The 57,671-nt window shown below is 68.4% G+C and carries 44 protein-coding genes and 1 riboswitch (1 of these 45 running past the window's edge); of the genes, 20 read left to right on the top strand and 24 right to left on the bottom strand.

All coding sequences use genetic code 11. The features are described from left to right. Positions 1 to 726, top strand: partial view of a gluconate:H+ symporter gene (locus VJT49_RS01735; protein WP_324162406.1) — the 3' portion only. 660 nt of this gene lie to the left of the window's left edge; 726 of the gene's 1,386 nt are visible here — the last part of the coding sequence; the start codon falls outside the window, past its left edge; its stop codon occupies positions 724 to 726. A 103-nt stretch (positions 727 to 829) separates the two neighbouring features. Then, on the top strand, positions 830 to 1,213 hold the full coding sequence (locus VJT49_RS01730) for a beta-propeller fold lactonase family protein (RefSeq protein ID WP_324162404.1): 384 nt from the start codon (positions 830 to 832) through the stop codon (positions 1,211 to 1,213). A gap of 7 nt (positions 1,214 to 1,220) precedes the next feature. Here VJT49_RS01730 and VJT49_RS01725 read toward each other — a convergent pair whose 3' ends face one another. The 3 genes from VJT49_RS01725 to VJT49_RS01715 form a co-directional block, all read right to left on the bottom strand. Next, the gene (locus VJT49_RS01725) at positions 1,221 to 1,679 is read right to left on the bottom strand and encodes a YbjQ family protein (RefSeq protein WP_324162402.1); all 459 of its coding nucleotides are present in this window, start codon (positions 1,677 to 1,679) and stop codon (positions 1,221 to 1,223) included. 144 nt (positions 1,680 to 1,823) lie between these two features. Further along, the gene (locus tag VJT49_RS01720) at positions 1,824 to 2,489 is read right to left on the bottom strand and encodes a response regulator (protein ID WP_324162400.1); all 666 of its coding nucleotides are present in this window, start codon (positions 2,487 to 2,489) and stop codon (positions 1,824 to 1,826) included. Next, positions 2,486 to 4,072, bottom strand: a complete 1,587-nt coding sequence (locus VJT49_RS01715; protein WP_324162398.1) for a sensor histidine kinase — start codon at positions 4,070 to 4,072, stop codon at positions 2,486 to 2,488. Before VJT49_RS01715 ends, VJT49_RS01720 begins: the two co-directional genes overlap by 4 nt. 157 nt (positions 4,073 to 4,229) lie before the next feature. Between VJT49_RS01715 and VJT49_RS01710 the strand changes: the two genes are divergently transcribed. Then, positions 4,230 to 5,591, top strand: a complete 1,362-nt coding sequence (locus VJT49_RS01710; RefSeq protein ID WP_324162396.1) for a cation:dicarboxylate symporter family transporter — start codon at positions 4,230 to 4,232, stop codon at positions 5,589 to 5,591. Positions 5,592 to 5,836: 245 nt separating this feature from the next. On the opposite strand, the gene VJT49_RS01705 is transcribed toward VJT49_RS01710, so the two are convergent. The 3 genes from VJT49_RS01705 to VJT49_RS01695 form a co-directional block, all read right to left on the bottom strand. Further along, positions 5,837 to 6,295 carry an SRPBCC family protein gene (locus tag VJT49_RS01705; RefSeq protein WP_324162394.1) on the bottom strand — a complete coding sequence of 153 codons (459 nt, stop codon included), beginning with the start codon at positions 6,293 to 6,295 and terminating at the stop codon, positions 5,837 to 5,839. Positions 6,296 to 6,329: 34 nt separating this feature from the next. Then, the gene (uvrA, locus tag VJT49_RS01700) at positions 6,330 to 9,185 is read right to left on the bottom strand and encodes an excinuclease ABC subunit UvrA (protein ID WP_324162392.1); all 2,856 of its coding nucleotides are present in this window, start codon (positions 9,183 to 9,185) and stop codon (positions 6,330 to 6,332) included. A 122-nt stretch (positions 9,186 to 9,307) separates the two neighbouring features. Then, positions 9,308 to 10,558, bottom strand: coding sequence for an acyltransferase (locus tag VJT49_RS01695; RefSeq protein ID WP_324162391.1), 1,251 nt, complete (start codon positions 10,556 to 10,558; stop codon positions 9,308 to 9,310). 110 nt (positions 10,559 to 10,668) lie between these two features. On the opposite strand from VJT49_RS01695, the gene VJT49_RS01690 reads away from it, so the two are divergent. Beyond that, positions 10,669 to 11,346, top strand: coding sequence for an MBL fold metallo-hydrolase (locus VJT49_RS01690; RefSeq protein ID WP_324162389.1), 678 nt, complete (start codon positions 10,669 to 10,671; stop codon positions 11,344 to 11,346). A 526-nt stretch (positions 11,347 to 11,872) separates the two neighbouring features. Here VJT49_RS01690 and VJT49_RS01685 read toward each other — a convergent pair. The 3 genes from VJT49_RS01685 to VJT49_RS01675 all read right to left on the bottom strand — a co-directional run bounded on the left by VJT49_RS01685 (position 11,873) and on the right by VJT49_RS01675 (position 17,276). Next, positions 11,873 to 12,928: an SWIM zinc finger family protein gene (locus VJT49_RS01685; protein ID WP_324162387.1), complete on the bottom strand. Its 1,056-nt coding sequence runs from the start codon at positions 12,926 to 12,928 to the stop codon at positions 11,873 to 11,875. Further along, on the bottom strand, positions 12,921 to 15,857 hold the full coding sequence (locus VJT49_RS01680; protein WP_324162386.1) for a DEAD/DEAH box helicase: 2,937 nt from the start codon (positions 15,855 to 15,857) through the stop codon (positions 12,921 to 12,923). The genes VJT49_RS01685 and VJT49_RS01680 overlap by 8 nt, the downstream gene beginning before the upstream one ends. Positions 15,858 to 16,904: 1,047 nt before the next feature. Further along, positions 16,905 to 17,276, bottom strand: coding sequence for a transposase (locus tag VJT49_RS01675; RefSeq protein WP_324162384.1), 372 nt, complete (start codon positions 17,274 to 17,276; stop codon positions 16,905 to 16,907). Between the two features lie 624 nt (positions 17,277 to 17,900). Here VJT49_RS01675 and VJT49_RS01670 point away from each other — a divergent pair. The 6 genes from VJT49_RS01670 (at position 17,901) to VJT49_RS01645 (ending at position 26,459) form a co-directional block, all read left to right on the top strand. Continuing rightward, positions 17,901 to 18,365 (top strand): hypothetical protein, encoded by a 465-nt coding sequence (locus VJT49_RS01670; RefSeq protein WP_324162382.1) that lies wholly within the window; start codon positions 17,901 to 17,903, stop codon positions 18,363 to 18,365. Positions 18,366 to 18,649: 284 nt separating this feature from the next. Continuing rightward, positions 18,650 to 20,554: a peroxidase family protein gene (locus tag VJT49_RS01665; protein WP_324162380.1), complete on the top strand. Its 1,905-nt coding sequence runs from the start codon at positions 18,650 to 18,652 to the stop codon at positions 20,552 to 20,554. Further along, complete coding sequence (locus tag VJT49_RS01660) at positions 20,512 to 21,900, top strand: FAD-binding oxidoreductase (RefSeq protein WP_324162378.1); 1,389 nt, start codon at positions 20,512 to 20,514, stop codon at positions 21,898 to 21,900. Before VJT49_RS01665 ends, VJT49_RS01660 begins: the two co-directional genes overlap by 43 nt. Positions 21,901 to 21,968: 68 nt before the next feature. Continuing rightward, positions 21,969 to 22,790 (top strand): alpha/beta hydrolase, encoded by an 822-nt coding sequence (locus VJT49_RS01655; protein WP_324162376.1) that lies wholly within the window; start codon positions 21,969 to 21,971, stop codon positions 22,788 to 22,790. A 105-nt stretch (positions 22,791 to 22,895) separates the two neighbouring features. Beyond that, on the top strand, positions 22,896 to 24,824 hold the full coding sequence (locus tag VJT49_RS01650; RefSeq protein ID WP_324162375.1) for a GMC family oxidoreductase: 1,929 nt from the start codon (positions 22,896 to 22,898) through the stop codon (positions 24,822 to 24,824). Positions 24,825 to 25,406: 582 nt separating this feature from the next. Then, entirely contained in the window at positions 25,407 to 26,459 is a 1,053-nt protein-coding gene (locus VJT49_RS01645) for a hypothetical protein (RefSeq protein ID WP_324162374.1), read from the top strand. Positions 26,460 to 26,967: 508 nt separating this feature from the next. Here VJT49_RS01645 and VJT49_RS01640 read toward each other — a convergent pair. Then, on the bottom strand, positions 26,968 to 27,453 hold the full coding sequence (locus tag VJT49_RS01640; protein WP_324162373.1) for an NUDIX hydrolase: 486 nt from the start codon (positions 27,451 to 27,453) through the stop codon (positions 26,968 to 26,970). 169 nt (positions 27,454 to 27,622) lie between these two features. Here VJT49_RS01640 and VJT49_RS01635 point away from each other — a divergent pair, with 169 nt between their 5' ends. Next, positions 27,623 to 27,967, top strand: a complete 345-nt coding sequence (locus tag VJT49_RS01635) for an MmcQ/YjbR family DNA-binding protein (protein ID WP_324162372.1) — start codon at positions 27,623 to 27,625, stop codon at positions 27,965 to 27,967. A 4-nt stretch (positions 27,968 to 27,971) separates the two neighbouring features. On the opposite strand, the gene metH is transcribed toward VJT49_RS01635, so the two are convergent. Both metH and VJT49_RS01625 read right to left on the bottom strand, forming a co-directional pair. After that, positions 27,972 to 31,598 carry a methionine synthase gene (metH, locus tag VJT49_RS01630; RefSeq protein ID WP_324162370.1) on the bottom strand — a complete coding sequence of 1,209 codons (3,627 nt, stop codon included), beginning with the start codon at positions 31,596 to 31,598 and terminating at the stop codon, positions 27,972 to 27,974. A gap of 14 nt (positions 31,599 to 31,612) precedes the next feature. Further along, positions 31,613 to 31,693, bottom strand: a riboswitch (S-adenosyl-L-homocysteine riboswitch). Between the two features lie 63 nt (positions 31,694 to 31,756). Beyond that, complete coding sequence (locus VJT49_RS01625) at positions 31,757 to 31,972, bottom strand: hypothetical protein (RefSeq protein WP_324162368.1); 216 nt, start codon at positions 31,970 to 31,972, stop codon at positions 31,757 to 31,759. 497 nt (positions 31,973 to 32,469) lie between these two features. Between VJT49_RS01625 and VJT49_RS01620 the strand changes: the two genes are divergently transcribed. Further along, positions 32,470 to 32,640, top strand: coding sequence for a hypothetical protein (locus VJT49_RS01620; protein WP_324162366.1), 171 nt, complete (start codon positions 32,470 to 32,472; stop codon positions 32,638 to 32,640). Between the two features lie 34 nt (positions 32,641 to 32,674). Here the strand turns inward: VJT49_RS01620 and VJT49_RS01615 are convergent, their stop codons facing one another. Next, positions 32,675 to 33,682: a DMT family transporter gene (locus tag VJT49_RS01615; protein WP_324162364.1), complete on the bottom strand. Its 1,008-nt coding sequence runs from the start codon at positions 33,680 to 33,682 to the stop codon at positions 32,675 to 32,677. 543 nt (positions 33,683 to 34,225) lie between these two features. On the opposite strand from VJT49_RS01615, the gene VJT49_RS01610 reads away from it, so the two are divergent. Both VJT49_RS01610 and rnhA read left to right on the top strand, forming a co-directional pair. Continuing rightward, complete coding sequence (locus tag VJT49_RS01610; RefSeq protein ID WP_324162422.1) at positions 34,226 to 34,651, top strand: VOC family protein; 426 nt, start codon at positions 34,226 to 34,228, stop codon at positions 34,649 to 34,651. A gap of 4 nt (positions 34,652 to 34,655) precedes the next feature. Beyond that, entirely contained in the window at positions 34,656 to 35,102 is a 447-nt protein-coding gene (rnhA, locus tag VJT49_RS01605; protein WP_324162420.1) for a ribonuclease HI, read from the top strand. 22 nt (positions 35,103 to 35,124) lie between these two features. Here rnhA and VJT49_RS01600 read toward each other — a convergent pair whose 3' ends face one another. Beyond that, positions 35,125 to 37,359 carry an FUSC family protein gene (locus tag VJT49_RS01600; RefSeq protein WP_324162362.1) on the bottom strand — a complete coding sequence of 745 codons (2,235 nt, stop codon included), beginning with the start codon at positions 37,357 to 37,359 and terminating at the stop codon, positions 35,125 to 35,127. A gap of 195 nt (positions 37,360 to 37,554) precedes the next feature. Here VJT49_RS01600 and VJT49_RS01595 point away from each other — a divergent pair, with 195 nt between their 5' ends. Then, complete coding sequence (locus tag VJT49_RS01595) at positions 37,555 to 39,765, top strand: terpene synthase family protein (RefSeq protein ID WP_324162360.1); 2,211 nt, start codon at positions 37,555 to 37,557, stop codon at positions 39,763 to 39,765. 2 nt (positions 39,766 to 39,767) lie between these two features. On the opposite strand, the gene VJT49_RS01590 is transcribed toward VJT49_RS01595, so the two are convergent. After that, positions 39,768 to 40,274, bottom strand: coding sequence for a mycothiol transferase (locus VJT49_RS01590; protein ID WP_324162358.1), 507 nt, complete (start codon positions 40,272 to 40,274; stop codon positions 39,768 to 39,770). A 10-nt stretch (positions 40,275 to 40,284) separates the two neighbouring features. Further along, the gene (locus VJT49_RS01585) at positions 40,285 to 41,061 is read right to left on the bottom strand and encodes an ABC transporter permease (protein ID WP_324162356.1); all 777 of its coding nucleotides are present in this window, start codon (positions 41,059 to 41,061) and stop codon (positions 40,285 to 40,287) included. Positions 41,062 to 41,108: 47 nt separating this feature from the next. On the opposite strand from VJT49_RS01585, the gene VJT49_RS01580 reads away from it, so the two are divergent. Then, a complete protein-coding gene (locus tag VJT49_RS01580) occupies positions 41,109 to 41,564 on the top strand; it encodes a GNAT family N-acetyltransferase (RefSeq protein WP_324162355.1) in 456 nt (151 codons plus the stop codon). Here VJT49_RS01580 and VJT49_RS01575 read toward each other — a convergent pair. The 3 genes from VJT49_RS01575 to VJT49_RS01565 form a co-directional block, all read right to left on the bottom strand. Next, positions 41,561 to 42,049: an MmpS family transport accessory protein gene (locus VJT49_RS01575; protein WP_324162353.1), complete on the bottom strand. Its 489-nt coding sequence runs from the start codon at positions 42,047 to 42,049 to the stop codon at positions 41,561 to 41,563. The two genes, VJT49_RS01580 and VJT49_RS01575, sit on opposite strands and share 4 nt — an antisense overlap. A 189-nt stretch (positions 42,050 to 42,238) precedes the next feature. After that, a complete protein-coding gene (locus VJT49_RS01570; RefSeq protein ID WP_324162351.1) occupies positions 42,239 to 43,870 on the bottom strand; it encodes an FGGY-family carbohydrate kinase in 1,632 nt (543 codons plus the stop codon). Beyond that, positions 43,851 to 45,266: an L-fucose/L-arabinose isomerase family protein gene (locus VJT49_RS01565; RefSeq protein ID WP_324162350.1), complete on the bottom strand. Its 1,416-nt coding sequence runs from the start codon at positions 45,264 to 45,266 to the stop codon at positions 43,851 to 43,853. Before VJT49_RS01565 ends, VJT49_RS01570 begins: the two co-directional genes overlap by 20 nt. Before the next feature lie 161 nt (positions 45,267 to 45,427). Here VJT49_RS01565 and VJT49_RS01560 point away from each other — a divergent pair, with 161 nt between their 5' ends. Next, complete coding sequence (locus VJT49_RS01560; RefSeq protein WP_324162349.1) at positions 45,428 to 46,426, top strand: LacI family DNA-binding transcriptional regulator; 999 nt, start codon at positions 45,428 to 45,430, stop codon at positions 46,424 to 46,426. On the opposite strand, the gene VJT49_RS01555 is transcribed toward VJT49_RS01560, so the two are convergent. Genes VJT49_RS01555 through VJT49_RS01545 form a run of 3 tightly spaced genes read right to left on the bottom strand, consistent with a single transcriptional unit; the run spans position 46,413 to position 50,004 of the window. Next, positions 46,413 to 47,420 (bottom strand): substrate-binding domain-containing protein, encoded by a 1,008-nt coding sequence (locus VJT49_RS01555; protein WP_324162348.1) that lies wholly within the window; start codon positions 47,418 to 47,420, stop codon positions 46,413 to 46,415. The two genes, VJT49_RS01560 and VJT49_RS01555, sit on opposite strands and share 14 nt — an antisense overlap. A 38-nt stretch (positions 47,421 to 47,458) precedes the next feature. Continuing rightward, positions 47,459 to 48,481 carry an ABC transporter permease gene (locus VJT49_RS01550; RefSeq protein WP_324162347.1) on the bottom strand — a complete coding sequence of 341 codons (1,023 nt, stop codon included), beginning with the start codon at positions 48,479 to 48,481 and terminating at the stop codon, positions 47,459 to 47,461. Further along, the gene (locus VJT49_RS01545; RefSeq protein WP_324162418.1) at positions 48,481 to 50,004 is read right to left on the bottom strand and encodes a sugar ABC transporter ATP-binding protein; all 1,524 of its coding nucleotides are present in this window, start codon (positions 50,002 to 50,004) and stop codon (positions 48,481 to 48,483) included. Before VJT49_RS01545 ends, VJT49_RS01550 begins: the two co-directional genes overlap by 1 nt. Before the next feature lie 139 nt (positions 50,005 to 50,143). Here VJT49_RS01545 and VJT49_RS01540 point away from each other — a divergent pair, with 139 nt between their 5' ends. Both VJT49_RS01540 and VJT49_RS01535 read left to right on the top strand, forming a co-directional pair. Beyond that, positions 50,144 to 50,728: a DNA-binding protein gene (locus VJT49_RS01540; protein WP_324162345.1), complete on the top strand. Its 585-nt coding sequence runs from the start codon at positions 50,144 to 50,146 to the stop codon at positions 50,726 to 50,728. 15 nt (positions 50,729 to 50,743) lie between these two features. Further along, positions 50,744 to 51,400, top strand: coding sequence for an RES family NAD+ phosphorylase (locus VJT49_RS01535; protein WP_324162343.1), 657 nt, complete (start codon positions 50,744 to 50,746; stop codon positions 51,398 to 51,400). Here VJT49_RS01535 and VJT49_RS01530 read toward each other — a convergent pair. After that, complete coding sequence (locus VJT49_RS01530) at positions 51,393 to 53,330, bottom strand: S9 family peptidase (RefSeq protein WP_324162341.1); 1,938 nt, start codon at positions 53,328 to 53,330, stop codon at positions 51,393 to 51,395. The genes VJT49_RS01535 and VJT49_RS01530 overlap by 8 nt on opposite strands. Before the next feature lie 42 nt (positions 53,331 to 53,372). Then, the gene (locus VJT49_RS01525) at positions 53,373 to 54,335 is read right to left on the bottom strand and encodes a TerC family protein (RefSeq protein ID WP_324162340.1); all 963 of its coding nucleotides are present in this window, start codon (positions 54,333 to 54,335) and stop codon (positions 53,373 to 53,375) included. Between the two features lie 521 nt (positions 54,336 to 54,856). Between VJT49_RS01525 and VJT49_RS01520 the strand changes: the two genes are divergently transcribed. Then, complete coding sequence (locus VJT49_RS01520; RefSeq protein ID WP_324162416.1) at positions 54,857 to 57,616, top strand: alpha/beta fold hydrolase; 2,760 nt, start codon at positions 54,857 to 54,859, stop codon at positions 57,614 to 57,616. The last annotated feature ends 55 nt before the right edge of the window (positions 57,617 to 57,671 follow it).

Genomic DNA, 57,671 nt, shown 5'->3' with positions numbered 1-57,671 from the left:
ATCCCCGTCCCGGAGGAAATGATCGTCGAGGACTCCGAAGAGGAAGAGGAGAACCCACCGTCGCTCGGCCTTGTGTCGGCGGTCATCGCCACTCCGCTCGTGCTGATCCTGGCCGGCACGTTCGGCAGCATCTGGCTGCCCCAGGACTCCGCGATCGCCGGGGTCGCGGCCTTCCTCGGCACGCCCGCGGTCGCGTTGACGATCACCGTGCTGCTGGCGTCCTGGCTGCTGGGCATCCGGCGGGGCATGACCGGCGCCCAGCTGGCCGAGCTGTCGGCCGCCTCGCTCCGCCCGGTGGCGATGCTGCTGCTGGTGGTGGGCGCGGGCGCGTTCTTCGGCGCGGTGCTTTCGGCCACCGGGATCGGCAAGGCGGTCGCGGGCTCACTGCACGATGCCGGGCTGCCGGTGATCTTCGCGGCCTACGTGATCAGCTGCGGGCTGCGGATCGCGCAGGGTTCGGCGACCGTCGCGATCGTGACCACCGGCGGGATCATCGCACCGACCATCGGCGATCTCCACTATTCGCAGGTTCAGCTGGCGCTGCTGGTGGTCGCCATCGCGGCCGGTTCGATCATCGCCTCGCACGTCAACGACGGCGGATTCTGGATCGTCTCACGGTATTTCGGTATTTCGGTCGCCGACACCCTGAAAACGTGGACCGTGCTGGAAACCCTGCTGTCGATTTCGGGTTTCGCCGTCGCCGCCGTGCTGATGGCCGTGATGTAGGCGAGGCCCAGATAAGGTCCAGACGTCCTGTGAAATTTTCGCCGGACGGTGCTTTACGCGACCAACGAGCGCACCAAAGGCACGGTGACCGAGCAGTGGATGCGTGGACCCCGGTGCGGACGCCGTGTACGTCCACCGCCTCCGCGACGGAAAGCTCGCGCGGCATCAGCGGCTCGTGCTGCCCGCCAAGTCCGGACCACGGGATCTGGCGTGCCATCCCCGGCGGTCGCCTGGCCTACCTGGTGTGCGAGTTGAACCCGGAGGTCGTGCCCGGCTGGGATCCCGCGCACTGACCCGGCTCGCCGGAAACGTTCCGGCCGGCGGGAGCTGGCCGCGGCATCTCGTCCTGGACGGGCAATGGATGTACGCGTCGAACCAGCGGTCGGGAACGGTGACCTGGCTCCCGGTCGGTCCGGTCACCGGATTGCCCGGCGCCGTCCAGGGATCGCTCACCGTCCCCGCCGTGGCGACGGTGCTGTTGGGCTAGCGGCGCCTCACTGCTGCTGCGAGTAGGCCTGTTGCTGGTACTGACCTTGGGGCTGCTGCTGGTACTGGGCGTGCGCGGCCTGCTGCTGCGCCGCCTGGTGCCCACCTTCGGCTCCCTCGGGCACGACGTAGACGGCGGTTCCGTAGGCGGCGATCTCGCTGGCGGTGTTCGCGATCTCGTTGCAGTCGAACCGAAGCGCGAGCACGGCGTTGGCCCCGTGACCCATCGCCTCCTGCGCCAGGCGGCCGAGCGCCTCGTACCGCGAGTCGGAGAGCAGCTTCGACAGCCCCTTCAGTTCACCGCCCGCCAGTGCCTTGAAACCGGCGCCCATGTTGGAGAACATGTTCCGGCTCCGCACAGTGAGTCCGAAGACCTCCCCGAACACCCTGACCACCTTGTAGCCCGGCAAATCGTTCATCGTGGACAGCAGGATCGGAAACTGCTGCGGCTGGTATGGCTGGCTCATGCCGCGGATCGTACAGTGCCTGTAATCGCACAGTGCCTGTAGTAGATATCAGGCCCGTAGATACCAATCCGGCCGACAGTGGCGCGGAGCCTGAAACGCGGCTCGGCCGCCGGTCCGGACTTTCGGTCTCGTTGGTGCGAGGAATCAGTTCACCGGGCGGTACCAGACCTCTGGCCTGCCCACTTGGCCGTACCGTGGCTCTCGTTTCGCCAGCCCGTTGTCGGCCAGATACTCCAGATAACGCCGGGCCGTCACCCGCGAGACACCCGTCGCGGACGCGGCCGCCCCCGCGGAAAGGCCGTTGTCCTCCGCGCGCAAAGCGGCGACGATCGCGTCGAGGGTCTGCCCGCTCATTCCCTTCGGAAGCGCTTGCTGCGCCGAAGGGCGCAGGGTGGCCAGCGCACGGTCGACATCGGTCTGGTCCGCCGCGTGCCCGGCACTGCGGCGAAATTCGGCATACCGTTCCAGCTTCTCGCGAAACGACGCGAAGGTGAACGGTTTCAGCAGGTACTGCACCACCCCGACGGACACGGCCGCCTTCACCACCGCGAGATCACGCGCGGAGGTCACCGCGATGACGTCGACCGTGCTGCCCGCCGCGCGCAACGCCCGGCACACCGCCAGCCCGTGCGTGTCCGGCAGGTAGAAGTCGAGCAGCACGAGGTCGACGGCTTCCCGCTCACAGAACCGCAACGCGTCGGCGCCCGAATGAACCACGCCGGCGACCTCGAAGCCGTTCACGCGCTTGACGTACTCACGGTGTGCCTCGGCGGCCACCAGGTCGTCCTCGACCACCAGCAGCCTGATCACCGCGGCGCCGCCGGGATCCGCACGGTGAACACCGCACCGCCGTCGTTGCGCAGGTCGATGCTGCCGTGGTACCGCCGGACCACCTGACCGACCAGCGCCAGGCCGAGCCCCCGCCCGGCCGGACAGTCGTGGGGTTTGGTGGACCAGCCGCGCTGAAACGCCTCGCTCCTGGCCGCGTCAGCCACTCCGGGGCCGGTGTCGGCGACCCGGATCAGCAGCTCGGCACCGTCCATTCTGGCCGTTACGGTCACCTTGGGCTTGGCCGTCTCCGTGCCTTCGATCGCCGCGTCGATCGCGTTGTCGACGAGGTTGCCGAGAACGGTGACCAGATCCCGCGATTCGATGTCCAGCTCGTCGAGCGCGGTGTCGTCGGTGAGCACCAGCTCCACCCCTCGTTCGCTGGCTTCGGCCGCTTTGCCGAGCAGAAGCGCGGCGAGCACCGGCTCGGACACCGCGCCGACGACCCGGTCGGTCAGCCGTTGCGCGATTTCCAGCTCGGCGGTGGCGAACTCGACCGCTTCGCGCTCGCGTCCCAGTTCCACCAGCGACACCACGGTGTGCAGCCGGTTCGCCGCTTCATGCGCCTGCGAGCGCAGCGACTCGGCGAGCCCGCGGGTGGTGTTCAGCTCCCCCGTCAGCTGCTGCAGATCCGTGTGGTCGCGAAGGGTGATCACGGTGCCCGGCGACCGCTCGTCGGAGTGCACCGGGGCGGTACTCACCACGAGCACCCGGGTGTCGGTCACATGGATCTCGTCGGTACGCGGGAACTGCGCGGAGAAGGCGTCCGCGAGTGAGGCGGGCAGGCCGAGTTCGGCGACCGGCATCCCGGCCGGATCCTCGGTGAGCCCGAGCAGGTCACGTGCGCCGTCGTTGCACAGCACGACCCGCTGATCGGCGTCGACCAGCACGAGCCCTTCGCGGACCGCGTGCAGCGTCGCCTCGTAGTAGGCGAAGATGCCGGCCAGTTCGGCCGGCGCCAGCCCCCGCGTCTGCCGCCGCAGTCGCGCGCTGACCCAGAAGCTTCCCGCGACGCCGACCGCGAGCGCGACGGTGGCCACCATGATGACGGCGGAGAGCTGGCCGGCCAGGTCGGCCGAGATCACCTCGGTCTTGATCCCGACCGCCACGAGCGCGACGACCTTCCGGTTGCCGTCGAAGACCGGGACGATCGCGCGTTTGGAAGGCCCGAGCGTGCCGGTGTAGGTCTCGACGTAGGTCTTGCCCTGCTGGGCCTCGGTGATGGTGCCCAGGTAGCGCTGGCCGACCAGCGCGGGGTTCGGGTGGGTGTACCGGATCCCCTCCGGGGTCATGATCGTGATGAAGTCCACCTGCGTGTCGGCGAGCACCTGTCCGGCAAGCGGTTGCAGCTGGGCACTGGGATCCGGTGTGGACAACGCGGCGAGCACGGCGGGGCTGTCGGCCATGGTGTGCGCCACCGCGGTCACCTCGTCGCCCGCCCGCCGGTCCGCCGCGGCGGCGGCGTTGACGTAGGCCAGCACTGCGCCCACCGCGACCAGCACGACCACCCCTGCCACCTGCAACAGGAGCAGCTGCCGCGCGAGGCTCCGGCGCCCGTTTCCCATGCCCAGAATGTAACCGCCGCCCACGCCGGGCCCACGTCCGCTCCGCGAACTCAATGAACACAACCGTGACCCTGCTCATAGGCACATCCGATAGTGGCCACCATCCGCGCCCGCGCCACCCACGGGCACGCACAGGATCGGACTATTGGAGGCAAAGGTGCCGACACCGCCTTCGGCCGACGCCACGCCACGGCGCCGAGACCGGACTCATTACCTCTATTTCGCGGTGGTCGCCGCGGTCGTGCTCGGCGTGATCGTCGGATTCGCCGCGCCGGACTTCGCCAAGGGCCTCAAGCCCCTGGGCGACGGATTCGTGAACCTGATCAGGATGATGATCTCGCCGATCATCTTCTGCACCATCGTGCTCGGCATCGGATCGGTGGCCAGGGCGGCGAAGGTCGGCAAGGTCGGCCTGCTCGCCATCAGCTACTTCCTGGTGATGTCCACGTTCGCGCTGTTCATCGGCCTCGTCGTGGGAAACCTGCTGCACCCGGGCTCGGGCCTGCACCTCGACCCCGCCTCCGCGGCGAAGGCACACCAGCAGGCCACGTCGGTGGGCAGCACGGACTTCCTGCTCGGCATCATCCCGAACTCGCTTCTCTCGGCGTTGACCTCGGGCTCGGTACTGCAGACCCTGCTGGTCGCGCTGCTGGCCGGGTTCGCGGTGCAGAAGCTGGGCCGCGCCGGCGAGCCGATCCTGCGCGGGATCGAGCACGTGCAGAAACTGGTGTTCCGGATCCTGGCGATGATCATGTGGGCGGCGCCGATCGGCGCGTTCGGCGCCATCGCCGCCGTGGTCGGCAACACCGGGTGGGCGGCGCTGCGCGGCCTGCTCGTGGTGATGCTCGGCTTCTACATCACCTGCGTGGTGTTCGTGTTCGCCGTACTCGGCGCCGTGCTGTGGCTCGGGGCACGGCTCAACATGTTCAGCCTTCTGCGCTACCTCGGCCGCGAGTTCCTGCTGATCTTTTCGACCTCGTCCTCGGAGTCCGCGCTGCCCCGGCTGATCGCGAAGATGGAGCACCTCGGGGTCAGCAAGGGCGTCGCCGGGATCACCGTGCCGACCGGCTACTCGTTCAACCTGGACGGCACGTCGATCTACCTGACGATGGCCACGCTGTTCATCGCCGCCGCCCAGGGACAGCCGCTGTCCGTCGGGGAGCAGATCCCGCTCCTGCTCTTCATGATCATCGCTTCGAAGGGCGCGGCGGGTGTCAGCGGCTCCGGGATCGCCGCCCTCGCCGGCGGGCTCCAGTCGCACCGGCCGGAACTGGTCGGCGGTGTCGGGTTCATCCTGGGCATCGACCGGTTCATGTCGGAGGCCCGCGCGCTGACCAACTTCGCGGGCAACGCCGTGGCCACCGTGCTGATTGGAGTCTGGACCAAGGAGTTCGACCGGGCCAAGGCGGGACTGGTGCTCTCCGGTCAGGACCAGTTCGACGAGACGACCTTGCTCGACGAGGACCATCCGAAGGAAGGGGCGAAGACGGACATCAAGGTGCCCGTCTCGGCGGGCTGACGCCCGTGGGTCGGGGCCGCCGTCCCCCGTCCAGGGCCGCGGCCCCGACCCGTCTCCGTCATTCCGGCACGTGGATCACGCCCAGCTTGCCGGCCTCGTCTCCGGCACGCCCGGGTGAAACCGGCGATCTCCCGGCCTCCGGCCCCAGTGGTGAGCAGGGCCAATGATCTTCCCGTGAGGCCAAGCCCCGACCGGGCCAAGGGCGTCAGGGGGTACTTCTTTTTTCCCTTTCCCCCGGAACATGTTCACGGTCCGGCATGCGCCGCGCAGAGCAGACATCTCAGACCGCGATGGCCCCGGCGCATCATCAGGGCGTGGTTGGCCCGGAACAGCGGCCGCGCGACCGGGGAAAGGCGGCGCAGCAACGGTTTCGTCACCAGGACGTGCTGGGTGATGTGCAGCCAGGTACCCTCGGCACCCCCGGTCACCAGCGCGGCCAGCGAGCCCTCCAGATCCCCGGCCAGCTGCACGCGCAACCGGCCCGCCGGCACGTTCTGCTCCGCGCGCCGCATGCGCACCACCAGCCGATACGGCAGGGTCGCCCGGCAGACCAGTTCCGCGGTGTCGTCGTCGACCCGCTTCACCGACCGGACATCCGGCCACCACCGGGGGTAACCGGCCAGGTCGACCACCGCGTCGAACACCAACCGCGCGGGCGCGGCGATCAGCCAGGTGTCCCGGAAGCGGTAGGTGTGAAGCGGCACACGGAAAGTATGCCCGTTTTCTGCCCGCCCGGACCTATCCCAGGACGGTCTGCAAGAACTTTCCGGTGTGGCTCTCCCCGACGGTCGCGACGTGTTCGGGGGTGCCCTCGGCGACGACCGTCCCGCCGCCGGATCCGCCTTCCGGTCCCATGTCGATGACCCAGTCCGAGGTCTTGATGACGTCCAGGTTGTGCTCGATGACGATCACCGTGTTGCCCTTGTCCACCAGCCCGTTGATCACCCCGAGCAGTTTGCGGATGTCCTCGAAGTGCAGGCCGGTGGTGGGCTCGTCGAGCACGTAGACCGTCTTGCCCGTCGAACGCTTCTGCAGCTCGCTGGCCAACTTCACGCGCTGCGCCTCCCCGCCGGAAAGGGTCGGCGCGGGCTGGCCGAGCCGCACGTACCCGAGGCCGACGTCCACCAGCGTCTGCAGGTGCCGGTGAATCGCCTTGATCGGCTCGAAGAACTCGGCGGCCTCCTCGATCGGCATGTCGAGCACGTCGGCGACGGTCTTGCCCTTGTAGTGCACCTCGAGCGTCTCCCGGTTGTAGCGCGCCCCCTTGCACACTTCGCAGGGCACGTACACGTCGGGCAGGAAGTTCATCTCGATCTTGATGGTGCCGTCGCCCGCGCACGCCTCGCACCGGCCGCCCTTGACGTTGAAGGAGAAGCGGCCGGGCTGGTAACCGCGAACCTTCGCCTCGGTGGTGGCCGCGAAGAGCTTGCGCATGTGGTCCCACACGCCCGTGTAGGTGGCCGGGTTGGAGCGCGGGGTGCGGCCGATCGGCGACTGGTCGACCCGCACCAGCTTGTCCACCAGGTCGAGCCCGCGCACCCTGGTGTGCCGGCCGGGCACCTGGCGCGCGCCGTTGAGCTTGTTCGCCAGCACGGTCGCGAGGATGTCGTTCACCAGGGTCGACTTGCCCGAACCGGACACGCCGGTGACCGAGACCAGGCAGCCGAGCGGGAAGGACACGTCCACCCCGCGCAGGTTGTGCTCCCGGGCGCCGACCACGGTGAGCTGGCGCTTGCGGTCGGCCGGGCGCCGGATCGCGGGCACCGGGATGACCTCGCGGCCCGACAGATAGGCACCGGTCAGCGAGTTCCTGCTGCGCAACAGTTTCTGGAAAGATCCACTGTGGACGATGTGCCCGCCGTGCTCGCCGGCGCCGGGCCCGATGTCGACCACCCAGTCGCTGGCGCGGATGGTGTCCTCGTCGTGCTCGACGACGATCAGCGTGTTGCCGAGGTCGCGCAGCCGCGTCAGCGTGTCGATCAGCCGGTGGTTGTCGCGCTGGTGCAGACCGATCGACGGCTCGTCGAGCACGTAGAGCACGCCGACCAGACCCGAGCCGATCTGGGTGGCCAGCCGGATCCGCTGCGCCTCGCCGCCGGACAGGGTGGCCGAGGCGCGGTCGAGCGAGAGATAGTTCAGCCCGACGTCGAGCAGGAAGCGCAGCCTCGCCTGGATCTCTTTGAGCACCGCACCGGCGATCATCTTCTCGCGCTGGCCCAGACTCAGGCCGTCGAGGAACGTCGACGCCTCCTCGATGGACAGCGCGCAGACTTCGGCGATCGAACGCTCGCCGTGCTCAGCGTGCTCGAGGGTGACCGCGAGGATCTCCGGTTTGAGCCGGGTGCCCTGACAGGCCGGGCATGGCACCTCGCGCATGTAGCCCTCGTAGCGCTCCCGCATGTACTCGGACTCGGTCTGCTCCTGGCGGCGCTCCAGGAACGGGATCACGCCCTCGAAGTTGGCGTAGTACGAGCGCTCGCGGCCGTAGCGGTTCCGGTAGCGCACGTGGACCTGCTCGTCTATGCCGTGCAGGACCGCTTTCTGTGCCTTGGCTGGCAACTTCCGCCACGGGCTGTCCATCCGGAACCCGATGGTCTCGGCGAGGGATTCGAGCAGGCGCTGGAAGTACTCGGCGCTCTGCCCGCCCGACCACGGCGCGATGGCGCCCTCGGCCAGGGACAGCTCGTCGTCCGGCACCACCAGCTCCGGGTCGACCTCCTTGCGGACGCCGATGCCGGTGCACTCCTGGCACGCCCCGTAGGGGGAGTTGAAGGAGAAGGACCGGGGTTCGAGGTCCTCGATGGCCAGCGGGTGGCCGTTGGGGCAGGCCAGGTTCTCGGAGAAGCCGCGGGTTCGGTGCGAATCGTGCTCGGGGAGGTCGACGAACTCCAGCTCGACCAGCCCGTCGGCGAGCCGGAGCGCGGTCTCGACCGAGTCGGTCAGCCGCTGTTTGGAGGAAGGCTTGACCTGAAGGCGGTCGACCACGACCGCGATGTCGTGCTTCTCCTGCTTCTTCAGCTTCGGCGGGTCGGTGAGCTGGTGGACCTGCCCGTCCACGCGCGCCCGCGAGTAGCCCTGCTGCTGCAGGTTGGCGAACAGGTCGAGGTATTCGCCCTTGCGGCCGCGCACCACGGGCGCGAGCACCTGGAAGCGGGTGCCCGGCTCCATTTCGAGCACCTGATCGACGATCTGCTGCGGGGTCTGCTTGCTGATCGGCTCGCCGCACTGCGGGCAGTGTGCCTTGCCGGCCCTCGCATAGAGCAGGCGGAGGTAGTCGTAGACCTCGGTGATGGTGCCGACGGTGGAGCGCGGGTTGCGGGAGGTCGATTTCTGGTCGATGGACACCGCGGGCGAGAGGCCCTCGATGAAGTCGACGTCCGGCTTGTCCATCTGGCCCAGGAACTGCCGCGCGTACGCGGACAGGGATTCCACGTAGCGGCGCTGCCCCTCGGCGAAGATCGTGTCGAAGGCCAGGCTGGACTTCCCGGAACCGGACAGGCCGGTGAACACGATCAGGCTGTCCCTGGGCAGGTCGAGATCGACGCTGCGGAGATTGTGCTCGCGAGCGCCACGAACAACGAGGCGGTCAGCCACGCCAAGGTCCCTTCGCTGGTCTTTGTCCCCAGTGTTATCGCCGAACGCGCGACGTGCTGGGTCGGTCCACGCGCACTCGTCACCCGGTAACACTCGGGCCGGTCGAGCCGGCCGCAACCATGCTAGGACGGACCACCGACAGAAACGGGAGCCGGACCCCGGCTACTTTCCGGGCGACGGATCTGCGAGTCCGGAGGCAGGTGTGGCGCCGGCGCCACGGCCCGGCGGGGCCGGGTGAGCCACCGGTGCGCCGGCCGCTCCACCGCCACGGTGAGCAGCCAGCCGAGGCCGATCGAGGCCGCGATCACCACCGGCAGCCGCTCCCAGCCCGTGAAACCCGCTTCGAGCAGGGCCTTCGCCAGCAGGTAACCCAGCTCCTGGTGCAGCAGGTACACCCCGTAGGAGATGCCGGCCAGCCAGGTGATGACCGGGGCGAACGGGCGCAGGAACGTCCAGTCCGGCCCCTTCGCCGCGGCGCAGATTGTGATGAGCATCACAGCGAAGCCGAGGATGGACGGCATCCGCGCGGGATCGCCGGGAAGCGCCATGTGCTCCGGGTACAGGTGCAGGTCCTGTGCGCAGACGGCGGCGCCCAGGAGCAGCGCCAGGTGCCGGCCGCTCATCCGGTCGCGGGCCCACAGCCAGATCGCGATCCCGGCGGCGAACGCGTGCATCCGGTGCAACCCGAAGCCGTTGATCACGGCGTACGCCCACGGCGACGGATTGTGCACGCCGAAGACCCAGAACCGGAGCACCAGCGGCCCGAGAACCATGCCCCACGCCAGCCCCTGGATCCGGCGGCCGGTGCGGAACCAGCGCGTGCGCGACCACAGCAGCGCGGCGCCGGTGAACACCAGCAGCTGCACCGGCAGCGTCCAGTACGAGCCGTCCAGCCAGATGAAACCGTTGTGCCAGCCCTGGATCATCGCCAGGTTGACCAGCAGGTCCCAGCCCACCGGCACGTACCACGACGACACCCAGGCCCGGCCGTCCGAGGTCGGCCCGAACAACAGGTTCCACAAGCCGCCGTGGAAGCCCTGGCCGTTGAAGGCGGTACTGGCGATCCGCATGACCAGGTAGGTCAGCAGGACCGCGGCGAGGTAGGGCGGCACCAGGCGGGTGATCTTGCGCCACCACCAGCGTTCCGTGCGGCCGCGGCGGACCGACTGGCAGACGAAGTAGCCCGAGATCACCATCAGCGCCGCCGCCCCGTACTGGGCCGTCACCTTGAACGGGTAGTTGTCGAGTTCGGAGTGTGCGAGCGGGCCCTGGTGGGTGATGTGCCCGAGCATCACGGACAGCACCGCGAAGACTCGGACGGCGTCCCAGCTGATGCGCCTGGGCTGGTGCGCGGACACGGCGGAGCTGAGCACTGGCTTCCTGCAAGATCGAACCGGCGGGGCCGCCCGAGGCTACGTTACGAATCTGAGATACAGCTGAACGGGTGGAACCGCCGCCGGGCACACCGACTAGCGTGGGGTGGGTGAACGTCCTAGACGACTACACGGGGCACGTCGAGCCCGGCGGTGACGCGGCCAGGCGCACACTGAATGCGCTGACCATCACGAAGCTTTCCGTCGGGTCGATGGACAACAACACCTATCTTCTGGTGTGCCGGGCACAGAACCAGGCCCTGCTGATCGACGCCGCCGCGGACCCGGACCGGATTTCCGACCTCATCGGCCACGGCCCGGACCGCCCCGCGCTCCGCACCGTGGTGACCACCCACCAGCACGCCGACCACTGGCAGGCACTCGGCGCCGTGGCGGGCGCGAACGGCGCCAACACCGCCGCCCACCCGGCCGACGCCGGGCCGCTCCCGGTCCCGCCGGACTTCCTCCTCGAACAAGGCGACACGCTCACCGTCGGCGACTGCCCACTCGAGGTCATCCACCTGCGCGGGCACACACCGGGCTCGATCGCCCTGCTGTACCGGGACCCGTCGGGGCCGCCGCATCTGTTCACCGGCGACTCGCTGTTCCCAGGCGGTGTCGGGCGGACAACAAATCCGACGGACTTCACCAGCCTCATGGACGACCTGGAGGAGAGGGTGTTCGGCGTCCTGCCGGACGACACGTGGTTTTACCCCGGTCACGGGGATGACTCCGTTCTCGGTACGGAGCGGCCGAAGATCCCTGAGTGGCGAGAGCGCGGTTGGTGAGCTGAGGAGGTTTCCGGGCCGGGGCTGCCTACCGAGTAGGCGGCCCCGGCTTGCTGTTAGGGCAGCGAAACGGGGCCTGAACGGACGGCGGAGGTCCGCATGGCTACGAATCCTGCCAGGCCCGGTGACGCGGAGAAACGCGTCCTCGCCGACTTCGCTCACTCGACCGGCCGCATACGCGGTCCTCACGACATCCCCCACCAGACGATGGCCGACCTGGTGGCGCAGTGGTCCCTATCTTGGTCATCGTGCGAGCCGCTGAGTGGTTCGGACGTGTGGGGGTTCGAGCACTATGAGCAGACCATTTCGTTGTTGTTCCGCTCATGGTCGACTTGGTGCGCGCCGACGTCGAGTGCATGGGTGCCGAGCCGGACAGCACGGAGACCTGCCGGGGGTTCGTGACCTTGGCGGGTCTTGGTGAGGGGGCATTGCGTGGCCACCGCGGCTGGAACGGCCCGTGTTGGTGTGGTTCGGGCGGCCGGTGTATGGGGTGTTGCGGCGGCGGGGTCTGTTGGTGGTGTTTCGTTCAACTGGTGATGGTGATGGTGATTTCGAGGCCCAGGATGTCCTGAAGTGCTTCGGCGAGGTCGAACTCGACCGTGTGTGGGTCGTTTTCGTGGTAGGTGAGGTCGACCAGTAGTACCGCGTCTCCTCCCACACGGGGGTTGACGGCGTTGTAGTGGTGGAGCAGGGATTCGACCGCTACGTGGTGGAGTTCAAGCATTGCTTCCAGGTCACGCCCACGGGTGGCGCCGGTCAAGGGTTGGCGGCCGCTTGCACCGAACGCCAGGTAGGCCGGCCGTAGCAGATCGGTGAGGACGCTGCCGCGCACCGTGGTGTCGACCGGTGGTAGCTGATCGAGCAGAGCGGTGCTGTCGGTGTGTGCCGGGCTGCTCCTGGGGATCTCGGCTTGCGGGGTGAAGTAGGTGTCGAGGCAGTCCGCCAGGGGTGGGCCGACACGCTCGACGTGATCGGCGGCCGGCGCGCCCGCGGTGCGCGCCGCTTGCAGGTTGGCCAGGAGGTCGTCCCGGTCGCGCCCGCGCCAGGTGAGGATGGCGAACGGGTCGTCGTCGAATGTTTCGGCCAGGAGATAGAAGACCGCAGCGATGTGCTTGCACGGGACTTCGGCATCGGGGCAGGAGCAGTCCATGGACAGCTCCGCGGCCGCGGTGGGAAAGAGAGGGAGCCCGAGGGCGGTGAAGACGTCTTCGATGTCGTCGGGCATGTCACCGGCGAGGAGTTTGGCGGTGTACCAGGCGTTGTCGGCGAGTGCGCGTTCGAGTTTGGCCCATTCGAGCTTGCCGAAGGCGGTGATGCCGATGCGCACGCGGTAGGGCCGTGCTCTGCTGCCCTGGACCCGGGCGGTGACGGATCCGGCGTCGATGTCGAGCGAGATGACCTGGCCCTTGCGGGCGTAGTTGCGGCCTCGCTGGAGCCGGTTGCCCATACCGATGTCTTCGAGCACGGCGACGAAACGCCCTGACCACCAGGTCTGACCGATCGCGCCGCGAGTACTGCGGGCCTTGAGGCCGCCCTCGACCGCGCGGGGGCGGGGCGGCGGGGGGTACCAGTCGCTACTCACCGACGGCTCCTTCGGACAGGGTGAACAACTCACGCAGGTCGCGTGCGGACAGTTCGGTCAGCCAGCCTTCTCCGTCGGAGACCACGAGGTCGGCCAGGGCTTTCTTCTCCTCGATCATGTCATCGATCTTTTCTTCGAGGGTTCCGGTGCAGATGAACTTGCGTACCTGCACGGTGCGTTTCTGGCCGATACGGAAAGCGCGGTCGGTGGCCTGGTTTTCCACGGCGGGATTCCACCAACGGTCGAGGTGGATCACCTGGTTGGCCGCGGTGAGGTTCAGCCCGGTACCGCCCGCCTTCAACGACAGCAAGAAGACCGGCGGACCGTCGTCGGACTGGAATCGGGTGACCATTTCGTCGCGACGCTTCTTCGGGACACGACCGTGCAGGTAGGCCACGTCGGTGCCGAAACGCGCGGACAGGTGTGGCAACAGCATCTCGGCGAACTCGGTGAACTGGGTGAAACACAGCACCTTGTCACCCTCGGCGAGGATCTCGTCGAGGATTTCCTCCAGCCGGATCACCTTGCCCGATCGCCTGCCGACCGTTGACCGGTCGTGCAGCAACTGGGCCGGGTGGTTGCACACCTGCTTCAACTTGGCCATCGCGGCCAGCACATTGCCGCGTCGTTGGATGCCCTCAGAATTTTCGATCTTGTCCATCATGTCGTCCACAACGGACTGATACAGCGATGCCTGCTCGGTGGTGAGCGGGCAGTACTGCTTGATCTCGATCTTCTCCGGCAGATCGTCGATGACGGCGGGATCGGTCTTGAGTCGCCGCAGGATGTAGGGGCGGGTGATCGTGCGTAACCGCCGTGCCGGCTCGGTCTGGCCGTAACGCTCCACTGGAATCGCGTAGCGCGTGTGGAACAGCTCCGAACTACCGAGCATCCCGGGGTTGAGAAAGTCCATAATGGACCACATTTCGGCCAGCCTGTTCTCCACCGGCGTGCCGGTCAGCGCGACACGGTGCCCGGCAGCCAGCCTGCGCACCGCCCTGGCGGATTTCGACAGGCTGTTCTTGATCGCCTGCGCTTCGTCCAGCACTACTCGCTGCCACTCGACACCGGCAAGTTCATCGATATCGCGAGTCGCCGTGGCGTAGGTGGTGACAACAAGATCGGTCTCGGTCAGCCTGCCCCGCAGCACCTCGTCATGCAGCCGTTCCCGTCCGTGATGGGCATAGACCCGCAGCTGCGGGGCGAACCTCACGGCTTCCCGCTGCCAGTTACCCACCAACGACATCGGGCACACCAGCAGCGTGGGCCCGGCACCGGGATCGCCCGCGCGATGCACGGATTCCAGGGCCAGCAACTGCACGGTCTTGCCAAGGCCCATATCATCGGCAAGACACGCGCCGAGCCCCAGCGTCGACAAGAACGCCAGCCACGACAGGCCCCGCTGCTGATAGGGCCGCAACTGCGCCTGGAAACCCGCCGGTACAGGAACGGGGCGCAGAGACTGCGCCGCGGTGCCGTCGAGGATCTGACCCAGCCACCCGTCGGCGTGCACACCAGTCAGAGGCAGCGGCAGGTCCAGGTCATCCGGGTGAGCGGCCGCCAGAGCGAGGATCTCGGCCGCGGTCTTACGCCCTGTCGGTTTGCGCCTGAGAAACTTCAAACCCCGCTGCAGCTGCTCAGGGTCGACCGCCACCCACTGGCCACGCAGCCGGACCAGCGGCGCCTTGGTTTCGGCCAGCGCCGCGATCTCCTCATCGGTGAGCCTGTCATCACCCACCGCCAACCGCCAACCGAACTCGACGAGCTGGTCCCGACCGAACTTGCTCTTCTTCCTGACCACCCCGTCCACCGGCGTGTGCGCCGAAAGGACAAGCCCGAGCTGGCGGCGCTGGTCCCACCACGAAGGCAGCATCACCCCGAAACCAGCCTCGTCGAGCACAGGTGCGGCGACCGACAGGAAATGGTAGGTGCCCTCGACATCCAGCTCAAGCGCGCACGGCCGGGCCTGACGCAAACCCGGCACCAGCTCGGGATAGCTACGGCTGGCCCGACCCAACTCGGCCAGCAACAACTCCTGCGGACGCGCGATCCACCGGCTCAGACTGCCATCGTCGTCCCAAACCTGCGCCGCAGGCACCAGCAGGCTCGGATCCTCCACCGACTGCAACAGGAACTCCAGGCACCACCCAGGCTCTTCCCCCTCGGAGACTTCGGTGAGCCGGAAAGTCGCCCGCGCCGGCCCCGTCCGCCCAGTACCAACCTCACCCCACGGCGCCAGTGCCTCGGCAAGCACGTCGACATCGTCGGTCTCGGCGTCGAACCGCCCGTCCGGAGCGCAAAGGGCGGTTAGCCAGGCCTCAACCACGGGAAGCCGCTTGGGGCGGCGACCTCGCCGCGGCGGCACCAAGTCGGCGGGCAGCACCTCGCGCGCGGCCGCGTCGACCAGCGCGCGCAACGCGACGGTGACCAGTTCGTGCGGATCGTCGTGGCCCGGCACCGCCCGGCACACCGGGGGCATCGCGGTGACGAGGGAGTGCACCGCGACGACATCGCGTCCCTGCAGCACCGGCCGCCACTCGGCAACCACGCCGATCTCGTCGCGCTCAAGCGTAGGCAACACCCGACCACGAGCCACCAACTCACGCGCAAACGCGACGATTTCACCGAGATAGTCCACTGAAGCGCCGTAACGCACGTCCCCGATACGCCCCTCCAGCGCGGACAGCGCCGAGCACGGATCCAGGGTGACAACAGGAACGGTCCAGGGCAGCAACGCGGGTTTCGACTGAGCGAGCGGGCGTGGCGTGACCCGGATCAGCTCCGGCGAATCCAGGGGAGCACTGCGCAGTGACGGCAGCAACAGGACCACGTCACCGGCCTTGCCGGCGTGCAACCCGGTAAGCGTGCCTGCCGGCACGGCAAAAGGATGCCGCCGCGCGACACGCAACGCCTGACTCGAACTCTTCACCACCCGATCCGAATCCTCAGCCCACAAACACAACCCCACCCCAAACGACCAAAACCCGTGCACAACCAGCATCCGCAAACCTCCCGCAAGAGGGCAACTGAACGCGCCCGAGCGTAGCCGCCACACCCCACAAACCCACAACCACCACCCCACCAACACCACCAACCCCAGACAAACCCCGACCCCAGGTGAACGTCAAAGTCGGTTTGTGCTGGTAGCGGCTGCGATGACGGGGAGGATTCGGGTTCAGTCGGCGGCGATGCGTTTCCAGCGCCACTGGCCAAGCAGATCGCACTGCTCAATCAACCCACCAACAACCAACGACCACCAAAAGCCAGACACAGCAACCCACACGAAGACCCCAACACCCTCGCCCACCACAAAACCGGCCAACCCACCACATCTGCTACTCAACCGCCTCACCCGGTACGTCAAGATCAAGTTCAGGAACAGGCTCTGACCTTGAGTTTTAACCGGTCTGTCGTGGTTTGGTGTCTCTCTTTTTGTGATGGGTGGGGTGTTTGTATGCCTGGCCGGTGGCCAGGATGTGTCCGACGCGGTGGTGTTGTGCGGGTTTCTCGTTTTTCGGGCCGGGTGGCCGCCCGGGACCCGGGTCGGGATGGTTTTGGTGCACTGGCTGGGGAGGGTGTCTTCGTGCGGAGGTTGCGAAACCCGCGCCGTACTCGGGCGGGTGTGCGCCGGTCGGGCTGGACTGGCTCTTCCCAGGGCGGTCGCAGGTCGGTGGTCAGTGGCCGGGCGAGGCGGAGTTGGGTGTGCACGGTGATCACCACCAGCCAGGTCCAGCGGTCGGCCGCCTCGGGTGCTCGTAGCTTGGGAACGGTACCGCCCAGGGTCTGCTTGAACAGCCGGAAGGTGTGCTCGATGTCGGAGCGGCGCAAAAACGCCTGCCAGCAGCGGTCGACATCGGCTTCGGGGGCGCCGGTTTCGGGTCACCGCCGCTGGGCAGGTGATCAACCTGCAGCCGGATGACGGTGCCGGCGATGATCGGCAGTGGCCCCTCGTGGCCGGTCCAGGCCGCGCGTCGGGTCAGCCGCGGGTAGGGCACAACGACCGCTCCGGCGTGGTATCAGCGTCCGGCCGCAGCCACGGCGACACATCCACCGCCAACACGATGCGGCCGTCCGCGGCTTTGGGTAACCGTTGTGCGGCAACAAGATTCCACAAGCGGGTGATGTCGACACGCCCGTGGCTGATCCCCTCATACAACCCGCCATGCCCGCGCCGATGCTCCGACGCCAACGACAGCCCAAGCAGCGAACGGACCAGGCCGTCGGTACACAACACCGCACCAGCCACCTCGAACAACGCATCCACGCGAGCCGTCAGACACCCATAAAACCTTTGGCGGAACCCGGCCAACTCCCCCAGCGCACCCACCATCGTGTGCACACTGATCACCGCAACCCTTGTCGTTGATCCTCTCTCCGTAGCAAGAAGAACGACCAACCAAGGGCTGCTGCCACGATCAACTGGAGTCACCACACACCCACCCCAAGGTCAAAGATCGAGCTAACCGCTGCCGGTGACGTCACCGGACGACCAGGGCCCTGCCCTGGGTGGCGGGTTCGAGGCGATCGGCGCCGGCGATGTCAACCTGGCCGGTGTCCGGGCTTCGAACGGCGCAGCTTCGCACCCCTGAGCTTGACTTGTCCGGGATTCTGCCACTCTGCCGTGTGACGTCCTGAATCACCCGAAAGAGGCGGGTCACGATTGAGACCGGGGTGCCAAGGTGAAGGACACAAGTCGACATAGTTTCGTGCGCGTGCAGCGTGAGCCTCGGAGAGGGCATACGTCGCCACTGTGCGTGATGGCCGCTGAGAGAGCGGGGCCCGGACTAGCTTGTGCGCGGTCGGCGAGGAGTTGGCCATCATCGGCTGTCAGACAGTGTGGTGCGGTGTCCCACTCGGCGAGACTCGCTTTTCTCAGCGTCCGTCCCCCTGCGGATCGCCCGTATGCACTGCTGGTGCGAACTCGATCCGCAGGCGGGGCACAGCCAAGCCTCTCGACCGGTTAGGAGCCGTTATGGTTCGAGCGAGGATATACAAGTTCAGCGGCCTCACACTCGGCGGCATCCGGCTGCTAAATGGTGTGGCGGCGCTCTTCGTGCCGCAGCTGGTTGCTCGTCGACTGAACGTGGAGGATCAGCCAGGAAGCCTCTATGTTCTGAGATTGTTCGGCATACGCACACTGATCTTGGGGATCGAGCTGCTGTTCCTGCGCGGAAAGCGGCTGGAGTGGTCTATCCAGGTGGCGCCGCTCATCCACGCAAGTGACACGGCAGCGGCTGCCATCGGGGGAATACGCGGCCAGCTCCCGCATCGTGCCGCCATCCTCACGACTCTGATCTCCGCGACGAACACAGGCCTGGCACTGGTCGCGAAGAAATCTCACGAAGCAGATCCGTCGTACGACTTCGAAGGCGCCCGCAGCGTACGGAACCGCAGTTCTCGTCGCCGTACGCGGAATTCCGCGATGTCAAACGTGTGAGGTTGGGGTGATGTTCTGTGAGGGCGCCGGGCAGCGTTTACAGGCGGGAAGGTCCGCTTCTCGCGCCGCCCGCCTTGTCCGTCCCCACAGGCGACCTGGGCGGCGTTGCCCCACCCAGCGATCTCCTCGAGGGGCCCGATCCGCGGCCCGCTCGTCGCGAGAAACCGGACGGCCAAGTGCCGCGTGCGCAACCCAGAGCATCGTTATTCACCGTACTCGAGGCTCCCCGGCTTCCGGAACTTCCTCCAACTGCGCCGAATCCACAGCAAAAAGGTAGGGACTTCATGAAACAGAAGACAGCGGCTCCATCGCGGCGCCGAACCACCGGGAAGGTCGCGCTTATGAAGAGTCCGCAGCCGGTGGCCGGTGCGGGACATCGTACGTCGCTATTCTCGCGCGCGTACAACTCTCTTGCCGAACGGATCGACCGCCGGTTCGGTTGGGATCGATTTCCGGTGCCCGTCGGGCTCGCGATCATCAACGGTATACGCAACAAGCTCCGCCAAGAGAACCTGTATGACACGAGTACCTTGCCGACGACCAGCCGGCCCCCCGAGGAAGATGGCCACTGCCCTATGACAGCGCGTTCCTCCGATGGCTCATGCAACGATTTGGATCACCCGTCCATGGGCATGGCCGGTGCCCGATTCAATCGGAACATCCCACTTGATCGCGCTATCCCAGAGCCTGAGCCCGAACTACTGTCGCCAAATCCACGGGTGGTGAGCCGGCGGTTGATGACGAGGCATCGGTTCGAACCAGCGACGACCTTGAACACCCTCGCGGCCGCGTGGATCCAGTTCATGGTCCGGGACTGGTTCAGCCACGTCCGTTCGGACGAGAACCCGTGGCAGCTTCCGCTGGAAGCTGACGACGACTGGCCGAAGCCACCCTTGACGATCCCCAGGGTCGCCCCCGATCCGACACGGCCCACGGGAGGTACGCCCGTTCCGCCGACCTCTATCAACGTCAACTCTGCTTGGTGGGATGCCTCGTCGATCTACGGAAACAACAGACAACAGCAGCAAGTGGCGCGAACTGGCGTGGACGGAAAACTGGATGTGTTCGGTAACGAACAGTCGCTGCAACCAATAATTTCCAGCCATACCGACGCAAGCCGCGAACCCGGTTTTTGGCTTGGCCTCTCGATGATGGCCACGCTGTTTACTCGTGAGCACAACGCCATTTGTGACCGGCTTCGCACGGAGTTCGCGGACTGGACCGACGAAGACCTCTTCCAGGTCGCCCGCCTGGTCAATTCCGCCCTCATGGCGAAGATACATACAGTAGAGTGGACACCGGCCATCCTCAGCCACCCCACTGCCGTACGAGCTCTCCGAATCAACTGGTGGGGGCTTGCCTCCGAGCGTATCCACAAGATTTTCGGACGAATCAGCAGCAGTGCTCTGGTAAGTGGGATTCCTGGCTCGCGAAAGAACCATTTCGGCGTACCCTTCAATCTGACCGAGGAGTTCGTGGCCGTTTATCGCATGCACCCCCTGATGCGCGACGACTGGACGATCCGTGCGGCGACCGACGACACCACCCTGGCCGAGTACACCTTGCGCCAGATCGCCGGACCGGCAGCGTTGGAGGTCGCGCGAAAGATACCTATGCATGACCTGCTCTACTCGTTCGGAACCCTACACCCGGGCGCCATCGTGCTCAACAACTTCCCCCGTTACCTGCAGGAGTTCGAGCGGCCGGACGGGAAGGTCGTTGATCTCGCCGCGACGGACATCCTACGGACCCGCGAGCTTGGCGTGCCTCGCTACAACGAGTTTCGCCGCCTGCTCCGCATGAAGCCCGCGAAAGACTTCGAGTCGCTCACCGGCGACGCTGCGCTGGCGGCTACCTTGCGAGAGGTCTACGGCGGCGACATAGAACGTGTGGATCTCATCGTCGGCATGTTCGCGGAGAAGCGTCCGCAGGGCTTCGGATTCAGCGACACCGCATTCCGCATCTTCATATTGATGGCGTCCCGGCGACTTAGTAGCGACCGTTTCTTCACCGACGATTACACACCGGAGGTGTACACCCAGGCCGGCGTGAACTGGATAGAAACGAACACCATGGTTTCGGTTCTGCTACGTCACTATCCACAGCTGAGGCCAGCGCTACGTGGCGTCGACAACGCTTTCACACCGTGGCGCATCAGCTCGGCAACCGGGAAAGGAGTGCGATCATGACGCGACCGGTCATCAGAAACTGGAACAACTCGGTCCTCAGTACTCCGCAGCTGGTGGTCAGTCCCGAAAACGAACACGAGCTCAGCGAGATCGTGCAGGACAAGGACAAATATCCGTCGCCGGTTCGCGCTGGAGGCAGCTTTCACTCGTTGAACGGATCTATCGTCTCCGAAGGTACTCAGGTACTGATGTCGAACTTCCACGACATTAGTGTTGATATTTCGAATATGACGGTCACGGTCGGCGCCTCGGTGGAACTGATCGAGATCCGTGACGCTCTTCGGCCACATGGTATGCAACTCGAAGTGTCACCTGAAATCGGCAACGCCACCGCCGGCTCAGTCGCGTGCTGCGGTACCAAAGATGCTTCCCTGGGGCGCGACGGACCGGGACAGGTAAGCTCGATCGTCATCGGCGTACGCCTGGTCAACGCGGATGGCGATGTGGAGGAAGTGACCGAGGAGAAAGACCCTGAAAGGATGCGCTTGATCCGGTCCAGTTACGGGCTGGTCGGGATCATATTCGAGGTCACATTCCGCATCCAGCGGCAGTCGGTACTCTCATACCGGTACAAGATACTGGATCTTTCCGCCGTCTCCGACCGCGATCAGCTCTTCGAAGGCGCCGACGGCGTCCTGGCCTTCTGCATGCCCTACTCCAACCGCATAGTCGTGGAGCAACGCAGAATTCTTCCCGGCAACACGCGAATTTCGCGCTTCTCAAGACTCAAGCGATCAGCCCGGGACATGATCTGGGCGGACAAGTCGAGCTTGTTCACGACGCTGCTTCCCTTCAACTGGTTCTACGGAATTTTCGACAAGGTCACCGTGGCTGCGTTCAGGATCCTTTCGCTCCTGGGCGGATTCAATGCGCGACGCTCTGACTCGAACATCGACTACCAGTTCGACCGGTTCCATTTTTTCGACTTCACGTTCTGGGCGATTCCGGTGGATCGTTGGAGTGAATTCGTTCCGGCATTCATCGCCTTCTGTCGTGAGTACTTCGAAAACACCGGGTTTCGCACGAGCCTGGTCGCAAGTGCTTACTTCATCAATCACGATCAACGCGCCGTACTGTCGTTCTCGGCGTCCCAGGACATCTTTACGATGGACATCGCCGACTCGCGACCGAACGATCCACTCTGGCTTGAGTTCAACAGACGCTACAATGCCTTCGTTTCGCAGTTCGGCGCACGTCCGCTCTTGAATCAGACAAAACAGCTTGGCGGCGACATTGTCCACCGGACGCTCGGAACCGATTGGGAGGAGATCCTGGCGTACCGAGCCAAGAGCGATCCCGACGATCGGTTCCTGAACGAGTACTTTGCGGCACTTTCGTCTCATTGAAGTTCCAGGCCCGCAGAGAGCAGAGCAGGTAGGACCGCCACAGCGAGCGTAGAGCCAAGGAGATCGCCATGCAGATGACCGTGAACGGACTGTCCTTCCATGTCATCGACGAAGGCACGGGACCACCGGTCTTGCTGTTGCACGGCTTTCCGGACTCCTCGGCGGTGTGGCGCCACCAGATCCCCGCACTGGTCGCGGCCGGCCATCGCGTGATTGCTCCTGACCTGCGAGGATTCGGTGAGTCGGACCGCCCGGAAGGCGTTGGAAACTACCGTCTCGAGTTGGCTGTGCAGGACGTTCTCGGCATCCTCACCACGCTCGGGGTGTCGAGAGTGAACGTGGTCGGCCACGACTGGGGCGCGACGCTGGCGTGGACACTCGCCGGCGTGGCACCAGAAGTGGTGGAGCGACTCGTCGTGTTGTCGGTAGGCCACCCGTCTGCTTACTTCACCGATCAGATCCGGCAACGCGAGCTGGCGTGGTACGTACTGTTCTTCCAGTACGCCGATATCGCGGAAGAGTCGCTACGCCGTGATGACTGGGCACTGTTCCGCCTTTTCGTCCGCGGCGATGGTGACGTCGACCGCAACCTCGCCGACCTGAGCCGCCCCGGAGCGCTCACTGCCGGGCTCAACTGGTACCGCGCGAACTTTTCCCCGGCTTCCTTCGGGCAAGTCACGCCCCCGCACTTGCCGTCCGTCGGTTGCTCGGTCTTGGGAGTCTGGTCCGATCACGATCACGCTCTCGGCGAAGCACAGATGCTCGCATCCGAGAAGTACGTTACCGGCGCGTGGCGCTACGTGCGATTGGAGAGAGCCGGGCACTGTATACCACTCGCCGCTCCCGAGAAAGTGATCAGGCTGCTCGTGGAGTTCCTGGACGATTACTGATGACGAAGGTCAGGTCCGGGCGCCTGTCGGTATCCGCGGACTGGTTATCCCCTGGTCGGCCGAACGGAGACATCACTGATGAGTGAAGCATCCATCACATCAAACGTGAACGGCATCGAAACCGAAGAGGGTTTTGACTTCGTCATTATTGGCTCCGGCGCCGGCGGAGGTCCGCTGGCCGCGAACCTGGCCGAGGCCGGGATGCGGGTCTTGCTACTGGAGGCCGGCGAAGCGAGCGAGAACGACGAATATCAAGTGCCTGCCTTTCACGCGCAGGCCTCCGAGGATCCGCACGTCAGCTGGAGGTACTTCGTCCAACATTATCAGGATAGGCGGCAGGCGAAACGGGATCGCAAGTACGTGGAGCTTGGCCAGGATCCGGACCACCCCGGCTACGAGGGCATCTTCTATCCGCGGACCGGCACGCTGGGCGGGTGCACGGCGCATCATGCCCTGATCACCGTCTATCCGCACAACAGCGACTTCGACCACATCGTGGAGATCACCGGTGACCAGTCGTGGAGAAGTGAGGCCATGCGCTCCTACTTCGAGCGAATGGAAAAATTTCATCCGCCGCGCATACCAGGCCAGAGTCTGCTTGGCAAGCTACTGGGATCACCGGCCTTCGCCGGGGACCGCAACGGCAACCCTGCCCGGCACGGATTCGATGGCTGGCTTCCCATCACTTTCGCGAACCCCGAACTGGTCGTTCGAGACGCGCAACTGCTCGAGATAGTTCTAGCAGCGGCCGAGGAATCGCTCACAGACTTCCTCCAGCGACCGCTGGGGTCACTTGAGTCGCTGGCCAGCCTGGTCGACCCGAACGACTGGCGAGTGGCAAGGGACCGCCTCCAGGGGCTGTTTCTCGTCCCGATGTCCACCACAGTGGACGGTCGGCGATCGAGTGCCCGAGAGCGCATCATGGACGCGCGGCGACGATTTCCGGACAACCTGGTGCTCCGAACCGGGGCACTTGCGACGCGAGTCGTGCTGGACGCGAGCGGCAGGGCCCGCGGAGTGGACTACGTGGAGCAGCCACACACGTACCGAGCCGATCCGCGGGCGGTGGCCGAAGGCCCGTTGCCGCAGGCTCGGCGAGTGCTGGTGCGGCGGGAAGTCGTCCTCGCGGCCGGATCGTTCAACACGCCGCAGTTGCTGAAGCTCTCAGGTATCGGACCGAGGGCGGAGCTGCGAACACACGGCATCGACGTCGTGGTGGATCTCCCAGGTGTCGGTGAGAACCTCCAGGACAGATACGAAGTCGGCGTTGTCAGCGAGGTCGAGGACGACTTCGCCATCCTCGAGAACTGCACGTTTCGTCCCCCCATGCCGGGACAGCCGCCAGACCCCTGCTTCGAGGAGTTTCAGACCGGCTCCGGTGTGTACACAACCAACGGAGCCGTGATCTGCCTCCTCCTTCGGTCTCAGCCGACCCTCACCGATCCCGATCTGTTCGTCTTCGGCTTCCCCGGCGAATTCCGAGGCTACGAACCAGGCTACTCCGAGACACTGGTCCGCAACCGCAATCGGTTCACTTGGGGAATCCTGAAGGCACACACCGCCAACAACGGGGGAAAAGTGCTGTTGCGCTCAGCGGATCCGAGGGACACCCCCGACGTCAACTTCCACTACTTCGCCGAAGGTACGGACCGACAAGGAAATGATCTCGACGCCGTCGTGAAAGGAATTGAATTCGTGCGCGCTATCAACAAACGCGCCGAACGGGTCATTCACAAGGAGCTGTCACCCGGACCGTCGGTGCAGACCGTGGAGGAGATGCGAGACTTCGTTCGGGACCAAGCCTGGGGACATCACGCCTCAGGTACTTGTAAGATAGGCGCCTCAAACGATCCCATGGCCGTAGTGGACAGCCGATTCAGAGTGCACGGCGTGCGGGGCCTGCGCATCGTCGATGCCTCTGTCTTCCCCCGCATCCCGGGCTTCTTCATCGTCACGCCCACCTACATGATCAGCGAGAAGGCGAGCGACATGATCCTCCAAGACACTCGCAACCCAACCAACGCCGGTCCATAGAAGTTATGAGGTTATGTTGTCATGTCCAATGCTCGTGATCGCGTCCCCGCCGACACACCCGAAGAAGTCAAGGCACGAGCGCAAGAAGAACCGCGTGTTCCCGCATTCGACCCCACGCTCGGCGTACCAGTGGTGCGCACAGCGAGCGGCTCGCCCCGGCACCGAATCGTAGCAATCGGGGATTCCCTGCTGCACGGCTTCCAAAGCGGGGCGATATTCAACACCGACCTGTCGGTGCCGGCCATCGTCGCCTACGAACTCGGATGGATCGGCCAGTACCGCCGTCCACACTATCCCGGCTTCGGTGGGCTCCCACTCAACATCGAGTATCTGCTGCGCGATCTGGCCGACCGGTTCGGGCCGAAAACCAGCCTCTGGGAAGTACCGCTCGCGCTATTCCACCTCCACAGGTTCATGGACGAGGTCGAAGACTACTGGGAACGCGGACCGGGTGCCACCGCCCCGATCGTCTCCGCCATCAACCATGACCTGGCAGTCTTCGGCTGGGACCTCCGCGACGCGTTACAGCGCACGGCGGCCGAATGCGAACGGATGATCCGCGCACCACGGGACAACCTCCTCATGCAGTTGGTGGACAATGCTGGTGACCGCGCCGCGCTCCGGGTTCTGCCGCGCTGGTCCGAGGAAACCAGCCACATGACGGTCTTCGACGCTGCCGCCGCGCTCGGCGCGGACAAGGACACGGCAACCGACAACGGCATCGAGACCCTCGTGGTGTTCCTGGGCGCCAACAATGCCCTCGGTTCCATCACCCAACTGCGGGTGGCCTGGTCCGGACCCAACTACACCGACCTGGTCGAGAAGAAGAACTACACGGTGTGGACACCGACGCACTTCATCGCCGAACTCGCCCAGGTCGTCGCCAAGGTCAAGGCCATCGGTGCCCGGCACGTGATCTGGTGCACCGTCCCACACGTCACCATCGCACCGCTCGCCCGAGGCGTCGGCGAATCGAAGATCGCAACCGGGTCACGGTACTTTCCGCACTACACCCGCCCCTGGATCGACGACGAACACTTCCGCCCAGCCCGAGACCAAAACCTCAGCGACAAACAGGCCCGCGCGGTCGACACCGCGATCGACATGTACAACGACGCGATCCAACACACAGTACATGACGCCCGCGCAGGCACCGACGGAACAGTCCGCGACTGGTACCTGCTCGACGTAGCGGGACTACTGGACCGACTGGCGTCGCGCCGGTTCATGGAGGATGAAGACGCCCGGCCTGACTGGTGGGAACCCTACCCGCTGCCAGATGCGTTACAGTCCCTTACCCCGACACCGGACTCGCACTTCCTGGCCAGCGATGACAGCGGGGCACGCGCATCCGGTGGACTGTTCTCGCTTGATGGCGTGCACTCCACAACGATTGGCTACGGTATCCTCGCCGACGAAATAATCAAGATCATGACCTTGGCCGGTGTCTCCTTCCCGGACGCCAACGGCAACGCTCGGCCCGACCCGGCAGTGGATTTCGAGCGCCTGATTCGCCACGACACCCTTGTCCGAACGCCCCCACCGAACATCGACTCCACCCTCGAAATCTTCGGTTGGGCCGACGCCACCTTCGGCTGGGCAGCCCGAGCACTCGGCGTGGACCCTCCAATCTGACCAGCGCCCCGCACAGGTCTCCCGGTCCCCGTCAGGCGGCCTGGCGAGGGGGTGAACCGTTCGGTCGCGACCGGGTAACGATCCCGGCCAGATTGGGCGCGCCGGCAACCTCGGCATTGGGTTCCTCCCGATGAACCTGACATCGGTTCACTCGGCAGGCGCGAATGAATGGTGAGGCGGATTCAGAACCATTGGACGATGCCATCTGACGTGGCAGCGAGGTACCGTGCGCACGATGTCGCCCACCTGTGCGTCTTCCACCAGGAAGTACCCGCCCGCCGGGCCGAACTGCCTTGGCTCTGTCCTCCGTTGCGGGACAACGCCAGGTGCGGTATTGAGACATCTTGAGGTGGATCTGCGCCCGGTTCGAAAGCGCCCTTGCCAACCCAGGGTGACATTTGGAATCGTCGCGGAGCATGACACTTGGGCGTGTCGCGGCGGTTGCTGCGACGCAGCGCAGGCGGGCGGCCTGGCCGTGTCGCTTCGCGGCAGAAGGGCGGGGCCGTTCTCAGGTGGTCGAGGAGTGGACCACGCGCCTGGCGATCTCCGCGTCCAGCGGGCTCATGTCCTCACTGACCGGTTCCGATGGCGGCCACCACCGGAAGTCCAGCGCTTCGTCGTTCACGGTCAGCCGCGGCACGACTTGGAGGTGAACCCGATAGACCGCAAGGAGTTCCCGACGCTCCGGCTTCGTGAGATCGAACTCGGCCACGGCCGCGAAGGTCAGGTCCACCACGTGGATGCCGGTCTCCTCGCGCAACTCCCGCACGGCGGCCTGGCGCGTGGTTTCACCCGGCTCCCGCGTGCCCCCGGGAAGCTCCCACTGCTTCCGCCAGCTGTCGAACATCATCAGGACGGCGTCCGCGTGGGAGACGACGACCAACGATGCGGGCACGGGCACCTGCTCGACCAGACGCGCCAGCTCCTCCTCCGTGATGAAACGAAGGTCGGCCAAGGCGTTGCCGGCACGATCACGAATCGGAAGTGCGGCCATGTCTCCACTCCAACCACCGACAGAGGCATCGCGACGAGCCACCCAGGTGCGCGCGTCGGCGTGAACGGATGCGCGGGGCACGGAACGGCCGAAGCTCAAGGAGTGGCGCGAACGCGGCTGGTGAGCCGAACCGCCCGGCGCCTGGGACATCGACACGGGGAGACCACGGGTGAGCGTGCGCAGTGGTGAGTTCCAGCGGATGGTCGACATGCTTGCCGAGGTCCAGCGCGCCGAGGGACGCGACTACACGTCATTCAGCGTGCGCGGCAAACGGTTCGGCTACTACTGGCCGCGCACTCAGACCGTCGGGTTGAAGCAGACGCTGTCCGAGCAGCAGGCACTGGTGTCCGAGCGGCCGGATGTCTTCGAGGAGCAGTTCACCTCCGGCGGGTTCGGCTGGGTGGTCGTCTACCTGGCCAGAATCGAGGCCGACGAACTGTCCGAGCTGGTCTACGAAGCCTGGCGACTGTCCGCTCCGGACGAACTCGTCGCCGAGCTGGCCTTCCCCTGGTAGCGCCTTACGTCGAACTCGCGCCGGCGCCTGCCGGGTCGTAGCCCAGGTTGGGGCGCAGCCACTTCTCGATCTCGGCGCGGACGACGCCCCGCCGCCCGGCGTAGTCCTCGATCTGGTCGCGGCCCAGCCGGCCCACGGTGAAGTACCGGGACGCCGGGTGCGCGAAGATCAGCCCGCTGACGCTCGCCGCGGGGGTCATGGCGAAGGACTCGGTCAGGCCGAGCCCGATGCGGTCCGCGCCGAGCAGTTCGAACAGCTCCCGCTTCTGGCTGTGGTCCGGGCTGGCCGGATAGCCCAATGCGGGCCGGATGCCGCGGAACCGCTCGGCGTGCAGGTCCTCCAGCGACGGCCGCGCGTCCGGTTCGAACCAGTCCCGCCGTGCCCGCAGGTGGATGTGCTCGGCGAAGGCCTCGGCGAGCCGGTCGGCCAGCGCCTTGGTCATGATCGCCCGGTAGTCGTCGTGCCGGGCTTCGTAGTGGCGGGCGAGGTCTTCGGCCCCGTGCACGGCCACCGCGAACCCACCCAGATGGTCCCCGGCCGGGGCGACGTAGTCCGCGAGGCACCGGTTCGGCCGCCCGCCGGGTTTGGCCGTCTGCTGGCGCAGCATCGGGAACCGCGTTCCGTCGCCGAGCACGATGTCATCGCCCTCGCTCCGCGCCGGCCAGAAACCGTACACGCCCCGCGCGTGCAGGCTGCCGTCCGCGATGATCCGGTCCAGCAGGGCGTTGGCGTCGTCGAACAACTCGCGCGCGACCGGCTGGCCGAGGATCGCCGGGTACTTGCCCTTCAACTGCCACGCGAGGAACAGGAACTGCCAGTCGATCATCTCGCGCAGCGCCGTCAGCCCCGGCTCCACCCTCCGCACGCCGGTGAACGACGGCACCGCCAGGTCGTCGAACGGCACCCTCTCGGGGTTGGTCCGCGCCTCGTCCAGCGTCAGGATCGGGCGGCGCTGCTTGGCGGCGTACTGCGCGCGCAACCGTTCCTGCTCGGCACAGTTGGCCTCCGCCAGCGCCACCGAGCGAACGGGGTCGAGCAGATCCGACACGACGCCGACAACGCGGGACGCGTCGAGCACGTGCACGGTGGCGTGGTCGTAGGCCGGGGCGATGCGTACCGCGGTGTGCTGCCGTGATGTCGTGGCGCCGCCGATCAGCAGCGGGATCTTCAACCCGCGCCGCTGCGTCTCGGCGGCGACGGCGACCATCTCGTCCAGCGACGGCGTGATCAGCCCGGAAAGTCCGATGGCGTCGGCGTTCTCGGCGACTGCCGTGTCCAGGATGACCGACGTGGGCACCATCACGCCCAGGTCGAGCACCTCGTAGTTGTTGCAGCCCAGCACGACCCCGACGATGTTCTTGCCGATGTCGTGCACGTCGCCCTTCACGGTGGCGAGCACGATCCTGCCCTGGCCGCGCTCGGCCTCGGCCTGCCCGGACAGCCGGGCCTGTTCCTTTTCGGCCGCCATGAACGGTTCGAGGTAGGCGACCGAGCGTTTCATCACGCGCGCGCTCTTGACCACCTGCGGCAGGAACATCTTGCCCGAGCCGAAGAGATCGCCGACGGTCTTCATGCCGTCCATCAGCGGGCCTTCGATGACCTCGAGCGGACGCCCGAAGCCACGCCTGGCCTCCTCGGTGTCCTCCTCGATGTAGTCGACGACGCCGTGCACCAGCGCGTGCCGCAGCCGCTCTTCCACCGGCGCCTCACGCCAGGACAGGTCGGCCGTGCGCCTGCGCCCGCGCCCGCTCACCGTGTCGGCGAACGCGACGAGCCGGTCCGTGGCGTCCTCGCGCCGGTCGAACAGCACGTCCTCGACCAACTCGAGCAGGTCGGCCGGGATGTCCTCATAGACGGCGAGCTGGCCCGCGTTGACGATGCCCATGTCCAGCCCCGCGCGCACGGCGTGGAAGAGGAAGGCCGAGTGCATCGCCTCGCGCACGACATCGTTGCCGCGGAAGGAGAACGACAGGTTCGAGATGCCACCGCTCGTGCGCGCGCCCGGGCACCGCTGCTTGATCAGCGGCAGTGCCTCGAGGAACGCCTTGGCGTAGCCGTTGTGCTCGGCGATACCGGTCGCGACCGCGAGCACGTTCGGGTCGAAGACGATGTCCTCGGGCGGGAATCCGGCCTCACTCGTCAGCAGGTCGTAGGCACGGGCGCAGATCTCGACCTTGCGCTCGATGGTGTCGGCCTGGCCTCGCTCGTCGAAGGCCATGACGACGACCCCGGCGCCGTAGTCGCGGATGCGGCGGGCTTGGCGCAGGAAGGGCTCCTCGCCTTCCTTGAGGCTGATGGAATTGACCACGCCCTTGCCCTGCACGCACTTGAGCCCGGCTTCCAGGACGCTCCAGCGCGAGCTGTCGACCATGATCGGGATCCGGGCGACCTCGGGCTCGGTCGCGATCAGGTTCAGGAACGTCGTCATGGCCTGCTCGCTTTCGAGCAGGTCGGCATCCATGTTGACGTCGAGCAGGTTGGCGCCGCCGCGGACCTGGTCCAGGGCGACGTCGACGGCGCTCTGGTAGTCACCGGAGGAGATGAGCCTGCGGAAGCGCGCGGAGCCGGTGACGTTGGTGCGCTCGCCGATCATGACGAACCCGGTGTCGGTGCCGATCTCGAACGGCTCCAGCCCGCTGAACCGGCTGTGCGTGCGCGGGCCCGGGACGGTGCGCCCAGCGGCGCCGGACACCGCCCCGGCGATCGCCGCGACGTGGTCGGGGCCGGTGCCGCAGCAGCCCCCGACGATGTTGACCAGCCCCGAACCGGCGAACTCGGCGAGCATGCGGGCGGTCTCGTCCGGTGTCTGGTCGTAGCCGCCGAAGGCGTTGGGCAGCCCGGCGTTGGGGTGGCAGGCGACGTAGGTGCCGGCCAGCCGGGACAGCTGTTCGACGTGCGGGCGCATTTCGGTCGCGCCCAGCGAGCAGTTGACGCCCACGATCAGCGGGTGGGCGTGCTCGATCGCGGTCCAGAACGCATCAACGGTCTGACCGGACAGCGTGCGGCCGGACCGGTCGACGATCGTCACCGAGATCCACAACGGCAGGTGCGGAGCGACCTCGCGAGCGGCGGCGATCGCGGCCTTGGCGTTGAGCGTGTCGAAGATCGTCTCGATGAGCAGCAGGTCGGCACCGCCCTCGGCGAGTGCGGCGATCTGCTCGGCGTAGGCCTCGCGGACGTCGTCGAAGGTCACGGCGCGATAGGCCGGCTCGTCGACCTTCGGTGACAGGGACAGGGTCACGTTGAGCGGGCCGATCGACCCCGCCACGAACTTGCCGCGGGCCTCGTCCGCCGCCTGACGCGCGAGTTGCGCCCCGCGCAGGTTCATCTCGCGGACGAGGTGCTGCAGCCCGTAGTCGGCCTGCCCGACGCTCGTCGCGGTGAAGGTGTTGGTCGTGAGAATGTCCGCGCCCGCGGCGACGTAGCGGCGGTGCACGTCGAGGATCAGGTCAGGGCGAGTCAGGTTGAGCAGATCCGGATCGCCGGCGACGTCCCGCGCATCATCGGTGATCACCTCGCCGCGGTAGTCGGCCGGGGTCAGCCCGAAGCCTTGCAGCATCGTGCCCCACGCCCCGTCGAGCACCGCCACCCGCTGGTCCAGGATCTCGCGCAGCGCCGCGACCGTGTCCACTAGCACCCTCCCCTTGTCGGGAGGCGCCCTTGTTGCGAAATCAAGGGGGGCCGAGCGTGGCGGACCCGGGGTCCGTTGCAGCGCCTCTCGGCCTTCTCACACCGTATTGGAAATCGCCGACGGACACCACCGTGTTCCGGAACATGGACCGGCGACGCTCACAAGAGCTTGACGAATTGTTCCTCCCGCGGCGTGGGCACGGTGCCGGCGAACGGGCGTGGGCGGCGCGGAACCGCGCTACCTGAACCGCCGCGCGCCGGATACACGAGCAGTCCGCTCACCGGGTAGGGCACCGCTTCCAGCGCGGCTCGCACGGCGGGCAGGCCACGAAAGCGGTCCCGGTGCTCCTCGTCGTCGAATTCGATCTCCAGCACGACACTTCAGCGGTGGGTGTGCGAATCCCCATGCAGGGCGCCGTTCGTGATCGCGGCTTCGGTGAGCAGGTCGCTGTGCGAACGCCACCATCGACTGGTCACGAAATCCCCGTCGAAGACCTCGATCGACAGCCGGCGATTTAGGCCTGGATGCTACGGCTGGAATACCCCCAAGGATCCGCCAAATGATTCCCGACGGGCGCAGCGTGTGTCCGTGCTGGCGTGGCGCCTTTCGGCGGCCTCGACCCGCCACCGTCGTCAGCGCCCCCGTCGCGCTGTGTCACCGAGCCGATTCCGGCGACGCCGGGCGAACGGCTCCGCGGATCGCCTACGGATAGCCGGTGCCCGGAACAGTAGTGAACTAGGTATTTTCCCGGATTCCCGCGCGAGCCTCCCGCGGCACTCTGGGACAGGACAAGAACTTCCGGTCCTGGCAAGTCGCAGCTCAGACCTCACTTGTCAGGACCGGCCGTCACCATCAGCCGCAGGGGCACCTTATGAGCACCACCCCAGAGATCCACATGCCGACCCCGGATGTGCACCGGCTCCTTCGCCAGGCCCTGCTGGACCTGAGGCAGGCCCGTGCCGAGGGCGACGAGATCGGGACCGTGCGGGCCGAGCGCGAGATGAACTCGCTGCTCGAACTGCTGCCCGCGCAAGCCGCCTGACCGCTCGCGTCCTCCCTTCGTCTCGCCTGGGCGGTCACCGCGAGCCGCTCGCGGAACCCGACGACGAAGGCGACGCCGGTACGGCGGAATCCGACCGCATTCCGCGCGCCGTCCTGTCGTTCGTGGATGACTTGCGCGAGATCGCCACGCCGATCAGGGAGATCGCGCCGCCGGCGAGCCCGTATGCCGTCGGGATTTCGGCGAGCAGCAGCCACGAGAGCAGGACAGACACGGCGGGCACGACGTAGGTCGTCGCCCCGAGGCGGCCGGCGTCCATCCTGCGGAGGGCATAGGCCCAGGCCGTGAAACCGATCGCGGTCGGGAACAGCCCCAGGTAGACCACGCCCGCGAGCGCACCGGCCGGCGCCGCCCGCAGTTCCCCGGCCAGTCGCGGCACCCACGGGGTCAGCACCGCGGTGGCGACGAGGCAACCGAGCCAGATCGCGGTGAGCCCGTCGACCCGCCGCAGCGCGACCTTCTGGACCAGCATGCCGGCCGCATACAGGACGGCCGCGGTGAGGCAGAGGACGACGCCGCTCCAGTCGCGGTGGGCGGCGGCCCCCAGGGAAATGACCGCGACCCCGGCGAACGCGACGACGGATCCGAGCACAAGCCGGCGGGAAATACCTTCGCCGAGGAACTTTCCGGCGCCGAACGCGATCAACAGCGGAGCGACGTTGACCAGCACGGCCGCGGTGCCGGCGTCGACATGCCGCTCGGCGGCGTTGAGGGCGACCGTATATCCGGCGAGCCACAGCACCGCATACAGCGCGACCGGCAGCAACGCCTTCCGGGACAACCTGGTGAGCGGCGCCCGCCGGAGCCTGAGAAGTACCAGCACCGTGAGCGCCACGGCCGCGACGGCAAGCCGGACCAGTGCCATCGGCGCGGGCGACAGCGCCTCGCCGACGCCCCGGATCGCCACGAACGCGGAGGCCCACAGCACCACGGCCACGGCGACCGCCGCCACCGCTTTGCCCTCCCCCGCCGTGCCGGGGACCGTCGGGGGCGTGGCTTCGCTGATCACACGTTGTCGGGTCATACGGCCATCGTCGCCAGGCCGATTCGTCAGGACAAGCGACTATTTCCGCGCGAGCGTTAAGCAGAAATGTACAGTTGCGCCGTCCGCACACCCATGACCACCAGACCGTTGGTGACGACCGGGATCGGCAGCACGCTGATTCCCGGCTCGGCGTGGGTTCCGGTGGTGTCGCCAGGTCATGTCGGCGTCGCGGTCAAGAAGTCCGTCGCCGACCATCCCGCGGCCTGGCGGGAGATTCTCGAGTCAGTCACGAAGGACCGGCCGGTGAGCAGTCGACCGATCGGTGGACCGGCTCAGCCGTCTGGTCGGCACGCCGGTTCAGGCGTCCGCCCAGGAGATCGGGCGATGCAGGCCGTGGCCGAGATGCTGGACGCTGACCGCGATGAAAACTTCGGAACCAACCACAGAAGACCCTGGCCGCCTCCGCACCGCGGGCGTGAACCTGCTCGCGGCCGCCTACGGGGCATCAGTGTGCTCACGCTGGTGGCCATCGTCCTGCTCCGCAACGACGCCGTCTGGACGCGAGGAACCTGGACCAAGGCCATGTTGCGAGGACTTACCACAGTCAGCTTCTTCGCCGACGACGTCGCGGCCGCCAAGGCCTGGTACACGGCGCTACTCGGCATCGAGCCGTACTTCGTCCGCCCGGTCGACGGGAAACCCGCCTACGTCGAGTTCCGCATCGGCGACTACCAGCACGAACTCGGCATCGTCGACAGCGGCTTCGCCGCGCACGGCCGGCCGGCCCCGGGCGGCGGCACGGTGATCTACTGGCACGTGGACGACGTCCACGACACCTTCGAGCGGCTGCCGGCCTTGGGCGCCAAGGTGCACGAGAAGCCGGTCGAGCGCGGACCCGGATTCGTCACCGCGTCCGTGGCCGACCCGTTCGGAAACGTTCTCGGCGTGATGTACAACCAGCATTACCTGGACATTCTGGCCTCGATAAGGTCCGGATGTGGCGGCTGAGGAACTGACGGTCGAGATCTACACGGACGGCGCGTGCCACGGGAATCCCGGGCCGGGCGGCTGGGGCGCGGTGCTCCGGTACGGACGGCACGAAAAGGAGCTGTACGGCAGCGAAGCGCCCAGGACCACGAACAACCGGATGGAACTCATGGCGCCGATCCGGGCACTGGAAAGCCTCACGCGGCCGTCGTCAGTGGATCTCCACACCGACAGCAGCTACGTCCGCAACGGCATCACGATGTGGCTGCGCCGGTGGAAGGCCAACGGCTGGCAGACGCAGGGCCGCACACCGGTGAAGAACGCCGATCTGTGGCAGCGCCTCGACGCCGCCGCCGCCCGGCACGAGGTGCGATGGCACTGGGTCAAGGGGCACGCCGGGCACGCCGACAACGAGCGTGCGGACCGGCTGGCGACCAAGGGCGCGCGGGAGGCCACGCGGCACCGTGACTGATGGGAGTCGCGGGAGTAAGGCCTCACCGCCACCACGGCCGGTGCCGCTGCGCGGCCACGACCTGGACGGGTTCGACCAGTTCGGCCAGCCGGGGCGTGATGTGCCTGAGGTGCTCGCTGACCCAGAGCGCGCACGAGAGGTCCCGGACCGTGACACCGCTGCCGGAAAGCGGGTCACGGAACTGGGGCGGGGGCACGATCGGCGGCAGGTCGCCGTGGTCGGTGCGGTCGAGCCGGGAGGCGAGGTGGTCGTACCATCCGGCGAGCTGGACGGCCTGTTCGCCGAGCATCGTCCGCAACGGGTCCGGCTCCACCTGCGGGTTGGGCAGGCCCGCCAGCGAGTGCGCGGTCAGGCGGGCCCGGAGTGTCCCGGCGACCAGCCGCCACAGGTCTTCCTTCGGTACCCGCTTGGCGCCCTGTTCGGCGAGGAAGCCGCGCAGCGCGTCGTCGAGCCTGAGCCCGGCGGTGATCGCGGCCGCCGCGACGGGCGGCTCGTGCCGTAGACCGAGCGCCCAGTTCGCCGCGTTCGCGAGGTAGGCGCCCCCGGCACGGAACGCGTCGGCCAGGTCGTCGGCGACCAGGGCGGCGGCCCCGCGCGGCCAGAACAGCGCGCCGACCACGACGCTCACCGCGCAACCGAGCGCCACGTCCTCGATTCGCACCACGCCGATCCGCCACCCGACCGGCGCGAGCAGGTTGAACAGCACCGAGACCACCACGGTGAAGGCGGCCTGCCCGGCCGCGAACGGGAGCGCGCCCGGCGAGTAGGAGGCGATGAGCACCGCGATCGGCATAGCCACCCAGAGCGCCGGCGGGCTGGTGCCGATGACCCCCAGCAGCACCCCGCCGATGACGGTCCCGACGACGGTGCCCAGCAGGGCGCGCAGTGCGGTCGCACCGGTCGCGGCGGCGTTGGTGCGCAGCACGGACATGGTGCCGAGCACGACCCAGAAGCCGCGTTGCACCCCGGTCAGGTCGGCCACGGCGATCGCCGCGGCCAGCGCCACGGCCCCCCGCGCGCTGGTGAGGAACCATACCGACCGCAGGCTGGCATGGCGGGAAACCAGGCTGACCGCGGCGCCCAGCCGGGCGAGGCGGCGCTCTCCGGCCGTGAAATCGGGCAGCGGCGCGGTGCCGAACCATCGCCTGCGGCCGTCCGCCATGATCGCCGGGTCGGCGCGGCGGGTGGCGACGAGGGCGTCGGCCATCGCGGTGTGCGCCGCCATGGCCGCGGTGCGGGCGTGGAAGGACAGGTGCACGGCCTCCGCGTAACCATCGGTATCCGGGCCGAGCCGCCGCAGGTGCTCGACGCTCGCCGCGAGGCCGCGTTCCAGCTCGTCCAGTCCGGACTTTCCTGATCCGCCATCGAGCACCGCGGCCATATTCTCCAGCACCACGGCGGTGTCGGAGAGCAGCCGGCGCTCGACCTCCTCGACGCCGCTGAGATCCCGGTACTCACGCAGGCTTTCGCAGACCACCGCCGTGCACCACTCCAGCAGTCCGACCAGGCGCGCCAGCGCCTGGTCGGCCCTGGCCAGGCCGGTCGGCCGGTACGGGGTCGCGGTGAACGCGTTCTGCAGCTGATGTTTCGCCTCGATCGCCGCCTCCCGGCACTCCGGGGAGGAGTCGCCGCGCACCGACGCGTCCAGCACGCCGGCCAGTGCCCGCGCGCAGTCCGCGGCCGCCTTCCGCAACTGGGCGCCGGGCGACCGCGGTGAGAACACCAGCACCGCCAGCGTGCCCAGCACCGAGGCCAGCCACCAGCCTTCCAGCCGCGACGGGATCATGCTCAGGTTTCCGGGCGAAGCCGCCGGGAGCACGTAGGCCAGCAGGGCCGCGGTCCCGCCCGACGCCACGTTGGGCCCGATGACACCGGCGAACAGCACGGCGAACACCACCGGGATGGTCACCAGGGTGGCGGCCAGAACCGAGGAGTTGACCGCCGTGCCGATCACCAAAAGCAGGCTTCCGGTCAGGGCGAGCCCGAGATGCGCGATCAGCTTGTCACGCCACGTCCCGCCGAAGGCCGCCAGCACGAGCGTCGCGAACCCGCCGAACGCGGCGAACGTGGCCATCTGCAGGTTGCCCAGCACCTCGTAGCAGAAGGCGAACGCGCCGGGCACGACCAGCGTGGCGCGGACCGCGCGCATGGCGGCGGGCTTCGACCACACGGGCAGCCACGCCGGGCGGCTGGGCTGCCGAAGGCGGGGCAGCCAGCCGGCGGAGCGGGTCTCGGGTGGCGATGAGGTCTCCGTCACCCACCCGAGCATAAGACCGCGCCATTGGCGCCGTCAGCGGATTCGAACCGGCGGATTCGTGCCACGCGGAGTGGGGCGCGGCTGGGCTGGGCGGGCGAATCGGGTGGCGAGAGTGTGGAAGCGCGGCGAGCGGGTTGCCCGGATCCGGGGTGAGTTGGTTGCCTGGGACGGCGTCGAGATCGAGAAAGGCGGGTCATGCAGCCCTTCGAGCTTCCCCGGTTCTACACGCCCTACCCGGCCCGCCTGAACCCGAACCTCGCTCAGGCCCGCGAGCACAGCAAGGCGTGGGCGGCCGGAATGGACATGATCGACGAGGTCATCTGGGACGAGCAGGACTTCGACTCGCACGACTACGCGCTCCTGTGCGCCTACACCCACCCGGACGCGCCGGGACCGGTGCTCGATCTCGTCACCGACTGGTACGTGTGGGTCTTCTACTTCGACGACCATTTCCTGGACCGCTACAAACGCACCCGGGATCTGGCCGGGGCGCGGCGGTATCTCGACCGGTTGCCCGCGTTCATGCCCGTGGACGGGGAGAGCACCGAAGAACCGGGCAATCCGGTCGAACGCGGCCTTGCCGACCTGTGGCGCCGGACCGTTCCGGGCCGGTCGGCGGACTGGCGCCGCCGCTTCGCCGAAAGCACCCGGAACCTGCTCAACGAATCGTTGTGGGAACTGGCCAACATCAACGAGGGCCGGTTGCCGAACCCGATCGAATACATCGAAATGCGGCGCAAGGTGGGCGGCGCGCCGTGGTCGGCCAATCTGGTCGAACACGCCGTGGGCGCGGAGGTTCCCGCCGCGATCGCCGGAACCAGGCCGATGCGGGTACTGCGGGACACCTTCTCCGACGGCGTTCATTTGCGCAACGACCTGTTCTCCTACGAACGCGAAGTCACCGACGAAGGTGAACTGGCCAACTGCGTGCTGGTGTTCGAGAAGTTCCTCGGGCTGCCCACCCAGCAGGCGGCCGACGCGGTCAACGACCTGCTCACCTCACGCCTGCACCAGTTCGAGCACACCTGCGTCACCGAACTGCCGCCGCTGTTCGAGATGCACGGCCTGGACCCGAAGTCCCGTTCGGACACACTCGCCTACGTGAAGGGGTTGCAGGACTGGCAGTCCGGCGGGCACGAGTGGCACATGCGGTCCAGCCGCTACATGAACAAGCGCGCGGCCGGCGGGATTTCGGTCTCGGGCATCGGGATGTCGCTGATCAGGACCGCTCCGCAGCGGATCCGCGGCTACACCCACGTCCCGTTCCAGGAGGTCGGGCCGCTGCCGCGGCCGGATTTCCACATGCCCTTCCCCACCCGGTTGAGCCCGTGCCTGAACCCGGCCCGTGAGCACAACATCGAATGGGCGCGCCGGATGGGGCTGCTGGACCCGGTGCCCGGAATCTGGGACCGGCACAAGCTGGAAGCCTTCGACTTCGCCCTGTGCGCGGCCGGAATCGACCCGGCCACCACCGCCGATGGTCTGAACCAGACCACGGACTGGCTCACCTGGGGCACCTACGCCGACGACTACTACCCGGTCGTCTTCGGCCCCGGCCCCGACCTGGCCGGCGCGAAGGCGTGCAACGAACGGCTGTCGGAGTTCATGCCGGTGGACTCGGAACCGGCGCCGGAGCCGTCGATCCCGCTGGAACGCGCGCTGTCCGACCTGTGGTCACGCACCACCGCGGCGATGACGGCCGAGCAGCGCCGGACGTTCCGCGACGCGGTGGAAACCATGACCGAGAGCTGGCTGTGGGAGCTGGCGAACGCCAAGCAGCACCGGATTCCCGACCCGGTCGACTACCTCGAAATGCGCCGCCGGACCTTCGGCTCCGACCTGACCATGAGCCTGGCCCGGCTCGCGCACGGGAAGAAACTGCCGCCCGAGATCTACGCCAGCAGGCCCGTGCAGGCGATGGAGCACGCGGCGGCGGACTACGCGTGCCTGCTCAACGACATCTTCTCCTACCAGAAGGAGATCCAGTTCGAGGGCGAGATCCACAACGGGGTGCTGGTCGTGCAGAACTTCTTCGGCTGCGACCGCCGGAGTGCCACCGCGATCGTCAACGACCTGATGACCTCGCGCATGCGCCAGTTCGAGCACATCGTGGCCCATGAACTGCCCGCGCTGTTCGACGACTTCGGCCTGGACGAGCAGGCGCGCGGCACGCTCGCCGGATATGCCACCGAACTCCAGAACTGGCTGGCCGGCATCCTCACCTGGCACGAAGGATGCCGGCGCTACGACGAAGCCGAACTGCGCTACCGGCCCCACGCGGGCGCGCGCGTCCTGGGCGGTCCCACCGGCTTGGGCACCTCCGCCGCCCGGCTGACAGTGCTCGCTGGAGGGCTCGCTGGGGTGCACCTCCAAACCCCACCGGTGGCAAGCCCCCAGGCCCCTTGACCTCAGCGCGGCAAGATCCCCCTGACGAAGGCAGCCTGGCCGACGTGCTCGAGGTCGTCGTCGAGCACGCTCACCAGCCGCACCCCCAGCGAAACCGGCGGATCCCACGCCTCGTCCACGATCCGGTCGAGCTGGGACTCCTTGAGACCGGCCAGCCACGCGACGGTCTGCGCGTGTACCGCGTCGTGGTAGTCGGTCAGGAGCCTGGCCGACGAGACCCGGACCGAAGCCACCTGATCGCTGCTGTGCCCGAAACCGGTGTCGGCGGGGTCGAGCGGCAGCGCGAACCGTTCGTGGAAGCCCTGTGCCGTCCAGACCTGCTCGAGTTCTTCCAGTTCCGCGAGATGATCGTCCTGGACCCGGGTGAGGTGCCAGACCAGCCACCCGATCGAATTCGCGTCCGGGGCGACGCGTTCGGCGAGCTGGTCCGCGTCGAGGCCACGCACCGCGCCGTGCACCGATTCGCGCACCCGGCCGAACCCGTCGATCAAAAGATCAGCAACCGTCATAGCCCCGATGTTAGGGGCGGGACGGGTGCCGGGACGGGTGAGCATTTCCGGTCAGCATTCCCGCGGCCACGAACTGGACGGCGGCCAGCACCGCGTTCGCTTCCGCCGCCAGCAGTCCGATCAGCACCAGCACCTGCGTGACCCCCGCCTGCACCGGGCTCGCGCCGCCCAGCAGCACTCCGACGTAGGCGCCGGGCAGGGTCACCAGGCCGACGGTCCGGGTCTGGTCGAGTGCCGGGATCAGCGCCTGCCCGGCCGACGGTCGGCAGATCTCCAGTGCCGCGGCCCGCCGCGGGAAACCGAGCGCGAGTGCGGCCTCGTACTCGCCGTGCCGCAGCCGGAGCTCGTCCAGCGCCCGGCGGGTGGCCTGCGAGGTGGCCGTCATCGCCCCGCCGATCACGATACCGGCGATCGGTACCACGGCAATGGGTTTCAGCGGCGTCACCCCGGTACCGAGCACGAGCGCCAGCACCGGCACCACGCCGGCCCCGATCGCCGCCGCGATCCAGGAGACCTGGCGCGGCGGCACGCCCACCCGGAGAGCCGAGGTGACCGCGGCGACACCGAACATCAACAGCACGAACAGTCCCGTCCACCAGGCCGACCGCAGGATGACCGTGATCACGAACGACACCGCGCCGAGCTGCGCCACGGCCCGTACCGCGGCGATCACGACGGCACGCCCCGGTCCCAGCTCCCCCAGCCGCACCACGACCGCGCCCACCGCCACCAGGGCAACCAGGACCACCGCGAGCATCGGGCCGACCACGATCGAAACGTTCGTCATGGAGAAATCATGCCGAGGCCCGCGGGAGGCGGTGCTAGCTTCGCCGCATGATCGTCGTGCGAACGTTGACGGCCGACGACTGGCGTGAGTGGCGAGAACTGCGCCTCGAGGCCTTGCGCGAGGCGCCGTATGCGTTTCATTCGAGATTCGAGGACTGGGCGGGCGTGGACGAGCGACGTTGGCGGCAGCGACTCGACGAGGTTCCGCTCAACATCCTCGCCGACCTGGACGGCAAACCGGCCGGCATGGCGTGCGGAACGGCTCCGGACCCGGATGGCACTTCGGATCTCCTGTCGGTGTGGGTGGCGCCGTTCGCCCGGGGACGCGGGGTGGGCGACACGCTCGTCGCGAGCGTGGTCGGCTGGGCGCGGGAACAGGGAGCCGTCCGCGTGCGGCTGGCGGTGTTCGAGAGCAATCACAACGCGAGCGTGCTCTACCGGCGGCAGGGTTTCGTCGACACGATGCTCCTCGGCGAGGAACTCGCCATGGAGCGCGAGTTCTAGCCAAGCGTCTTCGCGCAGCGGACTACCTCGCCAGGGCCGGTAACGCTCCGCTCGCTGATCACCGTGCCGTCCACCAGGACGCGGCATTTCAGCGTGCCCTGCCCGGTGTCCTGCGCGGACAGGCTGTAGTACTGCGAACTGCGCGGGGCCGCCTGCCGTTCCAGCGACACAGCCCACGGCGAGCCCGTCGCGGCCACCTGGGCGAGGCCGGAGCCCTGGGTCACGTAGCTGATGTTGCGGGCGGCGCCACCGGTGAGTTCGTACCGCACGGTGTGCGTGACCAGGGGTTCGGGCGCGGGGTTGACCGGACCCGCCGTGGGCGCGCCGGCCGGCGCGCCCGGCACCGGGCTCGTGCGGTGTGTGGTCACCACGATCGAGATGAGACCGACGGCCAGCAGCACCGCAGCACCGGCGAACAACGTGACCGGGCCGGAACGAAGCCAGCGCATCTTCGGCACCTGGCCCACCGCGGGAGCAGCACCCATGGCAGGTTTTCTTCTCTCGTTCACCGCGCTTCCACCGAGCGCGTCAACATAGTCCTCGTCAGCCGAGCATCAATCGTTACCCAACGCGAATCGAAACTGCACTCTTTCACCCTTTTGGGCGGACGATGATACTTTCCGCACAAGATCGTGCACAAACCGTAAGCCGTGAAGGCTCAGCCCGCGAGATTGTCATTCATTCGTGTCCGCCGCATGCTGCTCGGCGGCGAGGAAGTGCGCGATCTCGAGGGTGGCCGGGTAAAGCTCCCGGTAACGGCGATAGAACTTCTCGTACACAGCCGCCCGCCGGGGATCGGGCCGGACCGTGCCGGCCACCGGGTTCCACGCCGCCGCGTCCGGTTCGGCGCCGGTCGCCACCGCCGCCAGCAGGGCGTCCCCCAGCGCGGCCCCGATCGTCTCGGCGGGCACCTGCTGCTCGGCGCCGGTCACGTCGCTGACGATCTGGGTCCACAGCCCGCCCTGGGTCCCGCCACCGACGGCGACCAGCCGGCCCGCTCCGCCCTCCGGGGGTGCGGCCCCCGGACCCCGCCCGGGGGCAAGCCCCCAGACCGCCCTGCCCTCCGGGGGTGCAACCCCCAGACCCCACCTGGGGGCAAGCCCCCAGACCCCCTTGCCTCCGGCGGCCTGCATGGCCTCGAGGTTGTGCCGCACGCCGTAGGCGATGCCCTCCAGTGCCGCGCGGTACAGCTCGCCCAGTCCGTGCCCGATGGTCAGCCCGGCGATGATCCCCCGCGCATCCGGGTCGAACAACGGCGTGCGCTCGCCGGCGAAATACGGCAGCAGCAACAGGCCGCGACTGCCCGCGGGCACCTCGCCCGCCTGCCGGACCAGATCCGCGAAATCGCCGCCCGTGAGCTTGCGCAGCCAGTCGGTGATCGCCCCGGACGTGGCCATTCCGGCGGCGAGCGTGTAGGTGCCCGGAAAGGCGCCGCGCGTCGTCCACAGCCCGGAAAGCGAAAGCCGGGGTTCGGCGAGTACCTGGATGAGGAACATGGTGGTCCCGTACATCACCATCGTGTCGCCGGGATCGGCGACGCCGACGCTGGTGGCCTCGGCCCACGCGTCCACCGTGCCCGCGGTGACCGGAAGCCCTTGCGGCAGCCCGGTTTCGGCGGCCGCGGCGGCGCTGACGGTGCCGGCCACCTCGGTCGGCCAGACCAGGCGTGGCAACGGAACTCCCGGTGCCACCCGCTCCGCCCAGTCCGCCGCCCACGCTCCCGCCCGCAGGTCGTACATCGGGTCGCATTGACTCGCCGAATGATGGTCCAGCACGTATTCGCCGGTGAGCCGGTACACGAGGTAGGAACTGGCCATCAGGAACAGCTCGGTGCGCTCGAACACCTCGGGCTCGTGCCGGGCCAGCCACCGCCACTTCGGCCCGACCGCCTGGGACGACAGCGGCGTGCCACCACGCTCCACAATGGACTCCGCGCCCAGTTCCGCGGTCAGCTCGGCGATCTCCCGCGCGGCACGGGTGTCCACGCCGTAGAGGATCGCCGGGCGCAGCGGGTGGCCCTCGGCGTCCGCGGGCAGCAGCACCGGGCCGATCCCGCTCACCGCGAGCGCGGCGAGCGGCCGGTCCCCGGCGGCGGCCACCAGTTCCCGGGTCAGCGCCAGGAAATCCGCCCACCACACGGTTTCCGCGTCGTGCTCGACCCAGCCCGGATGCGGATACGACGTGGCGTGCGGGCGCGAAACCCGGGCCAGTATCTCGCCCTTGGCGGTGACCAGGACACCCTTCGAACTGGATGTCCCGACGTCGACTCCCAGGAAGAGTCCGGATTCAGCCACGGGTCCACTCATCCAGCCGCACGCCCAGCAGCTTCGCCACCGCCCGCAGTTCCGGCCTGCGGTCGCCCGGAACGGCGTGGATGTGGTTGGCGCCGAACTTCGACAGGAAGGCCGGGCCGTCGACATCCAGGCGGGCGAAGGCATGCGGCCATTCCGGTGTGGACTGCCGGACCAGCTCGTCGTTGGTTTCGTCGTCGTAGCTTTCGAATTCGCCGAGCATCAGCTGCAGGCGGTACCGCCCCGCCTCGCGGGTGAGCCTGCCCAGGGTCATCCGCCCCGGCGCGGCGATGTGTTGCACGGACGCCCCGCCCGCCGGGAAGAAGAACACTTCGGGATAGAAGTTGACCCTGGCGAGGTTTTCCGCGGGATCGTCACTGCGCGCGGCGTACCAGGTCGCGTGCTGACCGGAATTGCACAGATCCCAGATATCGCGATCGGCGTGGTAGTGCCGCACGTCGGCGAAGAGTACCGGGTCGCCGGAGATCTGGTGGAACAGCTGCATGGTGAGCGCGCCGTCCATGTCCGCCTCGGTCGCGGTGACGTGGACTTCCTTCGGCCCGTTCCAGTCGTACGGGTCGTTGAGGAACGCCTCGGTGACGTCCATGGTGGCGAAGTGCTCGGTCAGCTCCGGCTGGCCCTTGATCCCGGAGAAGTCCAGGTTCCGCTCGGCGATGATGTCGCGAATGGCCAGGTACGACCGGAGCTGCCGCTCGAGCAGTTCCGGGGTGAGCTTCTTGCCGTCGTAGTGCACGCCCGCGGCGTGCGCTTCGATCCACTCGCGGGCCTTGGCGGCCTCCGCCGCGTCGGCCTTTTCCGCACGCAGCACCAGTTCGTACTGGTCGATCTCCTCGACGTCGACACCGAACTGGCGCATCCACTGGTCGGTGTTGGCCACGGCGGTGTTCATGCCCATCGGACGGCCGCCGAACCGGCCGAACGTCGAGCCGCGCAACGAGGCCACCGCGGCCGCGGCACGGGCCTCGGCCCCGACCGCGGCCACGAGTCCGGCATCGTCGGGCGCGCCCCACAGCCGGGTGTGCGCACGGCCGATCTGGTCCAGCGCACCGCCCGCGGCGAGCATGCCGACCAGCCCGGGCTCGGTCGGGTCGGTGCTGGCCAGCAGGATCAGCGGGGTGCGGGTGGCGTCCGCGGCGAGCATGGTGAAGTGCGGGAAGGCCCACACCGCGTAACAGAAGATCGTCACGTCCACGCCGGCCGCCGCGACCCCGCGCGCCACCGAGGTGGCGAGCGCGTTCGTGGCCACCAGATCCGCGCCCGCGACCACCTCGTGGCCCGCCGCGCTCAGTGACCGCACAAGTGCGTCCTGTTTGGACTGGATGAAACTCGCGTTACGGGTGTGCACATGGTCGCGCCCATCAGAAATGTTGATCACGCCGATGCGGGCCACGATACCTGCCTCCCGAATGGGTAATCGATTACCCGCGACGCTATTCCGCTGGGCGGACGGTGTCAATGACCAGTGGGGACGGCTGTACACCTCCCCCACCGGCCCCGGGCTATGGTGACAGCGGAAACGTGCCGGGGGCGCAGCGGAAACAGGAGGAGTCGGTGGCAACCATCAACGACGTTGCCCGGCGGGCGGGCGTCTCCACCGCCACCGTGTCCAGGGCGCTCAACGGGAAATCCACTGTGGACCCCGCGCTCGTCGCCCGGGTCCGCGCGGCCGCGACGGAACTCGGCTACCACCCGAACGGTCTCGCCCGGAACCTGCGCCGTCAGGAAACCGCGGTCATCGCCCTGATCATCGCGGACGTGGAGAACCCGTTTTTCACCGCGATCGCCCGCGGCGTCGAGGATGTCGCGCAGGCCAAGGGTTACTCGGTGGTGCTGTGCAACTCCGACGAGAACGCGGACAAGGAACTCCGGTACATCGACGTCGCGCTCCAGGAACGGGTCGCCGGCGTGATCCTCTCCCCCACCGGCGCCCCCTGCAACGTGGAGCGGCTGCGGCAGCGCGGCACCCCGGTGGTCGCGGTGGACCGGCCGCTGGCCGACGGCGACCAGGTTCTGGTCGACACCCGGTGCGCCGCCCGCGCGGCGACCGAGCACCTGATCGCGGCCGGGTACCGCCGGATAGGCTGCGTGACCGGCCCGGCCGGGGTGCGCACCGCGGACGACCGGCTCGCCGGTTACCGCGACGCGCTGCGCGGCACGGACCGCCCGGAACTGTTCCGGCACGCCGAGTACCGGGCCACCGGCGGCAAACAGGCCACCGTCTCGCTGCTCGCCGAACCCGAGCCGCCCGACGCGCTGCTGGTCGCCAACAGCGCGATGGCGATCGGCGTGCTGGAGGCGCTCGGCGAGGCGAAGCTGCGGCTGGGCCGGGACTTCGGTGTGGTCGCCTTCGACGACGTCCCGTGGGCGACCCTGATCGACCCGCCGCTGACCGTCGTCGCGCAACCCGCCTACGACATCGGTCAGGAGGCGGCGAAACTTCTCTTGGCCAGGATCGGCGAGAGCGGCTCGGCCCCGAGCACCACCACGCTCAGCGCCCGGCTCATCGACCGCGGCAGCAGCGTTCGCGATCCGGCGGTCAGCCGCGGTTGAGCTCGGCGTAGACCTGGGCCGCGTTGTCCTTGGTGACCAGTTTCGTGCTCAGCGTCTGCGTCCTGGTCACGGTCTGACAGTCCAGCAGCAGCTTCTTCGCCTCCGCGACGGCTTCCTTGCCGCCGGTCGGGTAGACGAACGTGGCCGAGATACGGCCGGCCTCGACCGCCTTGATCCCACCCGCCTCGATCGGCAGCCCGTCGATCCCGGTGATCGGCAGGTCCGGCCTGCCCGCGTTGATCGCCGCGATCCGGGCACCCTCGGCCATCGGGTCGTTCTGCGAGTAGATCGCCTGGATGTCCGGGTTCGCCTTGAGAATCGCGTCGGCCTGCTGCTCGCCCTTGTCCTGCAGCCAGTCGCCGTCCTGAGTCGCCACGATCTGGATGTTGCGGCCCGCGATGCCCTGGGCGAACCCGTCGGCGCGCTCCTTCGCCGGAGTCGACCCGGCCAGGCCCCGCAGCTCGGCGATCTTGCCACCGTGCGGCAGGAGCACGTTGGCGAAGTACTGGCCCGCCTGCCTGCCGATCTCGGCGTTGTCCGCGCCGATGAACTCGGTGTAGGCGTCGCCGTCCACCTTGCGGTCCAGCACCAGGACCGGGATGCCCCGGTCGTAGGCCTGCTTCACGACCGCGGTCAGCGGGGTGGCCTCGTTGGGGCTGATGACCAGCAGGTCGATCTGCTGGGTGAGGAAGTTGGTCACCTGGTCGACCTGTTTGGCGTTGTCCTGTGCCGCGTCGGCGAAGTTGACCGCGAACTGCGGCACCGTGGCGGCCGCGGTGCGGATGTCGTCGTCCATCCGCTGGCGGTACGGCTCGGCGACGTTGGCCTGGCTCATGCCGATGGTGTACTTCGCCCCCGGGCCCTTGCACTTGCCCGCCGCGGCCTGCTGCCCGCCACCCGAGCCCGAGTTCTCGTGCGTGGTGCCGCACGCGGTGACGGCGAGGAACACGCCCGCCGCCAGCGCCAGGATCAGCCGTGATGACCTCTTTGTCATTCCTGCCCCTTCTGCGATCGAGAGAATCGGGAAAAAAATCAAGAAACCGAAGCCGGACGGAGTTGCTGCAGACCGGCGGCCAGCACGATGACCAGGCCGATGACCAGCAACTGGATGTTCGCGTCGACGTTGCGCAGCGCCAGGATGTTGCGCAGCACCCCCACCAGCAGCGCACCGGCGACGGTGCCCGCGACCGAGCCGCGGCCGCCGGTGAGGCTGGTGCCGCCGATCACCACGGCGGCGATCGCGTCGAGTTCGTACCCGCCGCCGTCGTTGGGCCCGCCGAAGTTGAGGCGTCCAGCGTGCACGATGCCGGCGAGCGCGGCCAGCAGCCCGCAGATGCCGAACACCGCGATCTTCACCCGGGTCACCGGCACCCCCGACAGCCGTGCGGCCTTCTCGTTGCCGCCGATGGCGTAGACGTGCCGCGAAAACGCGCTGACCCGCAGCAGCACCACGGCCAGCGCGGCGACCACGATGAAGATCAGCGCCGGGATCGGCACCAGCCCGCCGAAGGTCCGCTCGCCGAGCAGCGAGAACGCCACGGGCGCCTGGCCGGGCCGGTCGCCGTAGGTGATGCCGATGGCCTGGCCGCCGGACCAGATCCGCGCCAGCCCGCGCGCGATCTGCATCCCGGCCAGAGTGACGATGAACGCCTGGATGCCGAAGGTCGCGATCGCCACCCCCTGCAGCAGCCCGAAGCCGAGCCCGATCGCCAGCACGATCACCACCACCGGCACGACCCCGAGCCCGTCACGCACCAGCAGCGCGGCGGTGCCGACACTGGCCAGGCCGAGCACCGCGCCGACCGACAAGTCGATCGCGCCGATCAGGATCACCAGGGTCATCCCCACGGCGAGGATGCCGATCTCCGAGATCGACCGCACGACGTTGAACAGGTTCCCGGAGTCGAGGAAGAGCAGCTGGCCGTTCTTGTGCGGCGAGTACAGCACCGCGGCGACGAACACCAGCACCAGCCCGAACAGGCTCTGGAACCTGAACAGGGCAGGCAGGAACTCGCTTCGCCGTTCCCGCACCGGCTCGTCCAGTTCGACGCTCATCAAGCACCTCCCACGGTCAGGCCGGGCACGGCCCCCTCGCCCATCGAGGCCGCGAGCAGGTCGGCCTCGGAGACTTCGGCGGTGTTCAACTCGTGCATACCGCGTCCGTCGCGCAGCACCACCACCCGGTGGCACACGCCGACCAGCTCGGCGGGTTCGGACGAGGCGAGCAGCACGCCGAGGCCACGCGCGGCCGCCTCGCCGAGCAGCCGGTAGATCTCGGCCTTGGCGCCGACGTCGACGCCACGGGTGGGCTCGTCGAGCAGGAGCAGGCGGGGCTCGGTGAGCAGGTTGCGCCCCAGCACCACCTTCTGCTGGTTGCCGCCGGACAGCGAGCCGACCGGCCCGGACAGCGACGCGAGCTTGACGCCCAGGCGTTCGGTGGTTTCCCGGGCCGCGTTGCGTTCGGCCCGCCGGGACACCAGTCCCAGCCGGGCAATTCTGTCCACAATGGACAGAACGGTGTTGGCCAGCACGGAGTGCTCGAGGGCGAGCCCGGCGATCCGCCGGTCCTCCGGCACGAACGCGATGCCGAGCTTCAGCGCGTGACGCGGCCCGCGCGGCCTGATCCGGCTGCCCCGCAACAGAACCCGGCCCTGCCACGGCCCCTTGGCGCCCACCCCGAACAGGGTCTCCAGCAGTTCCGTCCGGCCCGAGCCGAGCAGCCCGGCGAGGCCGACGATCTCCCCCTCGGCCACCGACAAGGTCACGCCCGCCGGATCGCGGAGGCCCGGCCTCGGCCGGCGCACCGCGAGGTTTTCCACCCGCAGCAGCTCCTCCCCCGTGGCGGTGCCGGTGCCGCGGAACATCAGGTGCACCGGCCTGCCGACCATCGCCTCGGACGCCTGGGCGGCGGTCATCGCCCGCGCGTCGAACTCGGCCACGACGCGGCCGTTGCGCAGCACGGTCGCGCGGTCGGCGACGCGCCCGATCTCCTCCATCCGGTGGGAGATGTAGACGATCCCGGCCCCGGCCCGCCGCAACCCGCCGATCACGGTGAACAGCCGCTCGACCTCGTGCACCGACAGCGCCGAAGTGGGCTCGTCCATGACCAGGATCCGCGCGTCCAGCGACAGCGCCTTGACGATGGTGACGAGCTGCTGCTCGCCGGTGCGCAGGTGCTCGACCGGCCGTCTCGGGTCGAGGGTCACCCCCGTGCGCTCCAGCAGCGCGGCCGTTTCGGTCACCACGCGGCGGCGATCCACCGTGCCGAACGCGGTTTTCGGCTCCCTGCCCAAAAACACGTTCTCCGCGACCGAGAGCGCGGGCACCAGGTCGAGCTCCTGGTGGATCATCGCGACCCCGGCACGCTGCGCGTCCGCCGGAGAGGTGAAGCGCACCGGCTCGCCGCCGATCCTGATCTCGCCGCGGTACCCGCCGACCTCGCCGGAGAGCACCTTCATCAGGGTGGACTTGCCGGCACCGTTCTCGCCGAGCAGCGCGTGCACTTCGCCCTCGCGGACGGTGAAGTCCGCGCCCGCAACGGCCCGCACCCCACCGAAGGACTTGCTGACGCCGATCATCTCGACCAGCGGAACGGCAGTTTCGCTCAACGACGTCCCCACTTCTCGCCGGCGAGAAATCGATTACTGCGGGAAGTTAGAGTGACGCACGCCAGGTGTCAACCGCACGAACCCGCACGCCAGGCGCTAGGGTGGGCGCATGACAGCCACGTTGGAGAGCGTGCTCGCCAGGGTCGGGCTCCGGGTGGACGCCGCGGAATTCCTCGCCATGATCGAGGCCGCGGCCCGGAGGCTGTCCCCGCAGAACCCGGATCCGGGCGACTACTTTTCGCCCCGGCAGCGTGCCGCGCTCACCGACGCCGGGCTGGATCTTTCACCCAGGACGGACGACGAGCCGGACGCGCGGGCGAGGACCGTCGCCGCGCAGGCCGTGCTGGCGGAGTCCGCGCTGACCGCGGTGCAGGCCGCGCGCGCACTCGGGGTGGATCCGAGCCGGATCCGGCACAAGCTCGCCGCGGGCAGGCTGACCGGCTGGAAGGAACCGGGCGGCTGGCGGCTCCCGGCGTGGCAGTTCACCCGGAACGCGGTACTGCCGGGACTGGGCGCCGTGCTCGCCGCCGTCCCGGCGGATCAGCCCGCCCTCGTCCTGGCGTCGTTCATGACGACCCCCCAGGCCGACCTCATGCTCGAGCGCACGCCCGCGACGCCACGGCAGTGGCTGCTCGCCGGGGGCGACCCGGCACCGGTCGCGGCGCTCGCCTCGACACTCGGCACGCCCGTCTAGGGGTCACCACACGACATGGCACGGCTGCCCCTGCCGCCGGCGCGCGCCGCCCTGGCCGACGCCCTGCGCCCGGATCGTGACGTCGTCTCGGTGAGCCCGGCGACCCGGCTCGCCCGGGTCTTCACCGCGCACGGCAACCACCCCCAGCAGTGGAACACCTTCCGGCGCACCGGGCCCCTGCCGCACGGCCGCTTCGACCCGCAGCGGCCCGGCCGGGGCGGCGCGATGGTGACGGACGAGGACAACGGTGTGCTCTACTTCGGCCTCTCGGTGCGCACGAGCGTGGCCGAGGTCTTCCAGACGACGTCGATCGTGGACCGCCGGACACGCGGCCCCCGGCTGGTCATCTTCCGTCCGGCCCGCACGCTGTGCCTGCTCGACCTGGCCGGGCTGTGGCCGACCCGGGTCGGGGCCTCGCAGGAGATCTCCAGCGGGCCCAAGAAGATCACGCAGGCCTGGGCCCGCGCGATCCGCTCGGCGTTCCCGGACCTCGACGGGCTGTGGTACCGGTCCTCAATGGACGGCGGCGGGCCCGCGGTGTGCCTGTGGGACCCGCCCGCGGCCACCGCGCTCCCGCTCGCGCCGGACGTGCTGGTGCCGCTGGACCACCCCGGCCTCGACCTCCCGCTCGGCCGGATCTGCGAGGACCTCAACTACACGCTGCTCAACTGAGGTGGCGGGCCCACCAGCCGAGGACGGCGTCGAAGCGCTGGATCCGGTGCCGCGGCTTTCCCGAGCGGGTCAGCTCGTGCCCCTCGCCCGGGAAGAGCAGGAACTCCACCGGCGCACCGGCCCGCTTGAGCGCCACGAACATGCGCTGGGCCTGTTCGAGCGGGCAGCGCCAGTCGTGCTCGGAATGCACCACGGCGAACGGGATCCGGACGCGGCCGGCGTGGCTGAGCGGGCTGCGGTCGAGCTGGACCTGGAGGTCCGGGCCGATGTAGGCGTCCACGAACGTCCAGCCGATGTCCGAGCTGCCGGTCATCGAGTCCCAGGCGTTCACCGCGCGCTCACTCCACGCGGCCCGGAACCGCTCGCCGTGATGCGCCGCCAGCCAGCTCGTCATGAACCCGCCATAGGAGCCGCCCATGACACCGACGCGTGCGGAGTCGAGGTCCGGGCGCGTCAGCGTGGCATCGAGCAGGGCCAGCAGATCGTCGGCGTCGACCGTGCCGAACCCGTGCACGATGGCGCGACCATGACTCTCGCCGTACCCCGCCGAGCCACGCGGGTTGGCCAGCACGACGGCGTACCCGGCTGAAGCATAGACCTGGGCCTCGTCGAGCAGGCCCCAGTCGTACTGCGCGAACGGCCCGCCGTGAACGCAGAGCAACACCGGATGGGGGCCGTCGCCCTCCGGGTGGACCAGCCAGCCGTGCACGGGATAGCCGTCGGGCGCGGTGGCCCCGATTTCCTCGACCGGCCGGATCCCCTTGCCCCGCAAGGGTTCCGACCAGTCGGTAAGCACCCGGGGCGCGCCACCGTCGAACACGACGACGTCGCCGGCGCTCTCCGGAGTGGCCACCACGGCCGCGATCCGCTCCCCGTCCACGGCGAACGAGCGAACCGCCGCACGCTCGCCGGCCAGCAGGGTCAGCTTGCCGAGCGGCGCCGCTTCGGCATCCCGGGGCACCGCGCGCAGCTCCACGCTCCCCCGGTTGAGCACCGCGACGACCAACTGGTCGCCGGAGAGCGCGGGAGCGCCGGCCGTGGCGACGCAGAACACCGACTCGGCGTCGGTCAGCCGCCGCGGCACCGCCGGTCCGGCGCCCGGCCGGAACACGGCCGACCACAACCCGGGATTGCGCGCCTCCAGCCGGGGCCACTCGAACTCGGCGCCCAGGTACCAGATCACCCCGTCCTCGCCCGCCGTCGGCTTTTCCGCGCCACCCGCCGTCCGCACGGCGAGCACCGGTTCGCCGCCGGAAGCGGGCACGGCGTAGATGTCGATCTCCTCGGTCTCGGCCTCTCCCCAGTCGCGCTGCGCGACCACGAGCACGGTCTCGCCGTCCGGGGTCCACGCCGGATCGGCCACGTCGACCCGGTCGTCGGTCAACGGCTCGAGTTCGCCCGGATCGCCGGAGGTGTCCACCACGAACAGCCGCTGCCGCCGGTCGCCCAGGAAACCGATGTCGTCGATGCGGTAGTCGAACCGCGTGATCCTGCGCGGCGCTTCGGCGTCGGTTTCCACCGTCTCGCCGCCGGCGGCGGGGGCGCCGTACCGGCCCGGTTCGGGCACGCGGGCGGTGAACGCGATCCGGCGGGAGTCCGGCGCCCAGACCGGCGCGCCCGCGCCGAGCGGCAGGCCGGTCAACTTCCGCGCGTCGCCGCCGCCCGTCGGCATCACGTGTACCTGGGCGCGGCCCGCCTCGCCCGCCTTCCGCAGGAAGGCCACCCACCGGCCGTCGGGCGAGATCACGGGATCGGTGTCCCACTCGCCGTGGGTCCAGCGAGTGGTCACGCCGTCGAGGCCGACCTTCCACAGGGAGCCGGGATAGCTGTTGGTGGCGGGATCTGGGCAGGCCAGCCCGGTCAGCAGCAGGTCACCGCGCAGGGTCGGCTTGCCGGGCACGGCGAGCAGGGGGAGGTCAGCAGGGCGCATGAACCCGACCGTACCGGCCCCTCGCCGGGCTCGTTAGCGAAACTAAGAAGTTTTGGCCGCCGCCGTGTCCCGCTTGACCTTGGCCAGGCTCAGCAAGGTCGTGGCCGCCAGCACCGCGACGATCACCCCGAGCGAGACCCAGTTGTTGATGTCCAGCCAGTCCGGCACCACGTGGTACTCGTGCAGCGCGTGCAGGACCAGCTTGGCACCGATGAAGCCGAGGATGATCGCGAGCCCGTAGGACAGGTAGACCAGCTTGTTCACCAGCCCGCCGAGCAGGAAGTACAGCTGCCGTAACCCCATCAGCGCGAAGGCGTTGGCGGTGAACACCAGGAAGGCCTCCTGGGTGATGCCGAAGATCGCCGGGATCGAGTCGACGGCGAACAGCAGGTCCGCGCTGCCGATGGCCACGATGACCAGGAACATCGGCGTGATCCACCGTTTGCCGTCGCGTTTGACGAACATCTTGTGCCGGTGGAAGTCCTCGGTGACCGGGTAGATCCGGCGCACCCACCGGGTGACCGCGTTCTCTTCGTACTCCTGATGTTCGTCCTGGCCCCGCAGCATGCTGATGGCCGTCCAGACCAGGACCCCGCCGAAGAGGAAGAACGCCCACACGAACTGTGCGATGAGCGCCGCGCCGACCGCGATGAACACGCTCCGCATGACCAGCGCGAGCAGGATGCCGACCAGCAGCACCCGGTGCTGGTGGATCACCGGCACCTTGAACGACGCCATGATCACCATGAAGATGAACAGGTTGTCCACCGACAACGAGTACTCGGTGATGTAGCCGGTGAAGAACTCGACCCCGAACTGGTGCCCGGCGACCACCCACACGCCTGCCCCGAAGAGCACGGCACAGGAGACGTAGAAGATCACCCAGCGGGCCGCTTCGGCCGTGGTCACCTCGTGCGGCTTGCTGTCCACGATCACCAGGTCGACGGCGATGAGGACGAGCAGGCCTCCGACCGTGAGGGCCCACACCCAGAGCGGCACGTTCATCGATGCAATACCTCCGGTAGCGCGCAGGGCGACTAGCCGGAGGTCTCTTCCGCCGGTGCCGGCCGGCCGACGGTGCCGGGAGTCCCGCAGGACCGCCGTGCTGACGACACCGCCGCGAAGGAGTACTCCCCTCCACTTCGGTTTCCATGATTACCCATGAAACCGTAAAGAGCCACCTTAGGTAAGCCTTATCACTCGGCGGGCGGAAGAGGGAAGTTCCCGGGTCCCACAGAAATCGGCCGCGGCCGGATATTCGCGGATACCCCCCGCATACCTACTGTGACGGTCGGGCTACCAGGCGATGATCCCGGGCAGCGTGCGGTGACACACCTCGGCTGGTCCCCTTGCTGCGGCAGTTCGACTTCGTGAGCAAGCGTTTGGCCGACCGCATGGCGGGCCCGGTCGTGGACAGCGGCGACCCGCCACCGGTCGACGCCGGTCCGCCGACCGACGAGGAGTACCGGTGGGAGCCGGTGCCGCCGCCACGTCCCTCTCAGGAATGCTCGCCTACGGTGATAACCGTGCCCCGCATCCCGTTTCCGCGCACCCGCCGCGGGCGCCTGCTGGCCCTGGCCGCCGTGCTGGTGGTGCTCGCCACGGCCGGCGTCGTCTGGACCCGCTCCGGCGGCGACGACACGCCGGTACCCACCCAGGACGCGATCATCGACGTGCCCGCCGCCCCCGGCTCGGCCGACCGCGTGCACCTGGACACCACGCTCTACCTCCCGCAACGGACCCCGGCACCGGCGGTCCTGCTCGCGCACGGGTTCGGCGCCGACAAGAACAGCGTCGCGGGCGAGGCACGGGAACTGGCTGGGCGCGGACTCGTGGTGCTCACCTACTCGGCTCGGGGCTTCGGCCGCAGCACCGGCCAGATCTCGCTCAACGACCCGGATTTCGAGGTCGCCGACGCCTCCCGCCTGCTGGACTTCCTCGCCACGCGGCCCGAGGTCACCCAGGACGGCCCTGGCGATCCCCGGGTCGGCGTCACCGGCGCCTCCTACGGCGGGGCGCTCTCCCTCCTGCTCGCCGGCACGGACCGGCGGGTCGACGCGATCGCGCCGGTGATCACCTACAACGACCTCGCGCAGAGCCTCATCCCGAACGGGGTCTTCAAGCGAACCTGGGCGGCGCAGCTGTTCTCCGCCGGCGCGGGAGCGGGCGGCAGCGGGCTCACCGCCGAAGCGCCCGAGCCGGGGCAGGAAACCACGGACACCGGCACGGCCGGCTCCGGCGGGTCCGGCGGCTCGTCCGGGCCGGGGTCCGTCTCGCAGCTCCCCCAGCAAGCCCCGTCGAACGGCACCGTGTGCGGGCGGTTCGCCAACCCGATCTGCCAGGCGTACACCGAACTCGCGCTGTCCGGGAAGGCGAGCCAGCAGACCCTCGACCTGCTCAGGCGCATCTCACCGGCTTCCGTCACCGGGCGCGTCAAGGTGCCGACCCTGCTGGTGCAGGGCGAGAAGGACACCCTGTTCGGGCTCGACCAGTCGGCGGCCAACGCGGCCCAGATCGCCGCGGCGGGCGGGAAGGTCCAGCAGATCTGGTACGCGGGCGGGCACGACGGCGGCACACCCGGCGCCCAGCTGCGCGGCAAGATCGGCGACTGGCTGCGTTTCCAGCTCACCGGTGAGGGCAGCAATCCGGTGACCGGCTTCCCGTACGACGTCCAGGGCACGCTCAGGGCGTCGGGGACGCCGTCCGTCCGGGTCGTCGAGGCCGATGGCGGCGCCCATACCGAGACCGTGGCGCTGACCGGCCGCGAGCAGACGATCGTAAGCCCGCCGGGCGGGGTGCCCGCCGCGATCAACGGGCTTCCGGGGCTCAACTCGCTGTCCGGCTCCTCGCAGCTGTCGCGCCTGTTCGGTGCCGACCCGCCGGGCCAGTCGGCGTCCTTCGGCTCGGCGCCGCTCAGCGCGCAGCTCCTGGTGGCCGGCACGCCGTCGGTCCGGCTGCGCGTCTGGGGAAACACACCCGAGGCCGTGCTGTTCGTCAAGCTCTACGACGTGAACCCGGACGGGACGCGCGTCCTGCCCGCGAACCAGGTGACGCCGATCCGCGTCACCCTGCCCACCGACGGCAGCCCGGCCGAGGTGCCCGTAACCCTGGCCGGGATCGTGCGGCCGATCGAGTCGGGGCACCTGGTGCAGGTCGTGGTCGGCACGACCGACCAGGCCTACGCGGGGTCGGTCACCCCGGCGACGTACCGGGTTTCCCTGGCCGGCGACCTCAGCGTGCCGGTCATGCCCGGCCGCGCGGTGGGCGCGGGCTGGCCCGTCGGGAACGTGCTGGCCATCGCGGGCATTGGAGTCGCGGCGCTGGCGGTGGGGCTGATCGCGGCCGTGCGGCGGCGCCGGGCCCACCAGGCCGACCCCGGACTCGCCGAGGTGCCGCTGGTGATCTCCGGGCTCACCAAGGCGTATCCGGGTGGGCTGACCGCGGTGCGGGACCTGTCGTTCCGGGTCGAACCCGGCCAGGTGCTCGGCCTGCTCGGCCCCAACGGCGCCGGGAAGACGACCACCCTGCGCATGCTGATGGGCCTGATCACCCCGACCGCCGGGGAGATCAAGGTTTTCGGCCACCGGGTCACCCCCGGCGCGCCGGTGCTGTCCCGGATCGGCTCGTTCGTGGAAGGCTCCGGGTTCCTGCCGCACCTGTCCGGCGAGGCGAACCTCCGGCTGTACTGGGACGCCACCGGACGGCCGGGCGACAAGGCCCACTTCGCCGAGGCGCTGGAGATCGCCGGGCTCGGCGACGCGGTCCACCGTAAGGTACGCACCTACAGCCAGGGCATGCGGCAGCGGCTGGCCATCGCGCAGGCGATGCTCGGGCTGCCGGAGCTGCTCGTGCTCGACGAACCGACCAACGGGCTCGACCCGCCCCAGATCCACCAGATGCGCGAGGTGCTCCGCCGCTACGCGGCGACCGGCCGCACGGTCCTGGTGTCCAGCCACCTGCTCGCCGAGGTCGAGCAGACCTGCACGCACGTGGTGGTCATGCACCGGGGCGCGCTGGTGGCCGCGGGCGAGGTCGGCGACATCGCGGCGGCGGGCGGCGAGGCGACCTTCCGCGTCGACAGCCCGGACGCCGCGGCGGACACCCTGCGCGACTTCGGCGGTGTGTCCAATGTGGACGTCGAAGGCAACCTGGTGCACGCCGATCTCGACGGGACGCCGCGAGCCGACGCGGTGGCGGCCCTGGTCCGCGCCGGGATCGCGGTGGAACAGGCGGGGCCACGGCGGCGCCTGGAAGACGCGTTCCTCAGATTGGTGGAGGACGGATGAGCTCACCATCGCGCGGCCCCGGCTCATCCGTCCGACCGGGTGCGGGTGTCCCGCA

The organism is Amycolatopsis sp. (genome assembly GCF_035276945.1).
Taxonomy (GTDB): domain Bacteria; phylum Actinomycetota; class Actinomycetes; order Mycobacteriales; family Pseudonocardiaceae; genus Amycolatopsis_E.
Note: the sequence above shows the minus strand (reverse complement) of the source record. Positions and strands in the feature narration are given on the sequence as shown.

What these genes read in the sequence shown, in the direction of transcription:
- VJT49_RS01645 (WP_324162374.1), top strand. Translation starts at nt 25,407, where the DNA reads ATGCAGTTGGTGGACAATGCTGGTGACCGCGCCGCGCTCCGGGTTCTG.
- VJT49_RS01670 (WP_324162382.1), top strand. Translation starts at nt 17,901, where the DNA reads ATGGTTCGAGCGAGGATATACAAGTTCAGCGGCCTCACACTCGGCGGC.
- VJT49_RS01585 (WP_324162356.1), bottom strand. Translation starts at nt 41,061, where the DNA reads ATGACGAACGTTTCGATCGTGGTCGGCCCGATGCTCGCGGTGGTCCTG.
- VJT49_RS01530 (WP_324162341.1), bottom strand. Translation starts at nt 53,330, where the DNA reads ATGCGCCCTGCTGACCTCCCCCTGCTCGCCGTGCCCGGCAAGCCGACC.
- VJT49_RS01595 (WP_324162360.1), top strand. Translation starts at nt 37,555, where the DNA reads ATGCAGCCCTTCGAGCTTCCCCGGTTCTACACGCCCTACCCGGCCCGC.
- VJT49_RS01575 (WP_324162353.1), bottom strand. Translation starts at nt 42,049, where the DNA reads ATGGGTGCTGCTCCCGCGGTGGGCCAGGTGCCGAAGATGCGCTGGCTT.
- VJT49_RS01550 (WP_324162347.1), bottom strand. Translation starts at nt 48,481, where the DNA reads ATGAGCGTCGAACTGGACGAGCCGGTGCGGGAACGGCGAAGCGAGTTC.
- VJT49_RS01725 (WP_324162402.1), bottom strand. Translation starts at nt 1,679, where the DNA reads ATGAGCCAGCCATACCAGCCGCAGCAGTTTCCGATCCTGCTGTCCACG.
- VJT49_RS01665 (WP_324162380.1), top strand. Translation starts at nt 18,650, where the DNA reads ATGAAACAGAAGACAGCGGCTCCATCGCGGCGCCGAACCACCGGGAAG.
- VJT49_RS01655 (WP_324162376.1), top strand. Translation starts at nt 21,969, where the DNA reads ATGCAGATGACCGTGAACGGACTGTCCTTCCATGTCATCGACGAAGGC.
- VJT49_RS01610 (WP_324162422.1), top strand. Translation starts at nt 34,226, where the DNA reads ATGTTGCGAGGACTTACCACAGTCAGCTTCTTCGCCGACGACGTCGCG.
- VJT49_RS01580 (WP_324162355.1), top strand. Translation starts at nt 41,109, where the DNA reads ATGATCGTCGTGCGAACGTTGACGGCCGACGACTGGCGTGAGTGGCGA.
- VJT49_RS01615 (WP_324162364.1), bottom strand. Translation starts at nt 33,682, where the DNA reads ATGACCCGACAACGTGTGATCAGCGAAGCCACGCCCCCGACGGTCCCC.
- VJT49_RS01715 (WP_324162398.1), bottom strand. Translation starts at nt 4,072, where the DNA reads ATGGGAAACGGGCGCCGGAGCCTCGCGCGGCAGCTGCTCCTGTTGCAG.
- VJT49_RS01545 (WP_324162418.1), bottom strand. Translation starts at nt 50,004, where the DNA reads ATGATCGGCGTCAGCAAGTCCTTCGGTGGGGTGCGGGCCGTTGCGGGC.
- VJT49_RS01525 (WP_324162340.1), bottom strand. Translation starts at nt 54,335, where the DNA reads ATGAACGTGCCGCTCTGGGTGTGGGCCCTCACGGTCGGAGGCCTGCTC.
- VJT49_RS01570 (WP_324162351.1), bottom strand. Translation starts at nt 43,870, where the DNA reads ATGAGTGGACCCGTGGCTGAATCCGGACTCTTCCTGGGAGTCGACGTC.
- VJT49_RS01540 (WP_324162345.1), top strand. Translation starts at nt 50,144, where the DNA reads ATGACAGCCACGTTGGAGAGCGTGCTCGCCAGGGTCGGGCTCCGGGTG.
- VJT49_RS01535 (WP_324162343.1), top strand. Translation starts at nt 50,744, where the DNA reads ATGGCACGGCTGCCCCTGCCGCCGGCGCGCGCCGCCCTGGCCGACGCC.
- VJT49_RS01590 (WP_324162358.1), bottom strand. Translation starts at nt 40,274, where the DNA reads ATGACGGTTGCTGATCTTTTGATCGACGGGTTCGGCCGGGTGCGCGAA.
- VJT49_RS01555 (WP_324162348.1), bottom strand. Translation starts at nt 47,420, where the DNA reads ATGACAAAGAGGTCATCACGGCTGATCCTGGCGCTGGCGGCGGGCGTG.
- VJT49_RS01640 (WP_324162373.1), bottom strand. Translation starts at nt 27,453, where the DNA reads ATGGCCGCACTTCCGATTCGTGATCGTGCCGGCAACGCCTTGGCCGAC.
- VJT49_RS01620 (WP_324162366.1), top strand. Translation starts at nt 32,470, where the DNA reads ATGAGCACCACCCCAGAGATCCACATGCCGACCCCGGATGTGCACCGG.